This window comes from Photorhabdus noenieputensis (genome assembly GCF_018448935.1).
In the GTDB taxonomy this organism is placed as follows: Bacteria; Pseudomonadota; Gammaproteobacteria; order Enterobacterales; family Enterobacteriaceae; genus Photorhabdus; species Photorhabdus noenieputensis.
Genome location: NZ_RCWC01000006.1, coordinates 1 through 57671 on the forward strand (window position 1 = coordinate 1; position 57671 = coordinate 57671).

Sequence of the window (57671 nt, forward strand, 5' to 3'; positions counted from 1 at the left end):
AAACGAGTCAATTAAGCATTAAAGCGAAGCGTAGACGAATATGGATGAAAACCCAATTTTTGGAGCGAGTATTACAGGCGGGTTTTGCTAATGTGAGTGATATTTAATCATTCATGCGGTTGCCCTGTAATCTACCGTGTTCAAGAATATCATAATCTTATCAATGCACTTGAGTCTCCAGTTCTGAAAATATATAGGGAAATATAAGTGCTGACGATAAAATATCTATAAAGAAATAATCTCCCATACCAGTTTATAGCAACTCATGCATGGGATGACATGAATGAAAAAATGATCTAATACTCAGAAAATCCCTCTTTATGTGGTTTACTGAGATCCTGTGCATATACAAAAATATAACCCTATTTCTCAGGGCTATATTTTTTTAATTAATTCTGATCTGTCAAAGAGATTTATTGTTTACTATAGACCAAGTTCTGAGTGAGAACCAAGACGGACAAGGCACAATGTTCTTGCATCGTTTTTTTAATAAATCAGTATCAAGTCAGACTTGACACGACAACCACGAAAATCCTTTCAATCCCCAGAAAGAACATAATTGTAATATTTCGACTCCGGCAAGCTATCAAAAGCTAACACCCACAATTTCAGGGGATTTCAGAGTTAAGCCATCCTTGGCTTAGAGCTACCATTGATTAGGCAAACTGAGAAATTTCTCCTTATGGATAACTAAATAGCCTGCTCTCTGGGCAAGCTCCATAAATGTATCAAGGGTTAATACCTCTTCATCAGAATGTAATATCTTTTGACTGGCTACGGTTCCATTTTCGAATATCATTAAGATTCGTCCATTAAATGACAAGTCAGAAATCATCGAACTGTGATCACTTCCCTTATTACGAATTGCCGGCAGTACTTCACCAGTTACCCACTTACGGAACTGATGAGGAACAGAACCTTGTTTAATTGCATCACGACAACGAAGTACTAAAGTATACATTCCAGATTCACTGACAATATTAATATCTCCTTGACGCCCTATGTTGAACACAGACCGCTCATCATCATCCAATCTTCCAATGGCTTGCGAGATGTTTCGAATTTCCAGAGCAGAACAAATATCATGAGCAACAAACCACAGCTCATTATCTTTATTGATCACACGAATTTCATGAAACCCGAATTTGAATGTAGTGAAATTGCTTTCAGCATTAATTTTAGCTAATGCGCTCATATAGTCACCTCGCTACTCAAGAGTTTTGATATTTTCAGTCAAAAAAACTTGCTCATAACACTCTCTGAATCATCATCTTTAGCAACAGTTATGATTTTATGCTCAAATAAACCTTGTTAAAGTTTATCTTGATAACCAACTCAATTCTTTTTACCCAATCGATGATAGCTCCACGTTTTAGATAACAGTGAGTCTGCTTACTATTATTAATAATGTCCCACATGGTAAGGCAAAAAAGGAAAAAGATTTTTATCGAGTATATTCAATAATCAAATTCTGTTATAAAAAATTATCTTGCAACAATATTATATGCTGATTTCAAGTCAGACTTGTTAGCCAATGTTAACAAAACCATTATAAGAATGGCCTGTTTATTCAGGCCACTGTCATTATTTTGGTTGCTCTGGCCATTCAATATCAGAAGCCTGTGAAATATCAATCCTGCTCAACATTACTCTATACTTCTTCCATGCCAATAGAGTCGTTTCCTCTTCTTTAGTCGAAATCCCTAAATCAACAGCATCTTGTAATGGTGCTATCTGCTGGCTAGCCTCTACAATAAATTGTTGCTTTTTACTTTCAATATACTGCTGCAATTCTTCCCTTGTTGGTGGAGGAATATCAGCCCATTCCGGTAAACCATTCTGACCTGCTATACGATATTTTCCTTCTGGTGCATTATTCGCGGCGTATTCTTGATAAATATCAAGACCAACTTCAATAATATCATCAGGCAATGAACCAGAAGCAATATAATTTTGTTGCAACTCTATGGGGTAAAATGCGTTTGTTTTGGCACTATAATAATACATTTTTTCTTCTCCTTAATGACCAATAGAAAAAAAATAAACACTACTTACATCATTATCACGGTAATTTGATGAAACAGAAACATGTATCTGAGACTTATCTAATGGTTTTCCATAAGCAGAAGTATCAATATTTTTGTTTGGTGCTGATGAAATAGCTGTTACATGAAGCGATAATAACTCATTTGGAAATGAAATAGGCAAATTTACAATTTTTCCCTGATTATCATCAATAGGTACATTACCCCATTGATAAATCATTCCAGTATCACCACATCTCCACCATCCATTTACTGATAATATCGCTTTATTACGATCATCTTCCGTTAAAATTCTTTTTTTACCTTTAAACTTACCATCTTTGTCAAATGCATACGTATGTATTCCAAACCCCTCTTGACCTCCAGATGTACTACCGTATTCAAACGAAATTCCTCTTGAGTGCTGAATCCCCGCACTAGGGTGAGCTACATGAATTGCCAAGCCACCTAAGTCCGCCCAACCATTTGGACGCAAGAAACCTGACAATGACAAATCCCGCAGAGATTGATCGTCAAATAAATTTGCTGTCTTAGATAAGATACAACCAGATGTTTTTGTATTCGTATTTAACCGAATAAATCGATTATCAGATTCTACTTCTACTTTGATCTTTTGTTCTAATGCTTTATTTAATTGTGTAGTAAGTTTCGTTATATTACCATCATCCAAAACATCACTGTTAGATTCTGTCGCAATAAAATCGGCTACAACAGATGATATGGTTGATGTTTGCCGCAATACTTTATTTAATACGTGATTAGGAATACATTGTTCATCAGGAAATCCAACCAGCAAATCCGGATATGTCTCATATTTTTGTTGACCGAGCACATTGGCATTACTACCAATAGCAAAAGCTTTAAAATCATTTTTGGTACTCATATACATCTCCTTAAATTAAATAACATGATTTCATAATAAACATATTGAGCTATCAATAAAGGTGATTTATCATAATTAAGATCAATAACCCCCAAAATTATAATCAAAACATTCCAAAACTCATTGTATTCAACTTCACCTTCAATCTTTTTTTAGTTACGAACACAACATTACAGTATTTTAATTATAACACCAACAAAACGGACTGAGTAAAAGACCACCTCACCAAGAGGTGGTTTTAGGATAACAACTGAAAATAAAAATCATTTATTTTTACACTGTAAACATATATCAACATTCTGTTAAAAACCAAAACGTAAAGATTTATTTATAACATATTTAATAATTAAACTCCTGTTATAGACGATTGTCTTTCAACAACATTACATGCTGATTTTAAGTTAGACTTATGACCTAACATTAAATAAAATATTGTATGAATGGTCTATTTATTCCGCCCATTCTCATTATTTTGGTTGCTCCGGCCATTCAATATCAAGAGCCTGTGAAATATCAATTCTGTTCAGCATTACTCTATACTTCTTCCATACCAACAGAGCCGCCTCCTCTTCCTTAGTCGCAATCCCTAAATCAACAGCATCTTGTAATGGTGCTATCTGCTGGCTGGCCTCTACAATAAATTGTTGTTTTTTACTTTCAACATACTGCTGCAACTCTTCTTTTGTTGGTGGAGGAATATCAGCCCACTCCGGTAAACCATTCTGACCTGCTATACGATATTTTCCTTCCGGTGTATTATTCGCGGCGTATTCTTGATAAATATCAAGGCCAACCTCAATAATATCATCGGGCAATGAACCAGAAGCAATATAATTCTGTTCCAATTCTATAGGGTAGAATGAATTTGTCTTTGCACTATAAAAATACATAATTAATATCCTATCGCCACATATCTCACAAAATTACTTTCTAATTCGTATGCAGAATTTCTGCATGTCACAATAAATTGACTTGCGGAAACAGGTAAAGCAGCAACTCCAGCGCCAAAATTTTCAAACTCAGAATATGTTGCAACGATCTGGAAACAAGCATTAGGGAATGGAATCGGGAAATATCTGTAATCATTTATAGCCCCACAGCCGTTTGCCTGGCCCCACTGGATAATTATTCCAGTATCACCGCATTTCCACCAACCGTTCACAACCTTATTAGCAGTATTCACATTAAGATTACAACACTTGGCAATTTTTTTGTCTAATACGCTTTTGAATTGTGCAGTGATTTTAGTTACATTGCCATCATCCAAAACATCAGTGCCAGATTCTGTCGCAATAAAATCAGCTACAGCAGATGATATGGTTGAGGCTTGACGTAATATCTTATTTAAGATGTGATTAGGAATATACTGACTGTCTGGAAAACCAACCAGTAAATTCGGATATGTTTCATAGTTTTGTTGACTGGGTACATTAGCATTACTACTGATAGCAAAAGCTTTAAAATTATTTTTGGCACTCATATACATCTCCTTAAATTAAATAACATGATTTTATCATAAACATATTGAACTATCACTAAAGATGATTTCTCACCATTCACATCGATAATAGTCTAGTTTAGAAAAATAATAATGAAATATTTTTATAACTAAAAGGAGTAACTATTTTTATATAATTAGCAACAATGAAAAATCCGATACATTGCAATCAAAAACATCCCTAAAATCATTATATTCAACATTGTAAATTATTATTTTTCATCTCTTTATTTTTCTATTGAATTCTTTTTTATTTAAGTCACAAATATAACCTTCCAATATTTTAATTATAACATCAACAAAATTACCTGAATAAATAGGCTATTCATATATAGCCAAAATTCATATTTAAATTCTGGCTATATTCTTAAAGTATTCACCAAAGGATTACTGTATCAGACAATCCAATAAATAAGTACCAGACTATACCTTATACACCTAAATAAATTACCGGTATCATACTGACATTTAATGGGCGGTTTTCGTCTGCCGTTGGTACTACCTTCGATGCATCAAAAGTGGCATATGCTGAATATCCATGATCACTACTAGCATTCGTTCCCGCAGCAATGACTGTTGCTGTACTCGTAACACCATAAAATGCGCCACTAGTACGAGTAAAAAGCCCATGCCCCTGCCATCCCACATTACCTGTAATATTTCTAATCGCATCTCCCTGTACCACACCAGGCTGCAAACCAGCACGCACAAATATTCCTCGTCCATCAACAAACAGATTAGGAAGATTGATTTTGTTACCAGTCTGTTTAATTCCCCATGCAGTCTTATATGCATTGGATAAATTATTTAATGCTATACCAACAACAGAATCAATTGTGTAAGCAGCACCATTCGCAATATACTCTCCTTTAGCTAAATCCGATGCTGGATGTGCAGATAAATAGATATCACCCGGCCGCTTAGCGCCAACATTGAAAATTTTACTGAATTGTGCAGTGAGTTTAGTTATATCACCATCATCCAAAACATCCTCGCCAGATTGCTCCGCAATAAAATTAGCCAAGACAGATGCCATTATTGACGTTTGACGCAATACTTTATTTAACACATGGGTGGGAACACTATATGGTGGAAATCCAGTCAACAATTCCGGAGTCTCTTCATATAGTTGCTGGCTTACTACATTAGCATTATTACTAGTAGAAAAAGCTTTAAAATCATTTTTAGCGCTCATACATCCCCTTAGATCAAATGATATTATTTTATGAATCATTATATAAATTATTTATATTAATTCATGTGAATTAAAATCCAGCTCATAAAAACAATAATTAAATATTCTTGTAATTTAGAGTATTGACTATTTTTTCATAATTAGTTGAAATAAGTAATTCAATACTAGAAAATCACTCTTATCTCGCCAATTATAACTTCCTATTACAATTTTTCTATTTCAAATTCCAAACTGAATCTTTCAGTATCTTACCCCCAACATCAACAAAACCACTATATGAATGATCTATTTATTCAGATTATTTTTATTATTTTGGCTGTTCTGGCCACTCAACATCAGGGACCAATGAAATATCAACTTTGCTCAACATTACCCTATATTTCTTCCATTCCAGTAAAACTGCTTTTTCTGCTTCGGTGGCAATGCCTAAATCAATAGAGTCTTGTAATGGAGCAACAAGATTATTAACTTTAGTCAATAACTGGGACTTCTCATGTTCTGCTTGCTGTATTAATTTATCTTTAGTAGCAACATAAATCTTATCAGATTCTACTTCCGGATTATCCCCAGCCGCCTTGTCAGAAGGTTTATTCAACGAATTATATTCTTGCGCCCAAGGTGTCCACGGACTATCGTGGAATTGGCTACGCGTATATACCCGACTGCTGTTATAAACAAAATAACGTTGAATAACCCCGGCTGCTTTCAACACAATAAGCGAACCAGCGAATGGCTCAGGGTAATTCGCACCATTTTTGGCATGAGCATTATATTCTTGATAATAAATCCCCGGTGTTTTATAACTATTTAAATCTGCGTTATCACCTAAATTAATCGACTGCCCGGCGAAGATATCTTGAGAAGTAATATTGATATCCGCAGCTAAAGCTTTTCCATTAATTTTGCGGAGCCCTGTGATAAATCGAGAATCAGACTCTGATTTTGCATATGCACCAACTTCTCCGGCAGTAGGTCTATTCAATGTATTATATTCTCTCGTCCAAGGCGTCCACGGGCTTTCATGAAACTGACTACGTGTATATACCCGACTGCTGTTATAGACAAAATAACGTTGAATAACCCCGGCCGCTTTCAATACAACCAGCGAACCCGCGAACTGCTCAGGGTAATTATTACCATTTTTGGCATGAGCATTATACTCTTGATAATAAATCCCCGGTGTTTTGTAATTATCTAAATTCGCATTGTCACCTAAACTATGTGCCTGCCCAGCAAGGATATCCTGAGAAGTAATATTAATATCCTCAGTTAATACTTTCCCATTAATTTTTCGGGTATTTGGTATTCTGGCATTAATGCTTTCACGCAATGAATTTATTATTTCCTGAACCAACTTTTGGGTAACTGCTAATGTATCACTACTACCTACTACATCGGTAAGCTGAACAACACCTTTTCGTGTTAATGAGGCATTTGGAACTTCCGTTGCAATTTTTTGCTCTAAGGCCCTATTTAGTTGATCGGTAAGTTTAGCTATATTGCCATCATCCAAAATATCATTGCCAGATTGTGTCGCGATAAAATTAGCTACCACGGATGATATGGTTGACGATTGGCGCAATACTTTATTTAACAGATTAACAGGAATATTATCTAGTGGAAATCCAGTCTGCAAACTCTGGTTTTCTTCATACTTTGTTTGACTTACTACATTAGCATTATCACTAATAGAAAAAGCCTTAAAATCATTTTTGACACTCATATACAATCCTCAAGCTGAATAATGTTATTTACAAAAAATATCTGTAATTATTGTAAAAACAACCTCTCTTAATTCACACCAGGAATAGTTTAGTTCATAAAAATAATAACAAAACATTCTTATAAATCAGAATATTAACTATTTTTGTATAATTTAAAAAAAGAAATTAAATTTCACAAATTTATTCTCATCTTTATTCTATATTTTTCTGTCTAACTTTCTTGTTTTAAGTTATAAACTTAATTTTTTAGAACATTATATAAAAAGATCTGATTTCAACTCTACATTTTACATATAAAATCATTTCAAAAAAAACTAATTTTATAATTAAAATCTAAAATCCTGATTAAAATATCCGATCACTCAAAGTCAGAATTATTTTACCTAGAGAGGTTTTAATATATTGGGTATCTAACAACAGAATTGAAAGAATACATTGACAATGATAATAACTATCGGATTAAAGAAAAATTAAAAAGCCTGACCCTCATTAACGACAGAAATCAGACTTTAATATCCACTTAATCTAAAATATTCAAGTTTTTGGAGGCAATGAAAAAATAAAAAACATTTATTTTTTCATTATAGATTACATATCAATATCCTACTGCAAACCAAAATGCAGAACTTTCGGTCTCATATGCCCAATAACTAAATCCTGTTACAGACAATTGTCTTGCAACAACATTATATGATGATTCCAGATTAGATTTATCACCCAAAGTCAACGAAACATTTACACAAGCATTAGGAAACTGAATAGGAAAATTAACCGGTGTATCATATGCTACCCAATTTACGATCCCCCACTGATAAATCACCCCAGTATCCCCACATTTCCACCAACCATTTACTGATTTCAACGCTGTATTTTTATTTCCTTTAGCATTAACTAGATTATCTACTTCTGCTTTTGTGTACCCGCTAATAACCTTGTCAGCAGGTTTATTCAATGTGTTATATTCTTGAGCCCAAGGTGTCCACGGATTATCATGGAATTGACTACGTGTATATACCCGACTGCTGTTATAAACAAAATAACGTTGAATAATCCCAGCCGCTTTCAACACAATAAGCGAACCAGAAAGCGGTTCAGGGTAATTGACACCATTTTTAGCATGGGCATTATAATCCTGATAATAAATCCCTGGTGTTTTACAGTGATCCAAATTTACATTATCACCTAAACTAATTGCCTGCCCATTCAAAATATCCTGCGAAGTAATAGTGACATCCGTAGCTAAAGATTTTCCATTTACCCTGCGAATTCCCGCAATATATCGAGAATCAGATTCTATTTTTGTATATGCTCCAATCTCATCAGCCGTAGGTTTATTCAGCGTATTATATTCTCTCGTCCAAGGTGTCCACGGATTATCATGAAACTGGCTACGTGTATATACTCGACTACTATTATAGACAAAATAACGCTGAACCGTCCCAGCCGATTTCAATACAACAAGAGCTCCGGCGAGAAATTCGGGGTAATTAAGGCCATTTTTGGCATGTGCATCATACTCTTGATGATAAATTCCCGGTATTTTGCAGCTATTCAAATCCGCCTTATCACCTAAGCTTATCGCCTGCCCGCCTAAAATATCCTGAGAAGTAATGGTAATATCCTCAGACAGTGATTTTCCATTAATTTTTCGAGTATTGGATACCTTAGCATTAATACTTTCACACAATGAATTTACTATTTCCTGAACCAGCTTTTGCGTAACAGCTAATGTGCTATTATTGCCCAGCACATCTGTAAGCTGAACAATGCCCTTTTGTGTTAATGAAGCATTAGGAACTTCTGTTGTGATTTTTTGTTTTAAAGCTTTATTTAATTGCTCGGCAAGTTTCGCTATATCACCATCATCCAGAATATCACTGTTAGATTGTGTCGCAATAAAATTAGCCACGACAGATGCTATTGTTGACGATTGACGTAATACTTTGTTTAGAAGATTACTAGTAATATTATCTGGTGGAAACCCATCCTGCAAACCCTGATCTTGCTCATATTTATCTTGACTCACTACATTAGCATTATTACTAATAGAAAAAGCCTTAAAATCATTCTTAGCACTCATATACGCCCCTTAGATTAAATATTATTATCTATACCCGTCATCTTTCAAGTCACCTCTTTGTTGGCTGCACTCACTCACCCCGGTCACATAGTTCTCTATGCTCCCGGAGATTTGCTCCCTTACCGCCGCAATGCATCTTGAAATCCATAAGGTATATATTGAATTATTATTAAATCAATTCATTATAATTTACAGCAGCCATAGTTTAATTCATAAAAATAATAATAAAATGTTCTTCTAACTTAGAAGAATAATTATTTTTATATAATTAGCAGCAAGGGGAAATCCAAAAAATTTCAAATAGAAATATACTCAATTCATTTATATTCAACATCTAAAATCATTTCACTCTGTCATTACTTATTTTTATATTTCAAATTACAGACTAAATTTTTCAATACTCTAAAAGCACCGCCTATTTAGACAGCGCTTTGTCAATAATATGTCAAGAACATATGACTTTGTTCTACTTTTTGGCGGCTTAACCAATTAACATCAGAAATGAGGGAAGTACTTTGCTAATAGTGAAAATATTCACTCATGCTAATAAACCATTTTTATTCGCTTTATAGTATTCATCCCTCAGAGGAATAATATACTTTTAATATCCAATAGCCATCCAATGAACCGCTCGCGCCCGGAAATCAGTGTTTAGCGCACCAACAGTTGTTGCTGTAAAAGATACTGCTGTAATATCACCAACTTCAACAAAACAACGATCCGAGATCGGAGACGAAGGTTTTCTTCTGCCATCAGTTGTCGCAACCACAGTTGTACATGCTTTAGGAAAACCAATAGGAAAGTTAATCAAATAATTATCGCTACCTGTTACAACTCCCCACTGATAAATTATTCCTGTATCACCACACTTCCACCAGCCATTTGCAGATTTTAAGGCTGTATTTTTATTACCATATCGAGCGTCAGATTCAGATTTGGCATAACTCCCCACATCCCCCGCACTTAGGTTAATATCATTCGACAACACTTTCCCATTCACCTTACGGCTATTAGGTACTCTGGTATTAATATCTCCACGTAATGAATTTACTATTTCCCGAGCAAGCTTCTGTGTCACTGCCAATATCTCACTATCGCCAACGACGTCAGTAAGTTGAACAACACCTGCTTGAGTTAATGAAGCGCCAGGCATTTCTGTGGTGATCTTTTGTTTTAATGCCTTATTTAATTGCTCGGTAAGTTTAGCTACATTGCCGTCATCTAGAACATCACCACTAGATTGTGTCGCAATGAAATTAGCCACAACAGACGATATGGTTGACGATTGACGCAATACCTTATTTAATATGTGAGGCGTCATAGAATATGGTGGAAACCCAGTTTGCAATTCCTCACTTCCTTCATATCCTTGCTGGCTTATGACATTAGCATTATTATTAACAGAAAAAGCTTTAAAATCATTCTTGGGACTCATATGTCCTCCTTGAGTTAAATAACATTATTTTATAATTAGCACATTGAATTATTGCAGAGGTGACCTGCCAAAACTCACATCAATCAAATTCTAGATCAAAAAAATAATAATGGGATTTTATTCTCAATTAGAATATTGACTATTTTTGTATGATTGACAGTAATAAACAACTCAATATCTAAAAAATACTGTTCTCTGTTTTCCGTTCTCTGTTTTCTGCTCTCTGTTCACCTGATAAACTAACTATCTAATGTAGATTGGCATTTCCCACTAATATCTGAAATCCTACTCATGTAATAAGCATCAGCATATCGACCATTACGAAAAGCATAATGTTTAGCCATTCCTTCAATCTCAAATCCAAATTTTTTATATAATGCGATAGCAGCATCATTATCTGTATATACTTCCAACTCTATACGTTCAATGTTTAACCAACCATCACACATGTCGAGCATAGCCTCCATTAATTCACTACCAATACCCTGTCCTTGATAATCAGCATGTACCCCCATACCAAAAGTAGCAACATGGCGACGCCGCAGGTTTTGATATATTTCAATACCAATCTGCCCCACAATTTTCCCATCAATACAAGCAACTAAACAGAAACATCCGGCAGAAAGATTTGTAATGCGCTTTATCCATGCCTCCAAAGAAGGATAAGGTAATTGTAAAGTACCACAGTAAACTTGTGGGTTAGCGTATAACTGGCGAACTTGTTCACAATCGCCTTCTTCAACATGGCGAATCACTATATGCTTCACTTAAAAACTCCTAACTTTTAACTTGAATATTGAGATTAACATAGATGTTTTACTAAAAGTATGGAGAAAATATCGACATTTAGTTTGAAATTAATCTTTGAAGAAAATCCAAGGTTGTTTATAGCGCACAGTATCCTCTTCCCACAAGATTCGTTCACTTCATCACCTAAAACACTGATGCAAAATTATTTTAATCTTTAAAATAATTTTTAAAAACTGCTTGACTATGAAGTTTTTCTGATTAAAATCACAGCCACAATTTAGATTTTCGTGAAACAAATCACACTTTACCAATAAAAGAGAGTTCATCATGAAATCTGTTACATCTTTCATCTCAAGTGTTCATAGCGTTGTTGTCTACTTGTCAACACCTCGCTTTCTGTAAGTCTGTTTTCTAACCGATGCGTGAAAGGCCAGTTTCTGAGCTGGCTTTTATGTTCAGGACTTACCCCCTACCAAACTAACTGGCTAATCCATTTTTTTATTTCCTGATTTCGTTTCAACTTTCTGCTAATGGTTGATGAACTTTAGTGCATTTTCCTTTGGAAAAGGAAAGATGATAAGGTTAAGGTAATAGCAACTAACTTCCCCGCCTGAAAATGCACTTATTAATTTAGTCAAATCCATTTGTTATTAATAATCCAATATGTTAAGAATTCATTTCTTCAACAAAGCAACTTCATCTGCATTTTTCTGGCACAGCAGAGTAAGATTAGCAATAGAATGGGTAAGCCTATTTATAGTACTCTCCAGCTTTTTAATATCCATTTCCAGTTGCTTATTTTTCATATCTAATGCACTCATTTTTGCCAATTCAGAATATAATTGCTGACCATTCACCGCCTCCGTACTGTTTCTGGAAATATCCCCGGCAGCAACATTCACAATCTTACGTTGATTACCCGGTTTTCCCACAGAAACAACATTCGATTTGCTGGCAACAGAATTTGCGCCTAATGCAATGCTCCCACTTGCTGTTACAGAGGCGTTTTGCCCAATCGCAATTCCCTGAGACGCACTAATATTAATCTTTTGCCCCACGGCAATAGAAGACGAAGAGTTGGATTGAGTGTCTGATCCTAATACAATACTCCTACTCCCTGTTACAGAGGAGTTTTGACCAATCACAATTGCTTGAGACCCACTGACAGAAACTTTTTGTCCCAGAGCAATAGAAGACGAACCGCTGGATACAGAGCCTTCTCCTAATGCAACGCTCGAACTTCCTGTTGCAGAGGAATTTTGACTAATTGCTACTGCCTGATTCCCCCTGGCAATCGCTTTTTTCCCCAGAGCAACAGCAGACGAACCGCTGGATATAGAGTCTGATCCCACTGCAACACTCGAACTTCCTGTTGAAGTGGAATTTTGGCTAATAGCTACTGCCTGAACCCCACTAGCAACAACCTTTTGCCCTAGAGCAATAGAAGCTGTCCCACTGGATACAGAATCAGCGCCAATCGCAATTGGCCATATGACTTTATAATTCTGATTTTGATTCTCTTCTCTACCCGCCAGTTGATTTTGCCCAATAGCAATAGCGCCCTCACTAATTGATTTAGAAATTAGTGGTGAAGCACCAATTGCTATAGCATATATTGCTGGTGCTTCTGCATTCCCAACAACAACGGAATCTTTACCAACTTTTTGATCAGCTATATTCATATCTTCTGTAGACATATATACCCCCTAATTCAGAAATTAAATTATTATATACCCGTCATCTTTCAAGTTGCCTCTTTGTTGGCTGTACTCGCTCATCCCGGTCACATAGTTATCTATGCTCCCGGGGATTCGCTCCCTTGCCGTCGCGATGCATCTTGAAATCCATTGGGTATAACTTATTACTAGATTAATAAACCCAGCAATATAATTTAGTATTTTTCATCAGAAACAACCAAATAATACATAATAATTTCTTTTCAAACTTGTCACCGTGAAATATTAAACAAACTTAACGTAATTTAAAAACATTATTATACCCCTCCCCACCTTTCACTCGGACCTAAATTAACACCACTATTGTTAAAACAAAATATTATACGAAAAATTCAATTTGTAAATAAATTAAAACCATTCGGTTATGAAATATATTTCATGGGTTTATTTAATGTATCATATAGCTTCACTAAATATAATGACTTATTGAACCAATCAAATACAAACCGACACTATGTTATTTGTATATATTTTCATTCTCCTCAACGCAATCATTTATATAATTTACCCGAGCAAATGCAGTTAGTATGTTAAGTCGAGCAAGGAAATTATTCTGTTATTCACTGCAATACACCCCATAAATAATTATCAAATAATAATCCCACCACTAAATGATTTATCATATATTCTCAGCCTAATAGCCAAGAATATATGAAACAACAACTAACGGATATTAATAATTAAATACATTGAGAAATCATTTCCCATCGGGTATCAGACAGGAATTATGGGGAACAGAAACATTGCCATCCAGATTGAAAAAGTGAGAGAGAATATAAAGATGCGTATCCTACCAAAAGAGAAGAAGCACCGAAGTTACGAGTTTTCAGTGCTTCATACACCAGAAAAATATCCGGCCCGCTATAAAAAATCTTAACCGGACAGCATTATCTTTCTGGGAAATGATTTAAGGGCGACCATTAAATAACTCTAATTTATTGTGTTGCGATTTCATAGGATACCTGCCCTTTGAGCAATGCCTGAACTGAGCTACTATTTCCTCCACCCCCAGCTAAACCCCACGTCACTACGCGACCATCCGCAGTTAACGCGGTAAACGCTGTACTACTCCCGTAGATAGCACGAACATTTTTCAACTGCTCTGCCACCGCACGACTATCTCCTCCCCATTCGCTATCACCCCAAGTGACTACCGTCCCATCACGGCGTAACGCAGCAAATGCAGCCTTCGAGCTTGTGACTTGAATAATATCTTGCAGATTTGAGATAGATTCTGGAACTTTTCCTCCCCGATCAACATCACCCCACGCTACCACAGAGCCATTCACACGGCGGGCTGCAAATGCATGCACTGTCGCGGTCACTTCGACAATGTCCTTTAATCCCGCTATATTTTTTGGCACCACTCCGCCAAAACTGTCTCTTCCCCAAGCCACCACTGAACCATTCGCCCGTAGCGCCGCAAAGGCATTGTTCGAACTGCTTAACTTAATAATATCCCTCAATGCACCGATTTCACTTGGAACGACACTACCAAAATCACTACCAGTTCCCCATGCAGCAACAGAATTATTAGCCCGTCTCACAGCAAAGGCCCAAGCAGCCTCCGCAACTTCCACAACATCTGTCATTGCGGCAATTTCCGGCGGCAATGCTCCTCCCTTATCAGCGCTTCCCCAAGCGACTAAGTGACCCGTGGCTCTTCGGACTAGAAAAGCAACACCTCCTCCCCATACATCTACAATATCTGTCATTGCCGCAATTGCCGGTGACACTAATCCACCATAATTGCGATTTCCCCAAGCAACAACTTGCCCGGTAGCCCGACGAGCCGCAAATGCTCCTACCGATCCCACAATATCGACAATATCACTTAATCCAGCAATTTCCGTTGGAACAACCCCGCCATTTTCTGCGGTTCCCCAGGCAACGACATGACCACTACTTAGCCGTGCCGCAAAGGCACCTCCTGTACTCACTATCTGAACAATATTATTTAAAGTTGTTAAAGGTAACGGGATGTTGCCGCCAAGCCCAGCATCTCCCCAGGCAACCATATAACCGCTATCCCGCCGGGCAACAAACGCAGAGGTATAATCTCTACCCAATCCACTTCCACTCACATGCCCACCATTACCAACAATATTGCACGGGTTCAAAGTCACTAATTGGTTAGCCAAACGCACACGCAAAGGACGATACGACAAAACATCTTGAAAATTACTGCCAACAACCCACTTCTGTTCCCCTGCATATTGCCATTCGGCCAGCACAGGTCGCAAAGTGTTGGCATTCAGCGCACTAATATAGCAAGGAGGAGTAGATCCATAATTATAAAACCCCTCTCGCGAATAACGAGCGCCTATTACCAGCAATTTAGCCCTTTCCCCAATTATGTAATAATCCACTGGCTGAGATCGTGCCAACTCTCCCGTTGCCCGAGTAATATTGTAGTTCAACCGGACATAGCTCCCAGGATATTGTTCTAATACAGAAAAAGGCACGATGAAAGTTAGAATCTTCCCTCTTTTTTCGTGTGTCACCGTATCCTGTAATATATAGGGGCTACCAAACTCTCCTTGCCAAGATAAAGTAATCTTATCCCCTGTCATCATATTTGGGTACGGATTAACATAGATCGTCGCGCCATTGATATCAATCACCTGACTTATATCTAATTGCCATTTATTATTAGCCTCAGCTATCCACGGCGCAGGCAAAAGCTCATATACTTGTTTGAGTTCATTCTGAGAAACACTATATGATGTTGACATATCTTATATTCCTTTCATAATTAAAGGTGATAAAAATTTAACGCTGGAATGGAACAAACTACTAATCAACCATCTAAATAAACATTTAGACAAATTTGATTAGCAGAGATTCAATTATTTAGCTTTCGTTATTCATTTAAACATTAACTTAAATTTAACCCCCTACTCATATTATCTTGAATATATTCTTATCCCGATATTCAAGGATAAGAATATATGAAACAACAACCAACGGATATTAATAATTCAATGCATCGAGAAGTCGTTTCTTCAATGATGCAACATCATCCACACTATTCTGAACCAATAGAGTAAGATTAGCTATATCACTTTCCAGAGATTGAATCTTCTCTTCCAACTCTTGATTCTTTGTATCCAATAATATATCAATCCTTGCCGATTCAGCGTGTAACTGCTGACCATTAACCGCCTCAGTACTGTGATTTGAAATATCTCCAGCCGCAACATGTATAATCTTACGTTCATGGCCGGTTTTTCCCACAGAAACAACGTTCGGTTTATTAGCAATAGAATCTGCACCTAACGCAATGCTCCCTTTTTCTGTTGCAGAGGAGTGTTGACCAATCGCCACAGCCTGAGCCGCACTCGCCGTCACCTTTTGTCCCAACGCGATAGAAGCCAAGCCATTGGATACAGAATCAGCCCCAATCGCAATAGGCCAAATGACTTTCGTATCACCTTGTTTACCCGCAATTTGATTTTGCCCAATGGCAATCGCCGCTTCACTGATGGTTTTAGAATTTCGGGGTGAAGCACCAATTGCGATAGAATGTATTGCCGGCGCTTCTGCATGTCCAAGTACAACTGAATCTTTACCAGTTGTTTGTTCAGCTATATCGGTATTTTCAATAGACATATTAAACCTCTTAATTTATAAATTAAATAACCATGCGTTGTTTGAAACTGAATAAAGTGTGCGACAAAATATGATATGGATTACGTGAACTCGTTTCATATATCAAAACTTAAATTAACGTTATATCTATTCCGCCGACAATATTAGATATAAATCCCAACTTGTAAATAAATTAAAATTATTGGATGGTGGAATATATTGCATGGAATTTATTTCATGTATTATTAAGCTTTATGGAATATATATCCGATAAAGTTCATCATAACCAATTAATTAATCACCTCAATATTAATTGGTTTTTATATACTTAATTCAAGTAAACATAGGAGAAAACTTTATTATTAACCTTAAATTATTTGAAAAATAATTATCCAGTATACTTTTAACACCCAAAAAATATAATCACATTTGACTAATTATAATTTTAATAATAAATACTCTCAATGAAAATTTTTACCACTGATGATTTCGCAGCTTTCATGGACAACTATGTGACCGGGGTGATAGAGTGCAGCCAACAAAGAGGCAACTTGAAAGATAACGGGTATATCATCTGATTTATTAATCGAGGTAACATGTAATGAATAATAATCGACTCATCAAAATGCAGAAAATGGCTGAGCGTTTTCATCAATCTGGCACAATATCAAATATCACCATGAGAGAAATTAATGCATTGGTTAAACAAGATAAAAACATGAATCATTCTTCATCTGATGTGGTGACCGGAAAACGCATAATTAAGTGAAAACATATTTTACCGGACGCATTTCACTAACCGTATCAGCCAGTTCAATTAATTCAGTAGGGTAATCTTGTCCGGTAATGATTACCGTCTGATTAATTGGCCGTTCGCTTAATGCCTTGATAATTTCGTCTAGCAATAGATAACCGTTATTTATCACGCAAACCAATTCACTCAGCACGACCAATGATAATTCAGGATCACGCATCATGCGCAGCGCATGCTGCCAAACCTCAGAGCAAGCAGCAATATCCTTAGCACGATTTTGCATTTCTCCAGTCAAGTTCATTGATATTAGTTGAAATTCTACTCCATGCTGCCGCAACAAAACACGCTCACCGGCTGACCATTCATCGCGAATAAATTGGATAACGCCAGCCTTTAATCCATGACCCAACGCTCGTGTAACCGTTCCCATTGCTGCGGGGGTTTTCCCTCTGCCATTACCGGTATAGATAATGACAATCCCCCGGTTTTCTTGAGCGGCTGCAACTTGTGCCATAAATCTCTCTTTTTGCCGCTGTTTTCTCTGTTTATATCGCTCCTCACTCATTTGTCCAGCTCCAATATATTAGTCAACTGTTTGTTTTGTTTGTATTCGCTTGAGATGACTCAGAGAATAATGTTTCTACCACCCGATCAACTTGTTGATGATCTTGACTGACCAATGATTGCATTAATCGCTCATTAGTGAAAAATCGCTCCCAAAAGTGACGACGTGCCGCCAAATGATGAAAATGTCGTTTTACCCGCTGGCGAAGTGTCCCACCGTAAGCGGCCAGACGACCAAGATGCATCGGCAGCAACCGTTCGAGTTTTTCACGCCATAATCTGACCAATACCGGCGCGTTTCCCCCGGAGGAGATAGCAATCACCAAGGGTGAGCGATCAATCACTGACGGTGTGATAAAACTGGCTTGCTGTGGCTCATCTACCACATTACAAAAAATGCGGCGCTCCGTCGCACAATCACACACATAGCTATTCACCGCCGCATCATTAGTAGCAGCAATCACCAGCCAACAATGCTCAAGCCAGTGAGGCTCAAACTCACCGCGAATGAGGGTCACTTGGCCGTTATCCCCCCATAGTTTAAATTGCGGGGTAAATTCCCGTGCGTTAACTAATAGATGTGCGCCAGCATCTAATAACAGACGCGCTTTACGCTCGGCTACCTGACCTCCTCCAACCAGCAGACAGGTTTTATCCCGGATCTGACAAAACATCGGCAAATAATCCAACATAAATCTCCTCCTACCGTTAACGCACACCACCCGGAATCATGGTCAGCAAGTGCTGACGGGGATAAAAACGAATTATGCCCCTCTGTTTCAGCCACCAGCATAGATATTCAACATCATGATGGTGACGATCGCACAATAATCCGACGACACTGCCACTATGAGCAACATTCAACCCGTAGATCCCACTCCGTTCTACCAATTCCAACAAACTGTCAAACGCCGGTTTGACCAACAACTTTTGGCTGGCCTGCGCACTGAGCGTCGTGGCTTCGCCCAACCGCCAGTAATTCCGAGTAGTCACAGCCTGACAAAATAGTTTCCAAGCACGCTCTAGCACGGAGGCATTTTCCAGTAATACCAGATGGCGATCTAAACGGTGATAATCAGCTGTGATCACGATTTCCGGGCTTTCCAATAACAAAATGTCTATAGATGGCTGCCAGTCACAAGCAATTTGCGTGGTACCTGTTTGATGATCGAACAAGGTAAGCCGACTGAACAACGTGCTATCCGTAGGCTCAAGCTGTACGCAAAAGCTAGCCAGTGTCATTTCATCAAGTGTTTTCCCCAAATAACGCGCCGTCGCCAGCGCTGTAGCGGCAATATCAGCGGTACTACTTGCTAGCCCTTTTGCCATCGGGATCGTAGAAGTCAAGGCGATCCGTAAACCTCGCGCCATCTCCACCGACAAACCAAAATACGCCAGAACCGTTTTCATCACTTGGCGCATACGGGGACGTTCATCTTTTCCCGGCACGCCATCTGTAACAGACACTTCACTGAACCAATTCACCGGACAAGAGATCAATTTCTCACCACCAAGAATCCACCCTTGGATAAGTTCACCACACGATGCAGGACAACGCGCTTCAGCCATAACCGAATACCTGATGTAACGCCGATACCAGACGGCGATTATCACGCTCGCCTTTAATGGCGACCCGATAATGAGCCGCATCCAAACCCGGATAATTAGCACAATGGCGAATCAATATTCTCTGTTTCAGCAATGCGGGTTGAAGATCGATTTCTGGGCGCAGGCAACGCAGGAAGATATAATTTGCCGAGGGAGGCCAAACACGTAATGCCGGTAATGCCGCCAATGCCTGATAAAGCCAACGTTGTTGCTCAGCTAACCAGCGGTGTGTTGCTTGAATGTAAACGTTATCATTAAGCACCATTTCACCCGCCAACGCCGCGAAAGCATTAATGGTCCACGGCTCCCGCCAGCGCTTCATCGCCCGAATCCCCATGACATCACTGCTGACCAGATAACCAAGGCGCAACCCCGGAATAGCAAAAAATTTCGTTAGTGAACGTAGAATATAAAGACGAGGAAAATGCGCTATCTGAGGAATAAATCCAGCAATATCCGGGAGAAAGTCGATAAACGCCTCATCAACAATCAACGCAATATTATGCTGACGGCAACGTTCAAATATTGCCTGCAATAGCACAGCATCTGGCATCAACCCCGTCGGATTGTTCGGTGTCGCGAGAAACAAACAGTCAGGCCGATGGCGTTCTAATGCCATCAACAAGCGTTCATCAGGTTGATAGCTATCCGCTTCATTCATCACATACTCATCAATCTGGCAATCCACGCGCTGCAAGGCGCACCGATATTCAGCAAATCCCGGTATCAAGAGCATGGCACGACGCGGCTTAAGATAATTCACCACAGCATAAATCAATTCGGTAGCACCATTACCCGCCATCAGGTTTTCCGCAGTACAATGATGAATCTGCGCTAACGCGGCATGCAATCGGCGATATTCTGTATCAGGGTAATACTCTGCACATTTTAATTGGTCGATAATGGCCGTTTTTAGGGATTCCGGCATCCCTAATGGGTTAATATTAGCGCTGAAATCAATCATCTCTTCGACTGTAACACCCATTTTCAGCGCCATTTCCAGCACATTACCACCATGTTCGCTCATCAAATATTATCCCAAATGTTAAACAGAAAATCAGAGTGCCATCAGTGATGGAACGGAAGACAACAATAGACGATCCCGGCTAAAAGCCAGTGTTTCCCGCAGACGCACCACATCACCAATCACAATCAATGCTGGCGCAGTCAATCCCTGAGCTGTCACCCGCTGAGCCAGAGTTAGCAGGGTTGCACTGGCAACCTGTTGTTGCTGATGACTGGCATACATCACAACCGCCGCCGGTGTTGTCGGCGCTTTACCGCCTGCGATCAATTGCTCACAGATACTTGCCAGTTGAGTCATGCCCATTAAGATCACCAATGTGCCTTCCAGCTTTGCCAGCGTCGCCCAATCCTGTGATTCATTGCCCTGACGCAAATGGCCGGTAATAACATGAAAACCTGATGCATAATCACGATGAGTGACCGGTATCCCGGCACAAGCCAGACCACCAATTGATGAACTGATGCCCGGTACCACTTCAAAGGGGATTTTCGCCAGTGCCAAAGCTTCCGCTTCTTCACCACCACGGCCAAACACATAGGGATCTCCCCCTTTCAGCCGGACAACATTTAACCCTTGTTGCGCACACTCCACCAAGATTTGATTAATTTGCCGTTGCGGCACTGGGTGATAGTTCGGCGTTTTGCCGACATTAATCATTTTGCAGTTGCCCGGTGCTTCGGATAACAGGTCCGGGCTGACTAATCGATCATACACCAGCGCCTCAGCCTGACGGATACAATGCAATCCTCTGACAGTAATCAGCGCCGCATCGCCGGGACCGGCACCTACCAACCAAACTTTTCCGCTATTCATCATATTTTTCACCCTGTAACGAAAGTCTGTTGGAAGATATATAACCGATAGCCAGCAACATGATCTGGTGTGAGATCAATAATTCTTCATTTTTGTTAATGTATTGATGATAACCCTCTGTTCTGACGCATTGTTACTTTATCTACTTGTTTCTCTTAGCAACTTCGCCCTGCATCTTGTATCTACGCCATTTTTATTATAACCCCTAATGTTTTTGTGATTACAGTTGACTTTTCGATCAAATTGCCGACATTTAATACTGATTGATAAAAAAAAATGCCAACATACGCCTTATTACAGACAAGAGGCGTAGCGATGGAAGCCAAGGAATTATTCAGTGTCGGTATTGACATCGGCACCACCACCACACAAGTGATCTTTTCGCGTCTGTCACTGGTGAACCGTGCGGCGGTATCACAAGTGCCACGCTACGAGTTTGTTAGCCGCGAGATTATCTGGCAAAGCCCGGTGTTATTTACCCCCGTAGACTTTGCCGGACAATTGCGTGAAGACGAACTGTTCAACTTGATCCAAGCACAATATCAAGCAGCAAACATCGATCCAGAAAGTGTCGATTCCGGTGCGGTTATCATTACCGGTGAAACCGCGAAAACATGCAATGCACGCCCTGCGATTATGACACTGGCACAAAAATTAGGGGATTTTGTTGTAGCAACCGCGGGGCCACATCTGGAATCAATGATTGCCGGTTTAGGCTCCGGCGCTCAAGCGCTGTCACAACAGAAAATGGCCAGAGTGCTCAACATTGACGTCGGCGGCGGCACAGCCAACTACGCTCTATTTGATGCCGGGCGACTTATCGCCTCCGCTTGCTTAAATGTCGGCGGCCGCTTATTGGAAACCGATCCTCAAGGCAAAGTTTTACGGGCGCATCCGCCGGGAGCACTCATCGTTGATTCACTATTTGGTGAAAACACAGATCTTCAACATCTGACAGCCTCGCAATTACAGCAAATTGCTACGCGGATGTCGCAATTGCTGTGGGAAGTCATCACCGGGCCACTCACACCACTGGCGCAACAATTACTGATGACCGAACCGCTGCCAAATTGTGATGAACTCTATGCCGTCACCCTCTCCGGCGGGGTAGGAGAATGTTATCGTCAAGCATCGGATCATGCTCTATTCCGTTTTCACGATTTAGGGCCACTGCTGGCGCAAGCTATCCATCGTGATAATGATTTCACCAAACTGCCGCTGCAAGTGCCAAAACAAACCGTGCGCGCTACCGTTATTGGTGCCGGTGCTCATACATTATCGTTATCCGGTAGTACTATCTGGCTCGATACGTTATCACTACCACTGCGCAACATTCCTGTCGTCCATCCTGACACAGAAGCCGCTGAATCACTGGCGGAATCCTGGCAACATGCACTCACACAAATGGATCTGAACGCCGAACAGGATCTATATGCATTGGCCCTACCCGACGCCCTGCCAGTGAATTATGCCGCCGTACAGACATGTATTACTGCTTTACAGAACTTTGCCGCACGCTATCCCTCTTCCCACCCGTTGCTCATCGTCGCTGGTCAAGACTTTGGTAAGGCATTAGGTATGCTGCTACATCCTCTGATGGGAGAACGACCGCTGGCGGTTATCGATGAAGTTATCACCCGCACCGGAGATTATATCGACATTGGCACGCCACTATTTAATGGCACTGTGGTTCCCGTCACTATCAAATCACTGGCTTTTCCTTCCTGAGAGAGCGTAAACATGAAATTGAAAACTCAGCTTTTTGGTAAGACCTATCAGTTTAAAGATGTCAAACAGGTGCTGGCAATGGCTAACGAATTGCGTTCCGGGGATATGCTAGCCGGGGTGGCTGCGGAAAGTTCCCAACAACGTGTAGCGGCTAAACATGTCCTCTCGGAAATGACGATTGCGGATATTCGCATGAATCCGATTATTCCTTATGAAGAGGATTGCGTGACTCGCATTATTCAGGATGACATTAATGAAATTGCCTACACCCGCATAAAAAACTGGAGTATCGGTGAACTGCGTGAATACATACTAAGTGACGATACCAGTGTGGATGATATCGCCTTTCTGCGTAAAGGAATCAGTTCTGAAGTCGTTGCCGCCGTAGCAAAAATCAGCTCCAATGCGGACCTGATCTATGGCGCGAAAAAAATGCCGGTGATCAAAAAAGCCAATACCACCATCGGAATACCGGGAACGTTCAGCGCCCGACTGCAACCTAACGATACCCGCGACGATGTACAAAGCATTCTGGCCCAGATTTACGAAGGACTATCGTTTGGCGTTGGTGATGCAGTCATCGGCGTTAACCCGGTAACTGACGATGTGGAAAACCTCACCCGCGTGCTAGATACCATCTATGAAGTGATCGACAAATTCGCGATCCCAACTCAAGGCTGTGTCTTGGCCCATGTCACGACCCAGATAGAAGCTATTAAGCGTGGCGCACCGGGTGGTTTGATTTTCCAAAGTATCTGCGGTAGTGAAAAAGGGCTAAAAGAGTTTGGCGTAGAATTGGCTATGTTAGATGAAGCGCGTGCCGTTGGCGCGGAATATTGCCGTCTTGCTGGCGATAACTGTCTTTACCTTGAAACTGGACAAGGCTCTGCTCTCTCCGCCGGTGCTCACTTTGGTGCGGATCAAGTGACAATGGAGGCACGAAACTATGGTCTGGCACGCCACTATGACCCATTTCTGGTAAACACCGTTGTCGGTTTCATCGGGCCGGAATACCTTTACAATGATCGCCAGATTATCCGCGCCGGATTAGAAGATCACTTTATGGGAAAACTCAGTGGCGTCTCAATGGGATGTGACTGCTGCTACACCAACCATGCAGATTCCGATCAAAACCAGAATGAAAACCTGATGATTTTGCTGGCAACCGCAGGATGTAATTTCATCATGGGAATGCCGCTTGGTGATGACATTATGCTCAATTACCAGACTTCCGCTTTCCACGATACCGCCACTATCCGCCATCTGCTTAATCTGCGCCCATCCCAAGAATTTGAACGCTGGCTGGAACATATGGGATTGATGGCAAATGGCCGCTTAACATCACGTGCAGGTGATGCATCGTTCTTTTTCTGATTCTTTGCTGAGATAAACCACCATGAACCAAAAACCAATTAAAACGTGTGCAGATAATGCGATCTTTAGCCAGGAACCACAAACATTATCCCCCCCTACAGCGGGAATCATTGACGAAGCTGAAAGCTGTACGCCGGATTTAGGCTCCTTAGAAGCCAAGCAGTGGATCGGTGTCCAAAACCCGAACCGTATGGAAGTCTTACAAGAATTACGCCGCAGCACTGTTGCGAGAGTCGGTACCGGCCGCAGCGGTCCACGTCCCCGTACTCAGGCATTACTGCGTTTTCAAGCTGATCACTCTCGTTCTAAAGATACGGTGTTAAAGGAAGTCCCGACCGAATGGATAGAAAAACGAGGATTGCTGGAAGTGCAATCTCAAGTCAGCGACAAAAATCTCTATTTAACTCGCCCGGACTTGGGAAGAAAACTCAGTGCGAATGCGGTAGAAACCTTGCTGACACAGTGCAAAACTGGCACCGATGTACAGGTTGTGATCTCTGATGGCCTGTCTACTGATGCCATTACCACCAACTACGAAGATCTTGTGCCACCACTGTTAAAAGGGTTGGAACAGGCAGGAATGTGCATCGGCACTCCATTTTTTGTGCGTTATGGCCGCGTCAAAATCGAAGATCAAATTGGTGAGTTACTAAAAGCTAAGGTAGTTGTCTTATTGATTGGAGAACGCCCCGGATTAGGGCAATCGGAAAGTCTCTCCTGCTATGCAGTTTACCAACCGACTGTAGAAAAAACGGTTGAAGCTGACCGCACTTGTATCTCGAATATTCATCGTGGCGGCACACCACCCATCGAAGCCGCGGCAATTATTGTCGATTTAGCGAAAAATATGCTGGAACAACAAGCTTCCGGCATTGCTCTTAGTCGTTGATAGAATGGTGGCTATACCCTATAGATTTCAAGATGGATCGCGACGGCAAAGGAGCGAATCCCCGGGAGCATAGCGAACTATGTGACCGGGGTGAGCGAGTGCAGCCAACAAAGAGGCAACTTGAAAGATGACGGGTATAAACAATAATCTTTCATTCAAGTGCCCCTTTTACTTAATTAAGAAAATCATCAATATAAAAATTAAAAAATAGGATGGCAGGCCAGAACCTGCCTCCTGCTTTATTGATTACCTAGCCATAAATGCGATATAACTTCCAGTTCTGCATTTAGAATACTGCTAATGTTGTAGAATTCAATTTTATAGTAATTAACAACATTAGGAGGTGATGCAAGTATTTCCGTCTTACCGGAGTAAATATCAATATAGCTATACTGATTATAATGCCCAAACGGACCAGCCCAATAATTTACAGCCCTAATATTTGCCAGGCTATTGTTTTTTATAATTGCGTCACTGAAATCAGTGGGTAATACTGCATTACCAGAATTATAAATTACATATGCATCGTTAGAATTCATATGTACCATTCTTGATGGAATTCCAGCTTTTTTCCACGCAGGGTCCATTACAAATTCAATTTCTGCATTTTCAGTATTGCTAAGATTGGTGACTACAATTTTATAGCGGTAAATAAGGTCACCAGGTCCGCCGAATATTTTAACTTCGCTAGGATAAACATCAACATGACTATATTGATGATAATCTCCAATCAGACGAGCCCAGTAATTTACAGCCCTAATTGGTGCCATACTCTTGTTTTTTATAATTGCCGCTGGGACTGTATTTGGCACTGCAATATTTTTATTACTATAAATCTCAACGGTTGCAAGAGGACCTATAGATACAGTTTTTTTCAATGACATTATTCTTCCCCTCATTGTTTCTGTTATTTAGTAACATATATAACAGGTGGTTTTACCTGTAAAATTTAACTTAACACTTTCCCCAAACAGTTAAATATTGAAATTTGTCAGCACAGTGAAAAAATACAGCCAACGAATTTATTGTATATAATTTGTCATTCAATAATGTAATAAATAACAATCGAAATCAGATACTGTTTTTTTCGCGTTATCTATTCTGATAACACTTTTCCTCTCATTTTATTACGACGATAGCACCATATTACTAAGTACAACAAATTTTCGAAAAACAGACATAAAGAATGCATTTATTAGGTATAATAAAACCATAACTATGTTATGATAAGTCATTATATCAACGAAATATTATGAGATTGAATAGATGGATTTGGAAAAATTAAGAAAATTAACCCTCAGTAGTGGATTCACATTTAAAGAGCTTCTTATGATGCAAAGAACCTTTAAAAATCTTGACGATGATGAAAGAAGGTATCTTATAGAAAATTATACAAAAAGCGATAATATTTACAATGTTATACTATTATTTGCTGGAGAAGTAGGTTTCCCTGTGTTATATATAACTGCTTGGTATATAGTGTTCATATTAATAGAGCTGTATGATAATGCATGGTTTATGGTTCCATTTACATCACTTATTTATGTCATTGTGACGATGACATGTTTATGTTATAAACGTTTTTGTCAGAATTATCCTTTCCCCCTATGCATAAAATTAACCATTTTCTATACTCGTCTCAAAATAAAAGAAAAGTTCAAGCAGTTATAAAGAATTAAGTGTGTCATGGTAAGCCATTTATAGAGTTAAAAAATGAATTTAATTGACTTAAGAAAATCAATATTAAATAGTGGATTCACCTTAAAAGAATTACTTAAGATAAAGAGAAACTTTCTTGTCCTGCATAAAGATGACCCATACATTTATAATAAATATCAAAGCAAAACAGATTGTTTTTGTTATTATCTACTATTTATAGCTGAAGAAGTCGCTGCACCATTAATAATGTTGACCTCAGTTTGTTTATTTATAATATCAGGTATGCTTTTCAGTGAAAAGGAATATAGCATTTCATTAATGTCATTTATTTACTTACTCTTTTTTACCTCTTTTTCAATTTATTATAGCCTTTCCGTTAGCTGTAATCCTATCACAGGATTAAAATTAGCAATATTCCATATTCGTTTTAAAATAAAAACTAAATTTAACCCTTGAGTTAATCAATAAAACATGATAAAAACAACTAATTATAAAATCAAATAAAATTGAGTATGAATAAATGAACCTAATTGAATTAAGAAAATTAATACTAAATAGCGGATTCACCTTAAAAGAATTGCTTAAGATAAAGAGAAACTTTATTACCTTATATAAAGATGAGCCTGATATTTATGATAGATACCAAAACAAAACAGACTGTTTTTGTCATTATCTGTTACTTATAGCCGAAGAGGTCGCTATGCCATTTTTATTTTTTACTCCAATTTTCTTATTTATAATAACAGGTATGTTTTTCAGTGATATGGCATATGGAATTCCATTAATGTTTTCAATTTACTTATTTATTTCAATCTCATCTTTTTTTTATTACAGTTTTTCCGTTAGATGTAATTTAATCACAGGTTCAAAATTGCTAGTTTTCTATATTCGTTTTAAAATAAAAAATAAATTTCAATCGTCATGAAGTTTATTTATGTCATCTATCAAAAGTTTGACTTTATATCCACTACTTAATACTTGAATGGTTAACATCGGCTTTGGTGTTAACTGCCATTTTCTGGCAAGATCCGAATTAATATATCTGAACAATTTCCCTGCCCCCGGTTTAACAGGATAACCTCCAGATATATTATTCTTAGATTTAACCGGTTTAAGCTTGAGCATCCCATACGTTCCATATAGACTTGCCACGAAATCAACTGAACTATAAGCAACATCAGCTACACTATCACCATAACCTAAAGCATGAGAGACATGTCTATATCCTTCCCTAACCCAGCCTATATCTTGATGCTCATAAAGAATCGGGCTAATAGATTCATAAAAGTTATTAACTCCATGAGCAGCCAAAACAACACCTACCGATTGAACTGTTCTAGATTTTACAAGTCTCCCTGAATTAAAAACTGCAAGACCAGCAAACATTTGAACACCACCAGCAACAACCCCACCGCCTATTTTTGCGTATTTAACCACACCATGATCTTCAAATATATCGGTTACAATATATTTGGTATAATCCTTACGCCTTAAAACCTGATATTCTTTTTCCGTTATTTCATACTCATCTTTTACTTCATAAACCAATCTCTTTTTTTCGTTTACATCAAATGTATTTTTAAATTCACGGGTTTTTATATTAACAAAGTCATCAACTTCTTTTAAATATGACATTCTCAGTTGGCTATCTTCTATAAAAAAACTAGCAGCCAAGTGTGCTTTACGCTTCAATGACGAAGCGTAATTATTTAAATCATAAGAAAGATGAGATATCCCTTTCATAAAATCCTCAGTAAACGTTGTCTTCCCATATGCTATATGCACTGGTGCCGGACATAATATGTTCCCACGTTATTGATTTATACATCAAAGATAAACTCTCTTGTGGCTGACATTCATTATGCGTAGATGAATTTGGATAAAATCCATTCAATGCACATATATATGCACCGGTAAGTTTTATCTTATAATATAGCTCTAAACCACCTTTAGTTGATGTTCTGTAAAAATAAAAAACACATTGCAGCGATTCTTTATTCGTTATAGACACCCCCAAAAGAGGAGAAGATTTATCTATTGGCTTTCTTATCTCAACCGGCTGATGGTTAACATGTTGACCTCTGGTTATATTAGAAGTCAATTCATAAACAAATATATGGTCTTCATGACCAAGCTGACATGTGTTACCAATAGAATCAACCGTTGAACATCCTTGTGATATCAAACCTTGCTTATCACCCCTAATTTCTAAATAGATTATATTCGCCATAGAAAACCATCAGTTAGTCAATATTCAAAAACATGAATATATATTATCTTGATAAGAAATATAATATAGATATTGGGTTCATTGCCAAAGAATGTGATAAAGCTCATGATAATGGAAATTTAACTAATCCTTTAGTGTTATAAATAACATTTAATTGCTGCCAATATTCCACTTAAATTAAATTTGAATGAATTTTTAATCCAATACGATTAAGTATAATGAAAGTCATTGGCAAGCAAATATTACGAGATATATTTACCGAAAATGCTTAAAGTTATTATTCAAGAATAAGCAATCAAAAAGAGTGAAATTTAATATCAACTAAAATAAAGGATGGCAGGTCAAAACCTGCCTCCTGCCTGGTTTGGTAGATAGTGAAATTCTTAAAATAGGGTTCATGAAAGATCAACTACCAATTCCAAAATTGCGATGTAACTTCAATTTCTGCGTTGTAAATAGTGCTGAGATTGGTGACTATAATTTTATAGAAATAAACCGCGTTAACAGGTGCGAGAAATGTTTTCGTCTCACCGGGGTAAACATCAATATAGTTATATTGATTATAATCTCCAACCGGAGGAGCCCAGTAATTTATCACCCTAATGGATGCCGGGCCGTTGTTTTTTATAATTGCCTCAGGATAGTGATTAGGAAATATCACATTTCCGTGCTTAAAAATTTCAAAAGATTGACTAGAATTTACATATATAATTTTTGATGACATTTTACTTCTTCCTTATTATCACTGTTATTTGTTGACATATATAATCAGGTGATTTTACCTGTAAAATTTAACTTAACACTTTCCATGAGCAGTTAAATATTGAAATTTATCAGTGAAGTAAAAGGAATACGATAAACGAATTTATCGTATATGAGATCTCATTTAATAGAGCGGAAAGATTTCATGCTCGCCAACTATCAATACGGGTTATCAAATTAACCTAATAATTAAAACGGCAACACAATATTACTTTCAGTAAGTAGTCCCATATTGTTATACATAGCACAAGCCGCATCCACCAGATGCATAGCCAATGCAGCGCCGCTGCCTTCCCCTAAACGCATGTCCAAATGCAGATAAGGCTCTAGTTGCAGGTGTTGCAACGCAATAATTGAGCCTTTCTCTGCCGATAAATGCGAAGGAATTAGGTAATGACGCACATCAGGAGCAATTCGACAAGCGGCCAGCGCCGCCGCATAAGAAGGAAATCCATCCAAAATCACCGGCAGCCCAGCAGAAGCAGCGCCAAGCATTACGCCCGCCATACCCACCAAATCATAACCACCAACCTTGGCCAATACATCAATGCTATCTCTGGCATCAGGCCGATTGATTTCAATCGCCTGTTGCACAACCGCCACTTTGTGATGCAAGCGTTCTCTGGGGAAGTTAGCCCCAATGCCTACAATCTGTTGTGGATCGTTGTCCGTAAATACGCTGACCACAGCCGCCGCCGGTGTGGTATTCGCCATACCCAATTCGCCCACACCAAACAGTTGCACGCCATTTTCAACCTGTTTCAGCGTCAGGTGCGCGCTTGCCAGCAATAGATCTTCTACTTGCTGGCGGCTCATTGCCGGTCCTTGGGCAATGTTGCCACTGCCACGCCCGATCTTCATATTCACTAATCCCGGCACAGGATCACTGTCAATGCCCACATCCACAACTTTCACATCAGCACCCGCATTTGCCGCCAACACGCAAACACCGGTAATCCCTTTTATCATATTCTGTGCATGAATAGCCGTTGCTGATTTGGGCGATATGGTCACACCTTCGTCATAAACCCCATGATCAGCAACCATCACAATAATCTGCTTACGATCAATATGATGGCCCGATAATCCCCGCATTCCGGCAAGCTGAATCGCCAGATGTTCCAAACGTCCGAAGCTGCCTGTTGGTTTAACCAGCCCATTCAATCGAGTAGCAGTACGCGCCATCGCAACGTTATCCAATGGCACAATCGCATTAATGATCGATGAAAATGTTTGCATGGTGTTATTTCCGTGTCTCAAGCGGCTGCCAGTCAGTCCGGTTATTAAATGTGCGCAAGGTAGTAAATCCATGTTGGATTTCCACGACACTGTACGTTCCCTGTTCAAAATGAAAGTGCCACATAGCAGTAGGCGGCATAGCTAGCAAACGCGCCAGTAACAAACCCAATACCCCCTGATGCGCAACCAGTAACAGATTATCCTGACTTTCTTGTATCAGCAGTTGCTGAACCACATTTTCTATCCGAGCCGCAAATGTCGGAAAGGTTTCACCCCCGGCCGGGGATGACTGTTGCCAATCCGCTAACCAGGCAGTCCAAGTTTCTGCGTCTTCATGTTGCAAATCACGGTGATGGCGCATTTCCCATGCGCCAAAATACATCTCATTGAGTTGCGTATTAATGGTAGCTGATAACGAATGACCGGCCAGAATAATCTCCGCAGTATGACGCGCCCGCCGTAACGCGCTGCTTATCGCTTGCGAAAATGTCACTGCCGATAGATAACGGGCAACTTGCCGAGCCTGATTTATCCCCGTTTCAGTCAGCTCCACATCCGTCATACCACAGAAAACACCACTCAGATTCGCTTCCGTTTGACCGTGCCGAACCAAAAATAGTCGCATTGTTGTTACTCTACCTCAGATGTTTTTTAGAGCAGTTAATTCAGAAACACGTAGATTCAGACTCGTTTTTTAGCATGTTACCCCCATTCATCATAAAATGACTTGCGAATGTGTGTCGTAGTACATGTCTCGCCAGCCTTTTTGCTAGATTGGGAATCATTGATTTAATACCGTTTTGGGTAGCGATTACCCAACGTTCATACTGTTGCGCTTCGGACTTTGTGCCGAAGCACTTACGAATATGCTTGCCCTTGCGGGCGAACATCAGCAAGGTACTGCCCGCTATCCAGTTTGGATACACTCACAAAATGTCTACAGAAATTTCACCCAAACAAATAACGAGCCACAGCTAATGCCAACCCAGCGGTACCAATTATGGTTGCAGCTAACCACTTCGTCCGTGCACTGATTTCTTTATGTAGATCGCCTTTTGTCGCAAACTCTTCAGATCGAGTTGTTAGCTTGGTTAACTCTATCTTTATTTGCATGACATCTGATTCAAGACGCGCCACTCTTGGCTCTAAACTGCCGCCATCACCGCCATCATTACAGGTAGTATCCATATCATCACCCCCTTTACGTTTGGTACTATTCATATAAGATATATTACTCATCATGAGATCCCTTCTCTTGCTGACTCAACCAATGAAGCACAGATCTGACTTCATGAGTGGTAATATAGCCACAATTATCACAGCTGAGTTTATAATAATAATTAGCATCACTGTCGGTAGGTTGTTCTGGTGCGTGTCTGAAAAAAGTAACAAATGTTTTGCTAACCGATTGCCCATGAAGCAAGTCAGCAACCGCAGCTTTGCTTGTCTCAGCAATAACTTGCTCACCAACACTGTGGCACATCGGGCATATTCGAGTTACTTTCTTCGCGTCCAAGAACTTGAAGAAAGTATCAGCATTTATTGTTTCCAACTTCTTAATAAGTTTGTTTTTGTCTTTCATTTAATCACTATTATAAATGTTTTCGTTTAATGAGTTTCTTAACTTATAAACAAAGGGGAACTCACTCCCTTGCCGCCGCAATACATCTTGAAATCCATAGGGTATAAGTTTTTCCGCATAACCGTTTGACAAGACTCCCACAGGAGATCATCCTCATGTTGAAACCTCCACCTGGAGACCTTAAAGTACGACGAAATCCAGATAAGGACTTGGGAAGAATAAACTATGCCAGCTAAAAGACCTAAACCTATTGTTATAAAAATGCCCGATTGCCCTGTTGTTTTCTGCCTGCCATACCACCCAACGCTAACGCTTTCAGCATATGCGGAGTTTACAGATCAAACGGTCAGAACCTCCAACAACAAGCCAATGAGCAAAGATTGATACTGACAAAAAAGAAGAAAAAAGAAGAAAAAAGAAGAAAGGCAGAGAACGTGAAGTAAATATGGTTTTATTATTCCTCTTGGATTTCACAGGAAACTTTATGGATACCAGAACAGCAGAACCTACCACTGTAGGTGAAATGTTGACCGAAGAGTTTTTGAAACCCTTGAAAATAACTCAACAGCAGTTAGCGAGTGCGATGGGTGTTTCTCGCAAGGTTATCGGCCAAATTGTGAATAATTCCCGGCGCCTATCCGTTGCAGAGGCCACGCAATTAGCCGGTTTATTTGAAACGGATGAGGATTTTTGGATTAACCTTCAAGCAGCTCATGATCGCTGGGAAAGTCGCCAGATTTCCGCCCGTAAGCATTATGTACCTATTACTGTTATTCTCTCAGCCAGCTAACACTTAGCGAGAATATAGGGGTTGGGTATTTTTCCAGGCAATTACTCACAGTAGCGCCAGTAAAAACACCAACTCCCCGACTTCCACAGACGCTCCAAGGGTATCACCGGTCTGACCGCCTAAACGGCGGTGCAGATACACCGCCAGCAACCCAACAACCAACAGCGTAATCGCCAATGCCAGCACGCCAGACCAGCGCATCAGTAGAACAATCAATATTGCCCCGCCTAACAATGTCAACAGTGCCTGATGACCGTTAACCCGACCAATATAGAGATTCCCCAAGCCACTCCCTTCACGAGCACAACGCTGGCGGTACATTAACAAGATAATCGCACTCCTGCCCGCCACTGACGCAGCAGTTAAAGCCATCAGCATAGAAGCGCCACGCAGAGATAATTCGCTCACCACCAGCACTTTCGCCAAAATGAGAAAGATCAATGCCAATCCACCATTGGTTCCCAAACGGCTATCACGCATAATCTCTAGCATTCTTTCCCGTTTACGGGCAGAAAACACGCCATCACAGGTATCCGCTAAACCATCAAGATGAAGCGCCCCAGTTAACAATGCCAGCGCTAATACGTAACCTAATGCCGCCAAAGGCGCGCCACACCAGGGAGCCAGCAAGGTAAAAACCGCCGCCGCAAGCATACCGACGATCAATCCAACCAATGGAAAACTCGCTATGCCACGCACGTAGTGATCGATTTCTAATCCCTGTGTCCAGCGCGATGGTACCGGAATGCGGGTCATAAATTGTAAGGTGGCAAGAAACAAACGCAGGCTCATTTAATTTTTACCTCAATTCCCGATACCATCAAAAATACTTCATTGGCCGCCGCCGCCAGCCGCTGGTTAACCCTTCCGGCAATATCGCGGAAATGTCGGGCCAGACGGTTCTCCGGCACAATACCCATTCCCAATTCGTTAGTGACCAGATATATCGGGGAAGTCATGCGGGCACAAGCCGCTAATAGATCACCAATTTGTTGCTGAATTCCCACCTCCAATACCGCAAAATCCATTTGTTCAGGTGGTATTTCTCCAGCTTGCTCAAATAATAGGTTGGTAATTAAGGTGGTGATACATTCCAAGATAACCGCTTCTCCCGGTCGGGTTTGCGTCGTGATAACTGCACCGAGATCGCGATAGCCCTCCCATGTGCGCCAATGAGCTGGCCGATTTTCACGGTGCAGTTGTATACGTTCAGCCATTTCACTGTCTGTCACTACGGCAGTCGCAATATACAACACCTGTTCACTCGCTTGTGCCGCCAGTTTCTCCGCCAGCACACTTTTACCACTACGAGCTCCTCCAGTGATCAAGATCACGGAGCCGAACCTTGTCGATGGGTTTTCATGCACTGATAAATCCGTTCTATATCCAGATGTTCGCGCATGGCTTTCGCCAGAAGGTCAAACTGAGTCTGTTTGTAGTGAGTATAATCCAGTGTTTCACCTTGATAAGCCGCCAATCCTTTGCGCTGACGCAAAGTATTAAGCAAAGCGCGGGTAAAATTAGCGCTATCAAACAAACCATGAATATAACTGCCCATCACACTGCCCTCTCGATTAACTGCGCCATCACACCAACCACCAGACTGGCCGTTACGCTCGGTAATACAGGCAAACGGGGTTGCATCCGCTCCCAGTATCGAATTGCCCATATGAATTTCATAACCGCGAATAGGCTGCTCAATGCAGTCTGACAACAAGCCTGGCAATGCTGACCAGCTCTTACCGTTTACCCTAGTCGTTACTTTTTCTTGAGCAAATCGGGTTTCCATATCCAGTAATCCAAGGCCATCCATCTGTTCAATGCCTGATTCAACGCCATCAATAATCCGTTTCCCCAATATTTGATAACCACCGCAGATACCGATAACCGGAACACCCGCCTGATGTGCCGTTAACAAGGCATCCGCTAACCCGTTCTGCCTTAGCCATTGCAAATCTCCCAACGTGTTTTTGCTGCCGGGCAAGATAATCAGATCCGACGACTGCAACGCTGATGGTTGAGTCACATAACGCAAGCGAACATCCGGTTGCACCGCCAATGCGTTAAAGTCAGTAAAATTAGCAATATGGGGCAAACGAATCACCGCAATATCCAACGCCTTTTCTGTCGAGCCATCATATTTGCCGGTTTGCAGTGCCACACCGTCTTCATCTTCCAGATCAATATTCAACCAAGGCATGACTCCCAATACCGGCACTCCGGTCAAGGCTTCAATCTGTTCAATACCCGGCTGGAGCAAGCTGACATCACCTCGGAATTTATTGATGATCACCCCTTTTACCCGCGCTTTCTCCTCCGGGCGTAGCAGTGCCAATGTGCCATAAATGGCCGCAAATACACCGCCGCGATCGATATCCGCGACCAGCAACACAGGAGCATCCACCATCTCCGCCATTCCCATATTGACAATATCTCGATCTCTCAGATTGATCTCCGCCGGACTGCCAGCTCCTTCCAACACAATGACGTCATATTCACGGGCCAGACTGTGAAAAACCTCACAAATTTGCTGTTGTAAACTGGGCTTGTACTGGTGATACTCCACCGCATTCATGCTACAGGCCACTTTTCCCATTAACACCACTTGCGCCTTACGCTCGCTGGTGGGTTTAAGCAATACTGGGTTCATCCGTACATCAGGTTCGATACCTGCCGCCTCTGCCTGAAAAATCTGCGCCCTGCCCATCTCTTCACCGTTAATAGTGATACCAGAATTCAGCGCCATATTCTGTGATTTAAACGGTGCGCAGCGATAACCATCTTGAACAAAGATACGGCACAATCCTGCAACCAGTACACTCTTTCCAACATCGGATGCCGTACCCTGCAACATTAAAGACAAGCCCATCATGCTATCTCCTTCAATTATTGGCGTAGCAGAGCAAAAAGCTGCTCCTCAGTTTTTACAACCACGATTCCATTCGCCATGCAGCTTTAGCTACCGTTACAGCACTTATTTCTCAGTATGCCACTGTTTATTCACTAAAATGGTGGAGAAATAAGGTAATTTCTGATCGGCATCCACCTGATCCAAACGGCACCAGCACTGTTCACTTGGCAATGTAGCATCCGCCATCAATAAAGCATGTTCAAACAAATTCAAGCGTGCCAACAACGCACTCACGGTGGTAAAACGGTTATAAACTTTCATCAGTACCACGCAATCATGCGTTTGCAGTGCCTGTTCCAACTCGGCTTCCGGCGCAGTACAAGACATGATCGCCATCGATTGCTGTTCCATTGCCAGTGGTAATACACTACGCGCGGCAATCGCGGCAAAAGAGGTAATACCCGGGACTATTTCCAGCCACTCTTGCCGACCAATTCGCGCCAGCAAAAAGACCCAAGTACTGAATAACATGGCATCACCCAACGTGATAAAACCCACTTGCAGCCCTTTTGCGACTTCATCTTGCAGTTGTTGCGCCACTTCATCCCATACCGCCTGTTTCTCTTCGCCATTACTGTTCATCGGAAAATGGCAAGTACGAATTTCCGTGTGGGGCAACAGATATTCACGCACAATGGAGAGCGCCAGACTATCCCCTCCTTTACGTCCAGCGGGTGCATAAAGCACATCAAGGCGAGCAAGTATTCGAGCTGCACGTACGGTAACTAAGTCACTGGCACCCGGACCAACGCCTATAGCATAAAGTCTTCCATTCATCACACCACCTCCTGTTGTTCTGCCTGTAATGCGTCAGCCAGATGTTGAACGAACATTTCGCGGATCAGCGGATTTTCACCTAACCCCTGTAACCAAGATTGGGTTTTGATCCCAACAGCTTCCAGTTGAGAACGCCATGAATCCGGCTCGTCCGATGCCATATCGTTAATCGCATGATCACCGGCCACCATCATTAATGGCATCAAATGTACTTTACGTACTGCCTGCCGACGTAAGCGAATGATGATATGGTCGATTTCCGGGTAGCTCTCCACCGCGCCAACCAATGCTGGGAAATTATGTGAATTCATCAGGTGATCAAGGCACGCGTAAGCAGAAAAGGCATGATGGGTTGCACCATGCCCCATAAACACCACACGCTCATCCGCCGCTAACGGCGGCATCTGACTTTTGAGGGCAACAAGCAGTTGTTGATAATCGGCAAAACTATTAAGCAGCGGCGTACCTACGACTAATCGTTGGAAATGACCACTAAAGGAACGCACTTCACTGACGATCTTTTCATATTCGTCACCATTGATAACATGAAGGGATTGAATAGCCACATCCTGATACCCCTCTTTGACCAAACGTTCCAACGCCTGACGTGGATTATCCACCTGTAAGCCATCACGTCTTTTTAATTTACGGATGATCATCTCTGAGGTGAATGCACGATACAGATCGCGATCACGGTAAGCCGCTGCCAGTTGTTGTTCACAGACATCAATATTCTTTTGTCGGGTTTGATGATAGCTGGTACCAAAACTGATGATTAATAGTGCTTTTTTCATTTTATTGCCCTCATTATTCCTGCCAATTGGCTAGGCGTTGGACAAACTCATCCAGCGAACTAATCTGCTCTCCGTCATCTCCCTGTAAGGTCGGTGTAGGACGACACACCACAATACAAGGAATATTGAGCGCCAGGCAGGGAGCGACTTTCTGTTGATATCCCCCTTCGGCCCCGGACTCTTTTGTGATCACCACATCAGGGTGACAAAATTCATACACGGCATGATTGAATTCCGCCGTAAATGGCCCACGCAACGCGATAATATGATCGACCCCCAATCCTAACGCTTCACACTGCATCAACACTTCTGCGGTCGGCAATACCCGCACCAACAACGTTTTTCCCGGTAGTAAACGCTGATACAGCTCTAGTTGCTTACTGCCGGTGGTTAGCAAGATCCGTTGCCCTAGTGTCCGGGCAACGTCGCAAGCCGCTTCTATACTATTCACTTTGTGCAGCAGTGGATGGCTCAGTAAGTCAATTTCACTGGGGCGCTGATAACGAGTAAGCCGCAGCGACAAACGACGACAAGCTGTAATCACGTTGCGACTTAGTGCATCTGCGTAAGGATGAGAAGCATCAATCACCCAACGTACCTTATGCCGATCAAAGTAATCCGCCATAGCCTCGGCATCCATTCGCCCCACCACCACTTCTCCCTGAATATCACCTGCCAGTTGTCTCCCTGCATCAGTAGCAACAGAGAGACGATAACCTGCTCCTGCTGCGTCTAGCGCCTGACAAAGCAACCGGGCATCGCTGGTACCACCAAAAACATGGATAGCCGGATGGCTCATAATTCATACCCCCGTGGCGTGATCATCAATCCATCACGGCAATAGGTCGTTTGATTGCCAACAATCACCAGACTGGTCATATCCACCGGGGAAAAGTCCATCTCGCCAAACGTGGTGATCCATTTATCCTGTTTTTTACGTCCCGCGGCTTTTACTACGCCAACCGGCGTCTGTGCTGCTTTCCACGGCCGCATAAGTTCAAATGCTTTGGCAAGATGTCCTTCCCGGCCACGGCTACGTGGGTTATAGAAACAAATTACAAAATCCGCTTGCGCAGCGGCAATAACACGTTTCTCAATCATCGGCCACGGTGTTAGCAGATCACTTAAACTGATATGACAAAAGTCATGCATCAACGGCGCACCCAACAACGACGCCGCGGCAATACTGGCGGTAATCCCGGCGACCAACCTAACTTCAAGATCACATTGTTGCTGGCAAACCAATTCCAGCACTAAACCCGCCATGCCATAAATTCCCGCATCACCACTGCTGATCAAAGCGACTTTACGGCCGGACAACGCCAGATCGATCGCTCTCTGGCAGCGCTCAATCTCCTTACACATCCCGGTCTTAATCACCTCTTTATCCATCGTCAGGTGTTTGACTAAATGGGTGTAGGTTTTATAGCCGACAATAATTTCAGCTTCGCGGATCGCCTCAATGGCCTCCTGCGTCATCATGGATTCATTACCTGGTCCAATACCGATTACCGTTAACATGATTGTGATACCCCCAAAGTGATAGTGACGCCCTGCTGACGCAAGGTCCGGCCAACCAATTTTCCTTCGCTCATCAACCAAGCGACGGGTTGTGAAACACTGCCAACCCCCACCGTCTGACGGACAAAATCGGAAGCGGGAAAACGTTGCTCATGAAGACTTAATTCATTAACACTGAACAACTCAAACGGTACACGCCAACGCTGTGCAAGCTGATTTAGCGCTGGTTCATCCTTTTTAATGACAACACTGCCGATGGCACGCAACGCCATCAGATCGAAATGATTTTCCGCCATCTGCTGCTGTAATAGCTCAATCACTGTTTGCAATGGCGTATCCCGGCGACAACCAATCCCGGCCACCACCCGTTTCGGCACCAGTTTGTAAACCGGCAGAGACAATTCCGGCAATGAATCTCGCCATGTGACACACACCAGCGCATCCAGTTCTGGCAATTCTTCCAGACACGCTACCGGGACAAAACCACGGGTATCACACTGCTCGCGTTCACTAAGTAGTGGTTCATCCCACCACAACCCCACTTTTTGACCACTGACCAGCATTTGATTTATCACCTTTACCACATGGCGAAAATCCTGCATATCGGCATCTAATTGAGTGGCAAGGGTGTCCAACGCCGCCATCCCGTTAACGTCTGTAGCTGTTGTGATCACTGGATCAGCCCCCAATAACGCCGCCAAATGGTGAGTCAACGCGTTAGCGCCACCCACATGACCGGATAACAGGCTGATAACATGCTGACCTCCTTCATCAATCACCACCACCGCGGGATCATGCATTTTATCGTTTATGAGTGGCGCGAGCATGCGTACCGTGATCCCAAGCGCGGCCACCACCACCAACGCCGAATAACATGTAAATGCCTCGCGCAATGTGTCGCCAAAGCTGCCATTAAAAGGCGTAAACCCCGGCTCCAGTAACTTTTCGCTGGTAAAACAAGTCAGAGGAAGATCAGCTTGCAACCGACGTACTAGTCTGACCCCTCCCGGCGTCAGACAGAACACCGCAATCGATTCATGCCCGGCGATATTCATGGCTAAACCCCGCATCGTAAAGCTTGGAATAGTGGTACTCCTCTCCCAAAAAAGCACCGACCAGAATCAACGCGGTTTTACGAATACCCGCAGCCTGTACCTTTTCAGCGATATCAGCCAACGTACCACGCACGGTTAGGCTTTCATCCCAAGTCGCTTTGTATACCACCGCGACCGGTGTAGTCGCTGGATAACCACCGGCTTGAAGACGCGCAGCCACATGTCTCATTTTCTGTACAGAAAGATAAATCGCCATTGACGTTTGATGAGCAGCGAAGGATTCCAACTGTTCGAGTGGCGGCACCGGTGTACGCCCTTCAATCCGGGTAATGATCAAGCTTTGCGCCACTTCCGGTACGGTGTACTCCACCCCTAATTGCGCTGCCGCCCCAAGGAAAGCACTGACACCCGGTATCGAGACAAAACTGATACCCGCTTCGGTCAAAACTTCGCCTTGTTCGCGTATGGAACCGTACAACGAGAGATCGCCGGTTTGCAGCCGCACCACCAGCTTACCCGCACGTACACCATCAACCATCAACGCAACAATCTGCTCCAACGTCAGACCGGCGCTGTCATGACACTCAGCCTCCGGCGGGCAATAATCCAACAGTTCGGTATTAATTAGCGAACCGGCATAGATCACCACCTGCGCCTGTTGCAGCAAACGGTAACCTTTCAGGGTGATTAGCTCTTTGTCACCCGGTCCAGCCCCGACAAACCAAACTTTTCGCGGATCAAAATATTCAGACATCGATCTTCTCCTTGTAACAGGAAATCAGATAAGTCGGATTATTCGGTTTAAAATAGTGACCATTACCAAGGGACGCCAAAGTAGAGGCTTGTAATTGTATGCACTCCAAATTACTGACCTGACAGGTCCGCAAATGTTCCAGCGCATCATTCAGGTTATTCAACAAAATGAAAGTCAGTACCAAACGGCCGCCGGGGTACATGTGCTCCAGCGCCCAATCAATCAAGGCGGTCAATTGCCCGCCACTGCCGCCAATAAACACGGCATCAGCCATAATATCCAATGCTAACGGAGCTTCCCCCGCAATGATCTCCACATTATGACAACCTAGTCGTTGACGATTCTCCTCAATCAAGGCCAGTGCCGCCGGGTTGCGTTCAATGGCTGTGACGGTCAGCGCCGGGAAGCGCAACGCCGCCTCCAATGCCACACTGCCCGTACCCGCACCCACATCAATCAATTGGCTGGTATCACTGAGTTCCAACCGCTCCAGCGCCAATGCACGTACGGGTTCTTTGGTCATTGGCACTTTCTGTCCGCGTAAAAATTCATCATCTCTCATTTAGGATCACCACCACATTCATGTCATAGTCAGTCGTCACCGCTTCCGGCCGCAGACGGTGAATACGCTCATTAGGCAAAGAGAGGTTTTCACCAATAATCAATGTACGGCTCAGGCCACGTTCAATAATGGCCTCCGCAATTGCCCGCGGGCCGACGCGCCCATCAGTTACCATGCCTACTTTGTCGTGTTGCAAAAGCCAGCCAAAATCCGGGGTACGCCCGTGACTGCTGGTCAGATAGATATCGTTCATATCCAGCGCAGCTTTGGCACACAGATACTGAATTGAACTGATACCCGGAATGATGCGCAGATCATCTGCGGTAAAATATTCAGACAATAATTTGCCAATGCCATATAACAACGGATCACCAGACGCCAATACCACAATCTGGCGTGTACTGTTGTTCTGTAGCCAAACAAGCAAACTGGCAAGATCAGCATCCAGTACACGTGTTTCGTGGGTGACACCGCTAAATATCTCCAAGTGGCGTCTACCGCCAACCAATACCTCCGCCTCAGTGATATAGTGCTGTGCCTGCGGTATCAGATACGCAGTATCGCCGGGACCAATTCCCACTACGGTGATCATCGCATTGCCTCCAAAATGTCATTCAATGGGCGACTAGTGCCAAGTATCTGATTATCAAACGAGAACATGATGGCATCACAGCACGGTGGATTAACGGCAAAACGCAGCATCTCACGCATTCGTTCACAAATACGTTCGGCAATACGGTCATAAACCGCTTGCAAGCCTTGTTCTGCTATCAGTTCCATCGCAGCTTCCGTGGTATCGCAGTGACTCACCTCTAACAGCAATTCCTGCGACGCCCCCATCAGTGCCAGATAAGCAATCAACGTTTCCATGCGACCATCAGCAATATGGCTGTGGGTATGGAAAATTCCAGCGGCCACTTTCACCAATTTGCCGGGATGCCCCACCAACATGATATGGCGGAACCCAAGCCGTACCGCTTCCTGCAACATGTAACCAACGAAGTTACTCATGGTCACTACTAGCTGACCATCAAGCCCCAATTGCTCACGCACAAAACGCTCACCGTGATTGCCCGGTACCAGAATGACCTTTTCAGCACCCGCCGAACGTTTCATTTCTAGTTCTATCGCTAATGAACGTTTCCAACTCTCTTCCGACATTGGCGTGACGATACCGGTGGTGCCAATGATGGAAATGCCGCCCAGTATTCCTAATCGCCCGTTGTAAGTTTTCTTTGCCCGCTCTTCACCTTCCGGCGCGAAAATTTCCACCTCCGCGCCCCGTAAAGGGCCGATAGCTTCCCGTACCGCTGCTTCAATAGTCTGACGCGGTGTACGATTAATCGCAGAGCTGCCTACCGGTAATCCCACGCCTTTGCGGGTAACTGTACCCACACCTTCCCCACCACGTAGATGGATCTCACCGTGGTCGCATAAAGTGACTCGGGCAAAAATCAACATGCCATGAGTGGCATCCACATCGTCGCCACCGTCTTTACGGATAGCGGCGGTCGCCTGCTGGCCTTCAATCAGAGGCTGTTCAACGTTAAGGCGTAATGTCACACCGGAAGGGGTAACAATAGAAACGTGATCAATAACTTGCTGACGCAGCACCATTAATGCGGCAACCTTGGCGGCAGCGGTAGCACAGGAGCCAGTGGTATAACCCTTGCGATACTGCTTACCGTTATGCCAAATGGTGTCCAATTGCATGGTGTCGCTCATAACACCTCCCGCAATCGATACAAAATGGCATTGATAATCGCCGCCGCGATATTACTTCCCCCTTTACGACCTGCGGCGGCGATACAAGGCAGCTCACTTTGCATCAAAGCGGCTTTCGATTCCGCCGCGCCGACAAAGCCAACAGGCACTCCAACCACCGCCAATGGCGAAGCCTGCCTTTCCAGCAAACGGAACAGAGCGGTTGGAGCGTTACCGAACACGAAGATTTTGTCGCCTTCTTCCGCCAATGCGACATCTACCGCGGCCATAGAACGCGTGATACCCTGCGCTTTTGCCATCGCGACTACACGCGGATCACTGATATAGCAGCGACATTCACACCCCATCTGATGTAACAGTGCTTTGTTGATACCGGACTGAGCCATCGTCGTATCGGTATACAAGGTGCATCCCCGACTCAATGCCTCTGTCATGCGGGCCAGCACACCCGGCGAGAACCATAAAATATCCAACCAGTCAAAATCTGCGGTGGTATGGATCACCCGTTTAATTACCGCTTCTTGCATCTCATCAACAAAACGATAATCGGGACGCTCACTGGCAATAATATCGCCAATGATTGCAAAGCTATTCTGTTCAATTTGCTGAGGTTTCTGGAGGTAGTTCATATTGTTGCCCTTTTCTAAGCCATTCCGACCAACAGTAAACGCAACAGCGCAAACAACAGTAAGGCCAGTTGCGAAGCGATCATCATCAAATGGATACTGCGCGGGATATCCGTCAGCGCGATTTTACGGCGTTCATCACCAATCCAGGGTTTATCTACTCGTTCACCAAAATAACAATTCGGACCACCAAGGCGGATACCCAACGCTCCCGCAACCGTCGCTTCCGGCCAGCCACAGTTAGGACTGGTATGCTGATAACGATCACGCCAGCCAATACGCAGCGCCTGGCGAAAATCAAGCCGGATGAACCAGGCAGCCGCACTCAATAACAGCCAACTCAACCGCGCCGGTAACCAATTCGCCAGATCATCCATGCGAGCAGAAACATACCCAATGGCGCGATATTCCTGAGTTTTGTACCCCACCATTGAATCAAGGGTGTTAACTGCTTTATAAGCCATTGCCAACGGCGCACCACCAATCATCAGAAAAAACAGTGGAGCAATAACCCCATCAACGCTGTTTTCCGCCACCGTCTCCACGACTGCGCGCGTGATTTGCGGTGTATCCAGTTGAGAAGTATCGCGCCCGACAATCCATGACAATTGCTGACGACTCTCATCCAAAGAGCCCTGTTGCAATACGCTATGTACCTCTAGCGCGGTGTCACTCAGACAACGGCCAGCCAACAGGGTATAAATCATCCACACTTCGACCAGCCAGCCGACCCAAGGATGAATGGAATTCATCAGCCATAGGCATCCCCAACTCACCAACCAGGTCAGCCCAACAACCACTATCCATAGCCCTGCTCCACCAACTTTCAATGCACGTTCACTGTGACAACAGCGCCGAACCGCCCGTTGTACCAGAGAGATCAGCTTACCAATCCAACGCACCGGATGAGGCCAATGCGGCGGATCACCTAACCAGCTATCGAGCAAGAAAGCAGCAAACCAGGCAGCAAGTGTCACAATAGCCTCCTTGCAGACCTCAACCAGCGATCAAGCAGACTCGGACGCTGAGCAAAATGGATATGAAGGTAACTGGCTAGTGTCTGCTGTACCTGATAGCCGCCGGCCCATTGCTGTATTGCCATCCCGTCACGCCATTTAGTACAGTCAAAGACGGAAGGCACTGAGCTGATAAAATCAGAATAATGAAACTCATGGCCCCGTAAAATCTCACCTTCTGCGGCCAGCAAAGTGTCAAAACGGGCCTGTGCCTGACAGTAACCAAAGCGTATCAACCGCTTACCCATATGACTTTCTCCCGGCAGAATACCGGCCATCTGATGACGCGCTCCCTCTCCGTCGGTCAACGATTTGCCAAGGTACATCAGGCCGCCGCATTCCGCATAAATGGGAACTTGACGATAATGAGCATCCTGCAAGGCTTCCCGCATGGCACTATTGGCGGCCAACTTAGCGGCATATATTTCAGGATAACCACCACCGAGATAAATCATCTGACAATCAGGTAAACGGCGATCATGCAGTGGACTAAAACGGTGAATACGTACCCCTGCCCGTTCCAATATCTCCAGATTATCTGGGTAATAAAAATTAAAGGCTTCATCATCTGCCAACGCTAACGTTAAACCATCAGCCAATGCGGGATCAGGCAATGATGGAGTCTCACCCTCTGGTAAAGCAGGACAGTCACAAAGCGCCAATAGACGATCAAGATTGATATACGCTTCCACCTGTTGAGCCAGCCGCTGCCAGCGAGCATCATTGTCCGCCTGCTCTTGGGCAGGAATAAGGCCAAGATGACGCGACGGTAACGACACATCCTTCATCACGGGTAAACGCCCTAGCACCGGAACACCACAATAATGTTCAATCGCATGACGAATAAGTTCGAAATGATTTTCAGAATTAACGCGGTTAACAATAACGCCCGCAATCGTTAAAGAGGGATCAAAACGACAAAAACCCAGCACAGTTGCGGCAACAGAAGTCGATACTGCCTTGCCGTCCACCAACAAAATCACCGGGCATCCCAACTGCTTAGCCATTGCAGCGCTACTGCAATAATTCGGGTTAGTACCATAACCATCATACAACCCCATCACACCTTCAATGACCGCGACATCAGCATGACGCATATGCTCATTATAAAGACCATTAAGCGTCGCTGTTGGCAGCATAAATGCATCAAGATTACGAGATGCTACGCCACATACAGAGCTATGCCAGCCACTATCCAAATAATCCGGCCCCACTTTAAACGGCTGGACAGCCAACCCTCTCAGCATCAATGCCCGCAAAATGCCAAGGGTAACCGTAGTCTTACCACAGCCACTACCGGTACCCGCGATAACAAATGCCTTCCTGCCTGACCATTGCATAGAAAATTCCCGATATATCGATCGGAGAATGAGCGCCAATAAGACGTGCCAACACTGCGCACACCACTCGGATGACAACCCGCTTCCCACCGAAGGAGTTAATGTCTCATGCCTGTCAGGTCGGTCTTCTGGCTTAGCGTCACCCTTCCCCGCAACCTTCCCAGTCTTTCCGACCAGTGGCATCAGCGGAGTTGTCAGCATCACAGCAGCGGGGGCTGCGGAGGATTTTCACCTCCTTCCCAACCACACCATTGAGGTGCGGTATTAACCTAACGGCGGTCTATTTATTTTTAACGTGGTCTACTTTTCAAGTTATTAAATTATTAGATAACTAATGATATATATTCACTTTTACCATAATAACCTTATTAAATTCGTTGAATTAAAATGTAGATTAAATATATTTTTCCATACCAATAAAGCGGCTGATTTTATTATTTTCGGCGATAAACTTATGTGCTTTATAACAAAAATCACCGTCAATCTGGTGATAAAGATAGTAGCAATACCCCAACAGATTAATCGTTGATCATAATCAACTATCTATTCATATCATATAAGCTTATGATGTTGTTTATCGTAAAATCACTGCTTACACCGTCGGTATAACTAAACCATAATGAGAACTTTCCATGTTATTAGATACTGCTGTACCTCGCATTATTGGTGCCTGTTTTTATTACTCACCGAAATCAGAACAAGTCCGCCCCCTAATTCCATTACTTATCGATATTGATAAATTATTTCCCTGGTCAAATAACCGCAAAATAAAAAATCTGACGAAAAAACTCGCTACCTTCTCGGCCGAATCTCTACAATACGACTACTCTATCTTGTTCGAAGGACAAGGTGTTATGCCAGCCCCACCTTGGGGATCGGTTTATCTGGACAGAGAAAACTCGCTATCAGGTGAAAGCATGCTGGCGTACCGGGAATTTCTGGCAAAACAGAACATTGTCATGTCCAGTGAACAACCGGAACCCGAAGATCAATTCGGTCTGATGCTGCTGGCCTTAGTTTATATTTTAGAACAAGGACATAAACCTGCCGCACGCACACTATTGGAACAGCATTTACTACCGTGGGCCTACCGTTATCTGGAATTGGTTCAGACAACTAAACTGGAAAATAATTTTTATTCCATTTTAGCGACTATTACTATTGACTATTTAAAAACATTGCAAACTGAATTAAAACTCATTCCGACAAGACTAGAATTATTTTTCTAACACTTTTATTATTCCACAACAAATGCTCCGGGTGATAAATTTAGTCACAACGAATAAATATACATTCTCCCGGAGTTCAACTCTCACTTAATCAATTCATCCTTTATAACAACGAATTTATACCAGAAAAATCTTTATAACCCGCTCTCGTTCCATTGAACGTTATAGCTCTATTGCAGTATATAAAACTATTTGGCTGATTTTTATGTTATTTATTACTGGCTATGGATAACAGGCATCCAATAGAATGATTTTATGCGCTAAAAAAACTGTCTATTAACTCATAAATTAGTAAACATTAAATACTCATATAGAGGATTTATTAAAGCTCTAAAAACACTTAGCGATAATTTTTTCTTCATTGAATGTCTGTTTCCATTACATGGAAAGATCAAAAATGTAAACAACATGAGGTAAAAACATGAGAAAAATCTTTTTAGCTACACTTATTACAGGGATTGTGTCAGCAAGTTATTTCGCACACGCACTTCCTGAAAATAACAGCGAGCATATTGCTGATCTGCAAGACAATACCAGCAACAGCAACGAAGCTCCGCTATTAAAATCTACCGATCCGGGCGCTGAGCGATTTAAACATGTGGGAAAACTAAGCGGTCGCGGCCTGTGTACTGCGACACTTATTGCCGGTTCAGAAACCCCTGATGTCAATCAACAAGCACTTATTCTTTCCGCAGGTCATTGTTTTGATTCTTCATTAGATACTAATGAAGTCATCATTGATCAACCAGTAGGCCCAGGTTGGACATATACGCCAAACTACTTCATTGACTTAATTAATGAACACCAACCTGTTGATGTTGATAGAGTTTTATACGCAACAATGAAAGGTGGCGACCTTGCGGTTTTCAGACTTAAAGCAACTTATGGTGAGTTGGCAAAGCGCGGAATACTGCCGGTGACTTTACAAAAAGATCATGATCCATCAGCACTAGAATTAACAAGCCAGCAGATTGAACTTGTTCACATTCCGGTCAATGGCATAGAGAGTGATAAACGCTATCTGCGCTATTCAGCTTGCAACATTACTGGAAAAGCCCCGCTTGTGTATGAAGGTATATGGGCTTGGTCTCCGGCCGTTCCAGTTAATTGCGCTGGTGTTGCAGGAGGAACTTCGGGTTCACCGGTTATGTTGAAAGATCAATCCAAAATAATTGGTGTATTAAATACCACCGTTGATCGAAGTTACTGGGGTTGCGGTCTTAATCGGCCTTGTGAATTTATTATCGATCACAGTTTCTCTCGTGCCGGTGCCAGTTATTATATGCCTATTGATAAAATTGCACGTGCATTTACTCCCGATGGCAAACTGGATTTAAGTAAATTTGATGATGGCAAAGGGATCACTATTAACGCTAGCGGCCCATTGATTACAAAGGGCACAGTTAACAACAAACCTGTCACCTGGAATTTACGCCTTGAAGAGAAAGGTTTTAATAATATTCGCTATAAAAGAGGACTTGCGAGTAAGGTTGATTGTACAGACCCTAAAGGATACAGCAAACCTATTCCAGTCACGACACAACCGCTGGAAAAACTTACCGTTCCTTCCAAAGAAGGGATTTATACCATGTGTGTCATTGGGCAACATTCTGCAAATAAACTCTGGCAGAGTACGTCTAACGCATCAATAAAATTACGTGAAATTGATAACACTCTTCCGGGAATAAGACCGGATTCAACATTACTTTTTCAAACAGATGATAGCTGGGTTATCGACCTCAGATTTAGACCCTGGGAAGTTGTTGACATACGTTATAAGGCAGGCCCAAGAAAATCGACAAAATGCGATGATTATAAAAATTACTCTACTTATAGAAGAGTACCGATTACGCTTAAAAAGAAAGACTCACCAGTACGCTTTTGTATGTATGGCTTAGATCAAGCCGGTAATATAGGCGCAATATTTTTTGAGGATTTTGGAGATCAAAAATAAGTTTTTAAAATGGGCCAGCATTCGCTGGCCTTCTTTATTCTCACTGATAAATATCAAATCAATTATAATCTCTCAGTTTTATTCAATTTTAATGTGATAAACATCACCTATACCCTATGGATTTCAAGATGCATCGCGACGGCAAGGGAGCGAATCCCCGGGAGCATAGCAAACTATGTGACCAGGGTGAGCGAGTGCAGCCAACAAAGAAGCAACTTGAAAGATGACGGGTATATAACTATATTAAGACAACAAACATATAGATGACACTTTTTATAATTGATGAGATTATTTTAAAGTTAGACAAAATCTATTTGTTATTATTTACATAATAAACCACATCCAAAAAAACGTATTCACAAAAATTTCATTAGGTTACACCCTGATATATATCAGGATGTTAATTTAAAAAAAACAACTCAACAGATAAAATATGAATTATACTTATCGTTACGATATCAATAACGTTCAACAACACTTGCTTAAGTGCAAATAAAATAACTCTAATGGGATGAACTCTTAATATCCTATGAAAGCTATCTGACGGGTGAAGATTGACTCACAAAAATCACCTAATGAGGTTGCGAATAATTTCATCAAAGGAGTTTATTAATATGATCACTTTGAAAACTTTAATTGGTACAGCTATTGTGATTTTAGCTTCGTCAACACAATTAGTTTTAGCTACTGAGACAAAAAAGAACATTACCGATAAGGAGGCAGCATTAAAAGTTTCAGAAGATAAAATTTCCAATCTATCAGCCACATATGCACTACAAATTAAAAACTCATCAGCGACAAAGAGTATTACCCTTGTTACGCAATCATCTAGATGCATGTACGATAGTGGGGACGAAAAAATACGCTTAGAGGCAGGTCAAACCTATCTGGGAAATTTAAAGGATAATAATAACTGGGTAGATGGATGTACAAATGAAATCAAAACTGTCGATTGGAGTGTTAGTTATATTAATGTTGCCAATACAGACACAGAAAATTGTACACTAACATTTCGGCATGGTCGTGGTCATGCAAATTCAGATGGATCTGGCCCTGAATGGTATACATTAATTAAAGGGTGTCCTGATATAGTTGAAAATGCTATCTGCGGAGGACAAATTTGTTATAACAGCCAAGCTTTTTGGGTAAGAAATCGAAGTGTGAATATAGAGCTTTTTGTTAAATAAATTTGGATGTGTTAGTTGAAATTTTATCTAAAATTGGGAGTTGCCTGTTTTGATATGGCTACCAAACCCCATACAAGATTACAGGTAACTCTCAGTTTATTTCGTTATAACAAATCTCCAGAATCAGAATACGCAAAGCAGAAAAAGATAGTGACTGATACAGATCATAATCAATCTGTTTTCATCATGATTGGGGAAGATGCGTATCTTGCCAGTATATGTGATTTGTTCTGATCATTGATGGGTTGTTTTATATCCAATTTTTGCTCATAATTTAATCAGGTGCAATTCTATTTCCCATAATCGCCATTTTGGTCATTTATTAATACACAAATATAGCCAGTTTTTACCTTTCCCATCCCCATTTAATGCCCAAGCACACTGCTTCGATACGATTTATTGTTAATTTATGAATTCTATAAAACCTTGGTTTAACGGAAACCGTGAATTTGGCAAAAAGTGCCGTGCCGAACAGTCGGAAAATTAATGGCAAGGCGTTGAGTGGGGATGTCAGTTTGAATGCCGGGGATGTGGGAAGTTATGCTAAATCTGAGAGCGATAATACTTTCTTGCGTATTTCTAGCGATAAAACTGCAACCGTTGGTAGTTTATTAATTGATAGTAAAGCTCCTTTTCCTGAGCTACGTTTCAAATCGAAAGATGGGTATATGGTAGGAATTAATGGTTCGGAAGGAAAATTGTTACATATTTATTCTAACGATCCGAACAATCAGCGACGTTATAATATATTAATACCTGAGCGAAGCGGTACGCTCGCATTGCAAAACGCAGCTATAAAATCTGAAAATGGCTGGTGGCAATGTGGGGATACAGGAATAATTATTCAATGGGTTAAAGTTGCATCAAACCAACAGTCATGGGTAAAAATCAATTATCCAATTTCTTTTAAAAATCAGTTTATTGGCTATGTCGCAAGCATGGCGAGTATAAATACATCAACAGGTCATACATTAGTACGTAATGCAACATTATCGACGTTTGAATATCAAGCTGGCACTCCCAACAACAATGAGAATCCAGGCAAAGTTGTTCATATATTATTTTGGGGGGTATAAATGGTTTATTTCTCCAGAAAAGAAAGCGCTTTTTATAGTGAAGCTCATGAAGAATGCGTTGAAATAACCGCAGAGAAACACAATGAATTACTTACAGGGCAGTCACATGGTTTGTCAATTGTCAGTGATAAAGAGGGTTATCCCATTCTTACAAAACAAGCACCGTCTGTTTATCACAAATGGGATAGTGAAAAGTGGATAATATCAGAGAGTGATAAAATAAAGCTCAGACGGGAACAGCAGCAACAAGCTGAACATAAGAAACAGCAATTTATGCTCACTGTAAGTAAACAGATCGCTCCGTTACAAGATGCTGTAGATTTGGGGATGGCGAGTGATGAGGAAAAATCGCTGTTAACAGAGTTAAAAAAATATAGAGTATTATTGAACCGCATTGATGTTAATTCAGCGCCAGATATTAACTGGCCCGAAAAACCTTAACGGGCCATGCTGTCATTTTCCGACCGCAATCCAAGTTAATATAGCTTTTTTAATCGGCTCGGCAGCGGCATAAGAAAGCGTAAAACCAGTTTTCGATTGATTTTCAAGCGTATAACTTGTGAACGATGCAGCAGCATGTCCAGTTTCGAGCGAGCCGACGACAGCACATGACTGAGTAAACGGAACTGGATACAGCACAGCTTTTGTGATGTATGTATTCGCTTTCGTGACATTTATTGAGACAGTCCCAGTTTGTATTGTCATCCCTCCGGGCAGTCTGAACAAGCCCGGCTCGGCTGTGAAAAATGACATATCAGGGATCTGATTAACACCAGTTCCCACTTCTCGCTTTGCCGCTTCCGCTAAACCAATGTTTTCTATAATCCATTAACTCGCCACAATCCTTGCCAACCCAGCCTCTTAAAGCATTAAACGAGGCTAGATATGGTAAAAATCAGGTATTTTTCTACATCAATAAATAACCAAAATGACAATTTAGAAAGAAATTCATTAGCCATGAGGGAATTACGAACACATGTTGGGTGATAAATCAGCAAAAAAATTAGTGTCATCTTGCCTTACCTGCTCAGAAACTCCATCACTGCGTATCCCAAGCAATACGTTTTCCTCTGAGGATTTTGACTCCTTGAATTCTAGAGTGACTTGTCGCAATGCCATATTTTACAGCATCACACATCAACAGACTCTCTTAGCCATTTTTTTGACATCGTTTACTGAGATAAACAAATTTACTTCGTATGTATATGTGTGTATTGTGATGTCAGGTTGGGAGGATATATGAAATCAACTGACCTGATAAAAGAGCTGACTGTTGCTGGGTGTGAACTTAGAAGGCATAACGGAGGTAGTCACCAAATTTGGTGGTCACCTATAACCGGAAAGACATTCCCGGTCCCGCATCCTAAAAAAGATCTGCCCATCGGTACAGTCAAATCTATAAAGAAAATGGCGGGGATTTAATCCCCGCCGACTTTGGAGGTCATCATGTTTTTTTCAGTAGGTGTTGAGTTGCCGAAAGATGAAAACACCGCGTATGGTCTAGTTATTCCTGCGCTGTGTACCGAAAATTATGGCTGTTTTTCTGCTGCTGATAATAAAGAAGACATTGCGATAATGGCACGTGAAGCTATCTTGTTAACGGTTGAAGATATGATCGCAAACAGTAGAGCTATTGAACAAATTAAGGACCCTGGTTATCTGGTTTATGTAAAAAATACAGAATATCAATATGTTGATAGTTGGTTTGTTATTGATGTTGATTTATCTGAATTTTCCGGAAAGCAACAGCGTATTAATATCTCATTACCCGATACACTTATTCAGCGTATTGATAATCGCGTTAAAGAAAGTCCGACACAATATAGAGATAGAAGTCACTTTTTAGCTGAAGCAGCAAGACATGAACTTAGGTAACACTATGGTGCATGGATGCGCCATAGTTTAAAAAGCATTCAATTGATGCCATGTTTATGAATCCTTTACACTGTCATATGAACGCAAAGCCCGAATGATGGGTGCTGCACTTATTATATGAATCCAAGTTTATTAAAAAATTTTAATTTATCCTTACGAGAGTGAGGTGGGCACCAAGAGCCACTAAGCAAATGGACTGAAAAGTTCTCTAGTTCATGTGCTGGAGTACAGAGGTAATATGATGGATAACTAATTGATCTATCATTTAGCTGGGTTGTGAAAGAGCCATCATAAGGTGTTTGAAGCCCGAACTTTTTAGAGAAATAACGACTAATGCGAACTGTATTTGTCTCTAAGTCAAGACCACTTGAGGTTTCAAATTCAGCATTTTCATAATAACTTAACAAATCAGCAATGATAGAATTACCAGCTTTAGCTCCTATAGTTGCGGATGTAATCGGTAAGACATTGCCATGATAAATCTCATAACCACTAAAAAAATTCAGATGAAGAAATTGATCTAGATTATTGGTAACCTCCACATCAGTATCTAAGTAGATGCCGCCTTCATGATACAATGCGTAAAGTCTAATGTAGTCAGAAACAAAAGCCCATTTTCTGTTTTGGTAGGCTTGCTCTGAATATTTGTTTTTTATTTTTTCAAATTTCTCGTTATTCCATTCGATTATCTCATAATCAGGAGGGTGTTTCTTCCAGCTTTCAATGCATTTGAGTATCAGCTCGGATTTTGGTTGGTTATCAACCCATACATAATGAATTTTCTTGGGTATCGTTTTCTACTTTCAGAAGTTAAACAAGTTTTATTCATAAGTAGCATATCAGATTCTGTTTGTTAGATCGTCCTGCCATCAACACTTAAAAAAGCCCAATTAGAGTAATTAATCCCACACTTCGTAACCTCAACAGTCTCTACTTCCACGGCCACAATCTTCTTCCATCTCAGAGCTGATTTCCATTTCTCATGAGAGTCTCAAATATTTGCTAGCCATTCCTTATGGTATCAATGATAAACGGGATGGAAAGAGTGGGTAATTGATAAGATTTTTTTAACCAGTTTTTCAAAACATTCAATAGGACTAAATACGGTAAAATTTAATTATTCATGTGTTTAAAAGCTATTTAGTTTACTCTATCTGCTACTATGACTTATCATCATATAGTATTACGCGTATTTTTCTATACTGGGAAATTGTAAAGGTGCTTCTATGCTATGCCAGTCCATTTATATTATGGATAAAGTATTCTGCTTTCCATTGTAGCCAAGATTTATTTTGTTCACATGATGAAAAATACATAGTATAATATTAACCGAAATTTCGGTTTGATGAAGAATTTGAATCTCCGTTTTTCTTATTTTTCGAACGCTAAACTACGTTTTACCATTACACGATGTCCTATTGATAGATAAATATGAAATTTACAAAAAACCACCTAATCAAGCTATTACCAGTTTTTGCACTCTTCATTTTTTGCCTCTTAGCTCATATGGCTTTAGGTTATCGCTTAAAAATAGCGTATGTATTCGCTATATTCTTTATTTTTCTATTGCTAAACAAGGTAACTGTGGTTTACAGGACCCTGCTTATCGTTCTTGGTATAGCAACACTCGTTTATGCCCCTATCGGGCTTACATATGGATCACCAAACTTCAACTCAATTCTTTCGTTATTCTATACAAACGAACAAGAAGCTAGTGAATTTATCTCTTCTATTCCAGTTGAATATTATCTTTTTAGTACGTTTATCCTGATCTCTTGTTTGTTCTCTCTGAAAGTAAATATTAATTTACATAGAAATATTAACATTTTTCTATTCTCTTTTGCATTAATTACGGTAATACACCATCCTTTAAAAGCTTTTATACAGGGTGAGGAATTCAATATCCTTGACTCTAGACTTCCTGAAATTAGAGCGGTTAAAGATGTTACTACCAACTTTATAAGGGTAAAAAGTGAATATAAAAAAATGCAACAAATACTAAGTGAGAAAGATACGTGGGGAACGGTATCGACAGAGCTAAAATATAGCACCTACATTGTTGTGATTGGAGAAAGTGTACGTAGAGATTTTATGAATGCATATGGATTCCCGATACACAATACTCCTTTTATGAGCACTGCTAATGGAACGCTTTTTACAAACTATATCTCAGCAGGTCCATCAACCCAGATATCATTGGCAAACTCACTGGCAATGGTCGAAGATGGTAAAAATATTTTAAGCAATAATATTGTTACATTGGCGAAAAAAGCTGGTTTTTATACCTACTGGATATCAAATCAAGGTTCTATGGGGGTATTTGATACTCCGGTTGCTAGCATGGGAGCAAGGGCTGATTCTCCATTATTTATTAAAAAAGGTGAATCCAGTTCTGGTCTTAACAGAAATATGCCTGACACAAATATAATACCAATTGTGAAAAAAGCCTTAGAGGATAAGAAAGAAAAGAAGCTAATTGTTATCCATTTAATGGGTTCTCACTCCCCCGCTTGTATCAGAACAAATTATGAATACAAGGTATTCTTTAAGTCAGAACAAGTCTCTTGCTATATACAGAGTATTAAAAACACTGATGACTTGTTATCAATAATTACTGATGAAGCACAGAAAAATGAGAAGAGTTGGTCTTTGATGTATTTTGCTGATCACGGAGTATCTTTCTTTGAGAAAGATAGTAAGAAGATGAGGCTTGCTCATAATGATAAATATAAGCAAAATTATCAGGTTCCTATGTTTATTACATCTTACAATGATACATCACGTAATATCCTTAACGTTCAACGAAATTCAATGAATTTCTTAACCCTATTTTCAGAGTGGACGGGTATTAAAGAGTCTACAATACCTGAAAATTGTAAAATGTTGTCACATGAAATATGTGAAAACCAAGATGATGTTCTGAACTTTAATAATAAAGTCATGAAATATAGCTCATTACCGGAAGATAAAATTCCTGAATGAATCTTTATATTATGAACTATTTAATGGATAAAAAATTTAGATGAAAACATTACTATCTCTAGTTGGATGGGAAGAAACTAGCATTGACGATTATTGTGAATGTTACCATATGTACGGTGGAGAACTGGCAGCACATCCAGTTGTTTTAGATTTCATTCATAAACACTTTAAATGTGATGAAAAGTACTATGTACAGAGGGATTTTAATAGGTTATTGACCGCCGCTATATGTGCATGGGGAGAGAGGTTCTTTGCAAATGATCCTTGTACTCCATTATCAAAATATATCCGTATAGCTATTCCTAATGACGAATTAATCATCCCCGCTTCT

The 57671-nt window shown here is 41.3% G+C and carries 57 protein-coding genes, 2 pseudogenes and 1 riboswitch (1 of these 60 running past the window's edge); of the genes and pseudogenes, 16 read left to right on the forward strand and 43 right to left on the reverse strand.

Features of this window, described 5'->3' with window-relative positions; translation table 11 throughout:
- Window positions 1-850: 850 nt before the first annotated feature.
- The 13 genes and pseudogenes from EAE91_RS24550 to EAE91_RS06360 form a co-directional block, all read right to left on the reverse strand.
- Window positions 851-1195, reverse strand: a pseudogene (locus tag EAE91_RS24550) (BRO-N domain-containing protein); the annotation flags it as partial.
- Between the two features lie 389 nt (window positions 1196-1584).
- On the reverse strand, window positions 1585-2007 hold the full coding sequence (locus EAE91_RS06305) for a tail fiber assembly protein (protein WP_214087745.1): 423 nt from the start codon (window positions 2005-2007) through the stop codon (window positions 1585-1587).
- 12 nt (window positions 2008-2019) lie between these two features.
- Entirely contained in the window at window positions 2020-2928 is a 909-nt protein-coding gene (locus EAE91_RS24080) for a gp53-like domain-containing protein (protein WP_244868699.1), read from the reverse strand.
- 467 nt (window positions 2929-3395) lie between these two features.
- Entirely contained in the window at window positions 3396-3818 is a 423-nt protein-coding gene (locus EAE91_RS06315; protein ID WP_214087746.1) for a tail fiber assembly protein, read from the reverse strand.
- 2 nt (window positions 3819-3820) lie between these two features.
- Window positions 3821-4408 (reverse strand): gp53-like domain-containing protein, encoded by a 588-nt coding sequence (locus EAE91_RS06320; RefSeq protein ID WP_214087747.1) that lies wholly within the window; start codon window positions 4406-4408, stop codon window positions 3821-3823.
- 448 nt (window positions 4409-4856) lie between these two features.
- On the reverse strand, window positions 4857-5621 hold the full coding sequence (locus EAE91_RS06325) for a hypothetical protein (protein WP_036777333.1): 765 nt from the start codon (window positions 5619-5621) through the stop codon (window positions 4857-4859).
- Window positions 5622-5928: 307 nt separating this feature from the next.
- On the reverse strand, window positions 5929-7344 hold the full coding sequence (locus EAE91_RS06330) for a tail fiber assembly protein (RefSeq protein ID WP_214087748.1): 1416 nt from the start codon (window positions 7342-7344) through the stop codon (window positions 5929-5931).
- A gap of 596 nt (window positions 7345-7940) precedes the next feature.
- A complete protein-coding gene (locus EAE91_RS06335) occupies window positions 7941-9425 on the reverse strand; it encodes a gp53-like domain-containing protein (RefSeq protein ID WP_214087749.1) in 1485 nt (494 codons plus the stop codon).
- Window positions 9426-10026: 601 nt separating this feature from the next.
- Window positions 10027-10860, reverse strand: a complete 834-nt coding sequence (locus EAE91_RS06340) for a gp53-like domain-containing protein (protein ID WP_214087750.1) — start codon at window positions 10858-10860, stop codon at window positions 10027-10029.
- A 239-nt stretch (window positions 10861-11099) separates the two neighbouring features.
- On the reverse strand, window positions 11100-11627 hold the full coding sequence (locus EAE91_RS06345; RefSeq protein WP_214087751.1) for a GNAT family N-acetyltransferase: 528 nt from the start codon (window positions 11625-11627) through the stop codon (window positions 11100-11102).
- Window positions 11628-12284: 657 nt separating this feature from the next.
- The gene (locus EAE91_RS24085; protein WP_244868700.1) at window positions 12285-13307 is read right to left on the reverse strand and encodes a hypothetical protein; all 1023 of its coding nucleotides are present in this window, start codon (window positions 13305-13307) and stop codon (window positions 12285-12287) included.
- Between the two features lie 974 nt (window positions 13308-14281).
- A complete protein-coding gene (locus EAE91_RS06355; RefSeq protein ID WP_214087752.1) occupies window positions 14282-16081 on the reverse strand; it encodes an RCC1 domain-containing protein in 1800 nt (599 codons plus the stop codon).
- Window positions 16082-16319: 238 nt separating this feature from the next.
- Window positions 16320-16958, reverse strand: coding sequence for a hypothetical protein (locus EAE91_RS06360; protein ID WP_214087753.1), 639 nt, complete (start codon window positions 16956-16958; stop codon window positions 16320-16322).
- 580 nt (window positions 16959-17538) lie between these two features.
- Here EAE91_RS06360 and EAE91_RS06365 point away from each other — a divergent pair.
- Complete coding sequence (locus EAE91_RS06365; protein ID WP_041380957.1) at window positions 17539-17706, forward strand: hypothetical protein; 168 nt, start codon at window positions 17539-17541, stop codon at window positions 17704-17706.
- Here EAE91_RS06365 and cobO read toward each other — a convergent pair.
- From cobO to cobA, 5 genes and pseudogenes are all read right to left on the reverse strand, one after another.
- Window positions 17699-18256 carry a cob(I)yrinic acid a,c-diamide adenosyltransferase gene (gene cobO, locus EAE91_RS06370; RefSeq protein WP_214087754.1) on the reverse strand — a complete coding sequence of 186 codons (558 nt, stop codon included), beginning with the start codon at window positions 18254-18256 and terminating at the stop codon, window positions 17699-17701. The genes EAE91_RS06365 and cobO overlap by 8 nt on opposite strands.
- A 58-nt stretch (window positions 18257-18314) precedes the next feature.
- Window positions 18315-18944 (reverse strand): annotated as a pseudogene (locus tag EAE91_RS06375) (NAD(P)-dependent oxidoreductase); the annotation flags it as partial.
- Between the two features lie 19 nt (window positions 18945-18963).
- A complete protein-coding gene (locus EAE91_RS06380) occupies window positions 18964-19824 on the reverse strand; it encodes a GHMP family kinase ATP-binding protein (protein WP_214087755.1) in 861 nt (286 codons plus the stop codon).
- Window positions 19817-20890, reverse strand: coding sequence for a threonine-phosphate decarboxylase CobD (gene cobD / locus EAE91_RS06385; RefSeq protein ID WP_214087756.1), 1074 nt, complete (start codon window positions 20888-20890; stop codon window positions 19817-19819). Before cobD ends, EAE91_RS06380 begins: the two co-directional genes overlap by 8 nt.
- 30 nt (window positions 20891-20920) lie before the next feature.
- On the reverse strand, window positions 20921-21703 hold the full coding sequence (gene cobA, locus EAE91_RS06390; protein ID WP_214087870.1) for a uroporphyrinogen-III C-methyltransferase: 783 nt from the start codon (window positions 21701-21703) through the stop codon (window positions 20921-20923).
- Between the two features lie 315 nt (window positions 21704-22018).
- On the opposite strand from cobA, the gene eutA reads away from it, so the two are divergent.
- From eutA to eutC, 3 genes are read left to right on the forward strand one after another with little or no spacing between them, the layout of a single operon-like run.
- Window positions 22019-23431, forward strand: a complete 1413-nt coding sequence (gene eutA / locus EAE91_RS06395; RefSeq protein ID WP_214087871.1) for an ethanolamine ammonia-lyase reactivating factor EutA — start codon at window positions 22019-22021, stop codon at window positions 23429-23431.
- A 12-nt stretch (window positions 23432-23443) separates the two neighbouring features.
- Window positions 23444-24805 carry an ethanolamine ammonia-lyase subunit EutB gene (locus tag EAE91_RS06400; RefSeq protein WP_214087757.1) on the forward strand — a complete coding sequence of 454 codons (1362 nt, stop codon included), beginning with the start codon at window positions 23444-23446 and terminating at the stop codon, window positions 24803-24805.
- Between the two features lie 22 nt (window positions 24806-24827).
- Complete coding sequence (gene eutC / locus EAE91_RS06405; RefSeq protein ID WP_244868701.1) at window positions 24828-25694, forward strand: ethanolamine ammonia-lyase subunit EutC; 867 nt, start codon at window positions 24828-24830, stop codon at window positions 25692-25694.
- Window positions 25695-25933: 239 nt separating this feature from the next.
- On the opposite strand, the gene EAE91_RS06410 is transcribed toward eutC, so the two are convergent.
- Window positions 25934-26578 carry a hypothetical protein gene (locus tag EAE91_RS06410; RefSeq protein WP_214087758.1) on the reverse strand — a complete coding sequence of 215 codons (645 nt, stop codon included), beginning with the start codon at window positions 26576-26578 and terminating at the stop codon, window positions 25934-25936.
- Between the two features lie 382 nt (window positions 26579-26960).
- On the opposite strand from EAE91_RS06410, the gene EAE91_RS06415 reads away from it, so the two are divergent.
- Window positions 26961-27365 (forward strand): hypothetical protein, encoded by a 405-nt coding sequence (locus EAE91_RS06415; RefSeq protein WP_040149082.1) that lies wholly within the window; start codon window positions 26961-26963, stop codon window positions 27363-27365.
- A 42-nt stretch (window positions 27366-27407) separates the two neighbouring features.
- Window positions 27408-27809, forward strand: a complete 402-nt coding sequence (locus tag EAE91_RS06420) for a hypothetical protein (RefSeq protein ID WP_214087759.1) — start codon at window positions 27408-27410, stop codon at window positions 27807-27809.
- Window positions 27810-28265: 456 nt separating this feature from the next.
- Here EAE91_RS06420 and EAE91_RS06425 read toward each other — a convergent pair whose 3' ends face one another.
- The 7 genes from EAE91_RS06425 to EAE91_RS06455 all read right to left on the reverse strand — a co-directional run bounded on the left by EAE91_RS06425 (window position 28266) and on the right by EAE91_RS06455 (window position 33166).
- Window positions 28266-29096 (reverse strand): DUF4225 domain-containing protein, encoded by an 831-nt coding sequence (locus tag EAE91_RS06425; protein WP_214087760.1) that lies wholly within the window; start codon window positions 29094-29096, stop codon window positions 28266-28268.
- Between the two features lie 7 nt (window positions 29097-29103).
- Window positions 29104-29583 (reverse strand): Hcp family type VI secretion system effector, encoded by a 480-nt coding sequence (locus tag EAE91_RS06430; protein WP_214087761.1) that lies wholly within the window; start codon window positions 29581-29583, stop codon window positions 29104-29106.
- A gap of 409 nt (window positions 29584-29992) precedes the next feature.
- Window positions 29993-30307, reverse strand: coding sequence for a hypothetical protein (locus EAE91_RS06435; protein ID WP_105398191.1), 315 nt, complete (start codon window positions 30305-30307; stop codon window positions 29993-29995).
- A gap of 227 nt (window positions 30308-30534) precedes the next feature.
- Window positions 30535-31584, reverse strand: coding sequence for a nicotinate-nucleotide--dimethylbenzimidazole phosphoribosyltransferase (cobT, locus tag EAE91_RS06440; RefSeq protein ID WP_214087762.1), 1050 nt, complete (start codon window positions 31582-31584; stop codon window positions 30535-30537).
- Between the two features lie 4 nt (window positions 31585-31588).
- Complete coding sequence (locus tag EAE91_RS06445; protein WP_214087763.1) at window positions 31589-32209, reverse strand: adenosylcobalamin/alpha-ribazole phosphatase; 621 nt, start codon at window positions 32207-32209, stop codon at window positions 31589-31591.
- Window positions 32210-32532: 323 nt separating this feature from the next.
- Entirely contained in the window at window positions 32533-32823 is a 291-nt protein-coding gene (locus EAE91_RS06450; RefSeq protein WP_244868703.1) for a hemolysin XhlA, read from the reverse strand.
- Window positions 32816-33166 carry a hypothetical protein gene (locus tag EAE91_RS06455; RefSeq protein WP_036814493.1) on the reverse strand — a complete coding sequence of 117 codons (351 nt, stop codon included), beginning with the start codon at window positions 33164-33166 and terminating at the stop codon, window positions 32816-32818. The genes EAE91_RS06450 and EAE91_RS06455 overlap by 8 nt, the downstream gene beginning before the upstream one ends.
- Window positions 33167-33650: 484 nt before the next feature.
- Here EAE91_RS06455 and EAE91_RS06460 point away from each other — a divergent pair, with 484 nt between their 5' ends.
- Window positions 33651-33956, forward strand: coding sequence for a HigA family addiction module antitoxin (locus tag EAE91_RS06460; RefSeq protein WP_214054817.1), 306 nt, complete (start codon window positions 33651-33653; stop codon window positions 33954-33956).
- Between the two features lie 45 nt (window positions 33957-34001).
- On the opposite strand, the gene cobS is transcribed toward EAE91_RS06460, so the two are convergent.
- The 15 genes from cobS to EAE91_RS06535 form a co-directional block, all read right to left on the reverse strand.
- Window positions 34002-34748, reverse strand: coding sequence for an adenosylcobinamide-GDP ribazoletransferase (gene cobS / locus EAE91_RS06465; protein WP_214087764.1), 747 nt, complete (start codon window positions 34746-34748; stop codon window positions 34002-34004).
- Window positions 34745-35290 (reverse strand): bifunctional adenosylcobinamide kinase/adenosylcobinamide-phosphate guanylyltransferase, encoded by a 546-nt coding sequence (gene cobU, locus EAE91_RS06470; RefSeq protein ID WP_214087765.1) that lies wholly within the window; start codon window positions 35288-35290, stop codon window positions 34745-34747. Before cobU ends, cobS begins: the two co-directional genes overlap by 4 nt.
- Entirely contained in the window at window positions 35287-36825 is a 1539-nt protein-coding gene (locus EAE91_RS06475; protein ID WP_214087874.1) for a cobyric acid synthase, read from the reverse strand. The genes cobU and EAE91_RS06475 overlap by 4 nt, the downstream gene beginning before the upstream one ends.
- A gap of 105 nt (window positions 36826-36930) precedes the next feature.
- Window positions 36931-37644: a cobalt-factor II C(20)-methyltransferase gene (locus EAE91_RS06480; protein WP_214087766.1), complete on the reverse strand. Its 714-nt coding sequence runs from the start codon at window positions 37642-37644 to the stop codon at window positions 36931-36933.
- Window positions 37644-38438: a sirohydrochlorin cobaltochelatase gene (gene cbiK / locus EAE91_RS06485; RefSeq protein WP_214087767.1), complete on the reverse strand. Its 795-nt coding sequence runs from the start codon at window positions 38436-38438 to the stop codon at window positions 37644-37646. Before cbiK ends, EAE91_RS06480 begins: the two co-directional genes overlap by 1 nt.
- A 13-nt stretch (window positions 38439-38451) precedes the next feature.
- On the reverse strand, window positions 38452-39237 hold the full coding sequence (locus EAE91_RS06490; protein WP_214087768.1) for a cobalt-precorrin-6A reductase: 786 nt from the start codon (window positions 39235-39237) through the stop codon (window positions 38452-38454).
- Window positions 39234-39959 (reverse strand): precorrin-3B C(17)-methyltransferase, encoded by a 726-nt coding sequence (locus tag EAE91_RS06495; RefSeq protein WP_036777387.1) that lies wholly within the window; start codon window positions 39957-39959, stop codon window positions 39234-39236. The genes EAE91_RS06490 and EAE91_RS06495 overlap by 4 nt, the downstream gene beginning before the upstream one ends.
- Window positions 39953-41014, reverse strand: a complete 1062-nt coding sequence (gene cbiG, locus EAE91_RS06500) for a cobalt-precorrin 5A hydrolase (protein ID WP_214087769.1) — start codon at window positions 41012-41014, stop codon at window positions 39953-39955. The genes EAE91_RS06495 and cbiG overlap by 7 nt, the downstream gene beginning before the upstream one ends.
- Window positions 40995-41768: a cobalt-precorrin-4 methyltransferase gene (locus EAE91_RS06505; RefSeq protein ID WP_214087770.1), complete on the reverse strand. Its 774-nt coding sequence runs from the start codon at window positions 41766-41768 to the stop codon at window positions 40995-40997. The genes cbiG and EAE91_RS06505 overlap by 20 nt, the downstream gene beginning before the upstream one ends.
- Window positions 41761-42330, reverse strand: coding sequence for a decarboxylating cobalt-precorrin-6B (C(15))-methyltransferase (locus EAE91_RS06510; protein WP_214087771.1), 570 nt, complete (start codon window positions 42328-42330; stop codon window positions 41761-41763). The genes EAE91_RS06505 and EAE91_RS06510 overlap by 8 nt, the downstream gene beginning before the upstream one ends.
- Window positions 42320-42922: a cobalt-precorrin-7 (C(5))-methyltransferase gene (locus EAE91_RS06515; protein ID WP_214087772.1), complete on the reverse strand. Its 603-nt coding sequence runs from the start codon at window positions 42920-42922 to the stop codon at window positions 42320-42322. The genes EAE91_RS06510 and EAE91_RS06515 overlap by 11 nt, the downstream gene beginning before the upstream one ends.
- Entirely contained in the window at window positions 42919-44055 is a 1137-nt protein-coding gene (gene cbiD, locus EAE91_RS06520) for a cobalt-precorrin-5B (C(1))-methyltransferase CbiD (protein ID WP_214087773.1), read from the reverse strand. The genes EAE91_RS06515 and cbiD overlap by 4 nt, the downstream gene beginning before the upstream one ends.
- Entirely contained in the window at window positions 44052-44684 is a 633-nt protein-coding gene (locus tag EAE91_RS06525) for a cobalt-precorrin-8 methylmutase (RefSeq protein ID WP_214087774.1), read from the reverse strand. Before EAE91_RS06525 ends, cbiD begins: the two co-directional genes overlap by 4 nt.
- Before the next feature lie 14 nt (window positions 44685-44698).
- The gene (gene cbiB / locus EAE91_RS06530) at window positions 44699-45658 is read right to left on the reverse strand and encodes an adenosylcobinamide-phosphate synthase CbiB (protein ID WP_214087775.1); all 960 of its coding nucleotides are present in this window, start codon (window positions 45656-45658) and stop codon (window positions 44699-44701) included.
- Window positions 45655-47037 (reverse strand): cobyrinic acid a,c-diamide synthase CobB, encoded by a 1383-nt coding sequence (locus EAE91_RS06535; protein ID WP_214087776.1) that lies wholly within the window; start codon window positions 47035-47037, stop codon window positions 45655-45657. Before EAE91_RS06535 ends, cbiB begins: the two co-directional genes overlap by 4 nt.
- 101 nt (window positions 47038-47138) lie before the next feature.
- Window positions 47139-47325, reverse strand: a riboswitch (cobalamin riboswitch).
- A gap of 344 nt (window positions 47326-47669) precedes the next feature.
- Here EAE91_RS06535 and EAE91_RS06540 point away from each other — a divergent pair.
- The 5 genes from EAE91_RS06540 to EAE91_RS06560 all read left to right on the forward strand — a co-directional run bounded on the left by EAE91_RS06540 (window position 47670) and on the right by EAE91_RS06560 (window position 52924).
- On the forward strand, window positions 47670-48266 hold the full coding sequence (locus EAE91_RS06540) for a molecular chaperone TorD family protein (RefSeq protein WP_214087777.1): 597 nt from the start codon (window positions 47670-47672) through the stop codon (window positions 48264-48266).
- 421 nt (window positions 48267-48687) lie between these two features.
- A complete protein-coding gene (locus tag EAE91_RS06545) occupies window positions 48688-50220 on the forward strand; it encodes a trypsin-like serine peptidase (RefSeq protein ID WP_214087778.1) in 1533 nt (510 codons plus the stop codon).
- A gap of 614 nt (window positions 50221-50834) precedes the next feature.
- Window positions 50835-51407 (forward strand): hypothetical protein, encoded by a 573-nt coding sequence (locus EAE91_RS06550; protein ID WP_214087779.1) that lies wholly within the window; start codon window positions 50835-50837, stop codon window positions 51405-51407.
- A 443-nt stretch (window positions 51408-51850) separates the two neighbouring features.
- Entirely contained in the window at window positions 51851-52483 is a 633-nt protein-coding gene (locus tag EAE91_RS24095; protein ID WP_339918495.1) for a gp53-like domain-containing protein, read from the forward strand.
- Window positions 52484-52924, forward strand: coding sequence for a tail fiber assembly protein (locus EAE91_RS06560; protein ID WP_214087780.1), 441 nt, complete (start codon window positions 52484-52486; stop codon window positions 52922-52924).
- A 12-nt stretch (window positions 52925-52936) separates the two neighbouring features.
- Here the strand turns inward: EAE91_RS06560 and EAE91_RS06565 are convergent, their stop codons facing one another.
- A complete protein-coding gene (locus tag EAE91_RS06565) occupies window positions 52937-53266 on the reverse strand; it encodes a gp53-like domain-containing protein (RefSeq protein WP_214087781.1) in 330 nt (109 codons plus the stop codon).
- A gap of 456 nt (window positions 53267-53722) precedes the next feature.
- Here EAE91_RS06565 and EAE91_RS06570 point away from each other — a divergent pair, with 456 nt between their 5' ends.
- A complete protein-coding gene (locus tag EAE91_RS06570) occupies window positions 53723-53905 on the forward strand; it encodes a type II toxin-antitoxin system HicA family toxin (protein WP_214087782.1) in 183 nt (60 codons plus the stop codon).
- 24 nt (window positions 53906-53929) lie between these two features.
- Window positions 53930-54358: a type II toxin-antitoxin system HicB family antitoxin gene (locus EAE91_RS06575; protein ID WP_214087783.1), complete on the forward strand. Its 429-nt coding sequence runs from the start codon at window positions 53930-53932 to the stop codon at window positions 54356-54358.
- A gap of 113 nt (window positions 54359-54471) precedes the next feature.
- On the opposite strand, the gene EAE91_RS06580 is transcribed toward EAE91_RS06575, so the two are convergent.
- Entirely contained in the window at window positions 54472-55149 is a 678-nt protein-coding gene (locus EAE91_RS06580) for a glycosyltransferase family 32 protein (protein ID WP_214087875.1), read from the reverse strand.
- A gap of 640 nt (window positions 55150-55789) precedes the next feature.
- Between EAE91_RS06580 and EAE91_RS06585 the strand changes: the two genes are divergently transcribed.
- Both EAE91_RS06585 and EAE91_RS06590 read left to right on the forward strand, forming a co-directional pair.
- Window positions 55790-57340, forward strand: coding sequence for a phosphoethanolamine transferase (locus tag EAE91_RS06585; protein WP_214087784.1), 1551 nt, complete (start codon window positions 55790-55792; stop codon window positions 57338-57340).
- A gap of 40 nt (window positions 57341-57380) precedes the next feature.
- Window positions 57381-57671: the 5' portion of a GNAT family protein gene (locus EAE91_RS06590; protein WP_214087785.1), read on the forward strand. It continues 6 nt past the right edge of the window; only the first 291 of its 297 coding nucleotides appear in the window; its start codon is at window positions 57381-57383; the stop codon falls past the right edge of the window.

What these genes read in the sequence shown, in the direction of transcription:
- EAE91_RS06305 (WP_214087745.1), bottom strand. Translation starts at nt 2,007, where the DNA reads ATGTATTATTATAGTGCCAAAACAAACGCATTTTACCCCATAGAGTTG.
- EAE91_RS24080 (WP_244868699.1), bottom strand. Translation starts at nt 2,928, where the DNA reads ATGAGTACCAAAAATGATTTTAAAGCTTTTGCTATTGGTAGTAATGCC.
- EAE91_RS06315 (WP_214087746.1), bottom strand. Translation starts at nt 3,818, where the DNA reads ATGTATTTTTATAGTGCAAAGACAAATTCATTCTACCCTATAGAATTG.
- EAE91_RS06320 (WP_214087747.1), bottom strand. Translation starts at nt 4,408, where the DNA reads ATGAGTGCCAAAAATAATTTTAAAGCTTTTGCTATCAGTAGTAATGCT.
- EAE91_RS06325 (WP_036777333.1), bottom strand. Translation starts at nt 5,621, where the DNA reads ATGAGCGCTAAAAATGATTTTAAAGCTTTTTCTACTAGTAATAATGCT.
- EAE91_RS06330 (WP_214087748.1), bottom strand. Translation starts at nt 7,344, where the DNA reads ATGAGTGTCAAAAATGATTTTAAGGCTTTTTCTATTAGTGATAATGCT.
- EAE91_RS06335 (WP_214087749.1), bottom strand. Translation starts at nt 9,425, where the DNA reads ATGAGTGCTAAGAATGATTTTAAGGCTTTTTCTATTAGTAATAATGCT.
- EAE91_RS06340 (WP_214087750.1), bottom strand. Translation starts at nt 10,860, where the DNA reads ATGAGTCCCAAGAATGATTTTAAAGCTTTTTCTGTTAATAATAATGCT.
- EAE91_RS24085 (WP_244868700.1), bottom strand. Translation starts at nt 13,307, where the DNA reads ATGTCTACAGAAGATATGAATATAGCTGATCAAAAAGTTGGTAAAGAT.
- EAE91_RS06355 (WP_214087752.1), bottom strand. Translation starts at nt 16,081, where the DNA reads ATGTCAACATCATATAGTGTTTCTCAGAATGAACTCAAACAAGTATAT.
- EAE91_RS06360 (WP_214087753.1), bottom strand. Translation starts at nt 16,958, where the DNA reads ATGTCTATTGAAAATACCGATATAGCTGAACAAACAACTGGTAAAGAT.
- EAE91_RS06365 (WP_041380957.1), top strand. Translation starts at nt 17,539, where the DNA reads ATGAATAATAATCGACTCATCAAAATGCAGAAAATGGCTGAGCGTTTT.
- cobO (WP_214087754.1), bottom strand. Translation starts at nt 18,256, where the DNA reads ATGAGTGAGGAGCGATATAAACAGAGAAAACAGCGGCAAAAAGAGAGA.
- EAE91_RS06380 (WP_214087755.1), bottom strand. Translation starts at nt 19,824, where the DNA reads ATGGCTGAAGCGCGTTGTCCTGCATCGTGTGGTGAACTTATCCAAGGG.
- cobD (WP_214087756.1), bottom strand. Translation starts at nt 20,890, where the DNA reads ATGAGCGAACATGGTGGTAATGTGCTGGAAATGGCGCTGAAAATGGGT.
- cobA (WP_214087870.1), bottom strand. Translation starts at nt 21,703, where the DNA reads ATGAATAGCGGAAAAGTTTGGTTGGTAGGTGCCGGTCCCGGCGATGCG.
- eutA (WP_214087871.1), top strand. Translation starts at nt 22,019, where the DNA reads ATGGAAGCCAAGGAATTATTCAGTGTCGGTATTGACATCGGCACCACC.
- EAE91_RS06400 (WP_214087757.1), top strand. Translation starts at nt 23,444, where the DNA reads ATGAAATTGAAAACTCAGCTTTTTGGTAAGACCTATCAGTTTAAAGAT.
- eutC (WP_244868701.1), top strand. Translation starts at nt 24,828, where the DNA reads ATGAACCAAAAACCAATTAAAACGTGTGCAGATAATGCGATCTTTAGC.
- EAE91_RS06410 (WP_214087758.1), bottom strand. Translation starts at nt 26,578, where the DNA reads ATGTCATTGAAAAAAACTGTATCTATAGGTCCTCTTGCAACCGTTGAG.
- EAE91_RS06415 (WP_040149082.1), top strand. Translation starts at nt 26,961, where the DNA reads ATGGATTTGGAAAAATTAAGAAAATTAACCCTCAGTAGTGGATTCACA.
- EAE91_RS06420 (WP_214087759.1), top strand. Translation starts at nt 27,408, where the DNA reads ATGAATTTAATTGACTTAAGAAAATCAATATTAAATAGTGGATTCACC.
- EAE91_RS06425 (WP_214087760.1), bottom strand. Translation starts at nt 29,096, where the DNA reads ATGAAAGGGATATCTCATCTTTCTTATGATTTAAATAATTACGCTTCG.
- EAE91_RS06430 (WP_214087761.1), bottom strand. Translation starts at nt 29,583, where the DNA reads ATGGCGAATATAATCTATTTAGAAATTAGGGGTGATAAGCAAGGTTTG.
- EAE91_RS06435 (WP_105398191.1), bottom strand. Translation starts at nt 30,307, where the DNA reads ATGTCATCAAAAATTATATATGTAAATTCTAGTCAATCTTTTGAAATT.
- cobT (WP_214087762.1), bottom strand. Translation starts at nt 31,584, where the DNA reads ATGCAAACATTTTCATCGATCATTAATGCGATTGTGCCATTGGATAAC.
- EAE91_RS06445 (WP_214087763.1), bottom strand. Translation starts at nt 32,209, where the DNA reads ATGCGACTATTTTTGGTTCGGCACGGTCAAACGGAAGCGAATCTGAGT.
- EAE91_RS06450 (WP_244868703.1), bottom strand. Translation starts at nt 32,823, where the DNA reads ATGAGTAATATATCTTATATGAATAGTACCAAACGTAAAGGGGGTGAT.
- EAE91_RS06455 (WP_036814493.1), bottom strand. Translation starts at nt 33,166, where the DNA reads ATGAAAGACAAAAACAAACTTATTAAGAAGTTGGAAACAATAAATGCT.
- EAE91_RS06460 (WP_214054817.1), top strand. Translation starts at nt 33,651, where the DNA reads ATGGATACCAGAACAGCAGAACCTACCACTGTAGGTGAAATGTTGACC.
- cobS (WP_214087764.1), bottom strand. Translation starts at nt 34,748, where the DNA reads ATGAGCCTGCGTTTGTTTCTTGCCACCTTACAATTTATGACCCGCATT.
- EAE91_RS06475 (WP_214087874.1), bottom strand. Translation starts at nt 36,825, where the DNA reads ATGGGCTTGTCTTTAATGTTGCAGGGTACGGCATCCGATGTTGGAAAG.
- EAE91_RS06480 (WP_214087766.1), bottom strand. Translation starts at nt 37,644, where the DNA reads ATGAATGGAAGACTTTATGCTATAGGCGTTGGTCCGGGTGCCAGTGAC.
- cbiK (WP_214087767.1), bottom strand. Translation starts at nt 38,438, where the DNA reads ATGAAAAAAGCACTATTAATCATCAGTTTTGGTACCAGCTATCATCAA.
- EAE91_RS06490 (WP_214087768.1), bottom strand. Translation starts at nt 39,237, where the DNA reads ATGAGCCATCCGGCTATCCATGTTTTTGGTGGTACCAGCGATGCCCGG.
- EAE91_RS06495 (WP_036777387.1), bottom strand. Translation starts at nt 39,959, where the DNA reads ATGTTAACGGTAATCGGTATTGGACCAGGTAATGAATCCATGATGACG.
- cbiG (WP_214087769.1), bottom strand. Translation starts at nt 41,014, where the DNA reads ATGAATATCGCCGGGCATGAATCGATTGCGGTGTTCTGTCTGACGCCG.
- EAE91_RS06505 (WP_214087770.1), bottom strand. Translation starts at nt 41,768, where the DNA reads ATGTCTGAATATTTTGATCCGCGAAAAGTTTGGTTTGTCGGGGCTGGA.
- EAE91_RS06510 (WP_214087771.1), bottom strand. Translation starts at nt 42,330, where the DNA reads ATGAGAGATGATGAATTTTTACGCGGACAGAAAGTGCCAATGACCAAA.
- EAE91_RS06515 (WP_214087772.1), bottom strand. Translation starts at nt 42,922, where the DNA reads ATGATCACCGTAGTGGGAATTGGTCCCGGCGATACTGCGTATCTGATA.
- cbiD (WP_214087773.1), bottom strand. Translation starts at nt 44,055, where the DNA reads ATGAGCGACACCATGCAATTGGACACCATTTGGCATAACGGTAAGCAG.
- EAE91_RS06525 (WP_214087774.1), bottom strand. Translation starts at nt 44,684, where the DNA reads ATGAACTACCTCCAGAAACCTCAGCAAATTGAACAGAATAGCTTTGCA.
- EAE91_RS06535 (WP_214087776.1), bottom strand. Translation starts at nt 47,037, where the DNA reads ATGCAATGGTCAGGCAGGAAGGCATTTGTTATCGCGGGTACCGGTAGT.
- EAE91_RS06540 (WP_214087777.1), top strand. Translation starts at nt 47,670, where the DNA reads ATGTTATTAGATACTGCTGTACCTCGCATTATTGGTGCCTGTTTTTAT.
- EAE91_RS06545 (WP_214087778.1), top strand. Translation starts at nt 48,688, where the DNA reads ATGAGAAAAATCTTTTTAGCTACACTTATTACAGGGATTGTGTCAGCA.
- EAE91_RS06550 (WP_214087779.1), top strand. Translation starts at nt 50,835, where the DNA reads ATGATCACTTTGAAAACTTTAATTGGTACAGCTATTGTGATTTTAGCT.
- EAE91_RS06560 (WP_214087780.1), top strand. Translation starts at nt 52,484, where the DNA reads ATGGTTTATTTCTCCAGAAAAGAAAGCGCTTTTTATAGTGAAGCTCAT.
- EAE91_RS06570 (WP_214087782.1), top strand. Translation starts at nt 53,723, where the DNA reads ATGAAATCAACTGACCTGATAAAAGAGCTGACTGTTGCTGGGTGTGAA.
- EAE91_RS06575 (WP_214087783.1), top strand. Translation starts at nt 53,930, where the DNA reads ATGTTTTTTTCAGTAGGTGTTGAGTTGCCGAAAGATGAAAACACCGCG.
- EAE91_RS06585 (WP_214087784.1), top strand. Translation starts at nt 55,790, where the DNA reads ATGAAATTTACAAAAAACCACCTAATCAAGCTATTACCAGTTTTTGCA.